The following is a 57,671-nucleotide window of genomic DNA, read 5'->3' as shown; positions in this document are numbered from 1 at the left end:
TGCAGCATACGTATGAGGATTCGTACTTTGAGAATGATGAAGATTGGAGCTACGTGAAGGCCGCTGTAGAAGGAAGCTCCTACTACAAGCTGCCGAAGGTCTTGCAGTGGATCACAGGCAATATTGGCTTTCATCACGTGCATCACTTAAGCCCACGCGTACCGAATTACAACCTGGAAAAAGCACATAACGATACACCGCCACTTCAGATGGCGACAACGATTACACTGGCGTCCAGCTTGCAGTGCCTGCGTTTTCATTTGTGGGATGAGAGCAACAAGCGTTTTGTGAGCTTCAGAGGCATCAAGCGGTTGGCTGCTGCTCAATCGGAAGCGCTCATGGATGCACTCCAAGGCTCCAAACCGAGTCTGGAAGGAAAATAAGCCTGCCATAAACCTTTGAATTCCGATACACTTGAGATAGTGGCGAAGAAAAGGTGGGCAAGCATGCAGAAGCAGAAGTGGTATCACATTCTTCAAAAAAATACGGGCTTGAGCCCTTATGTGTGGGTTGTCTTCTACATCCTGCCATTCTATTTCATCTTCCGATCCTCTTCGACGTACGAAGCCGTGATCGGAATTATCATGATCATTCTGTTTTTCATTTGTTATGTGTTCTCTTTTCTGTCAAAAGGCTGGCTGGTGTATTTCTGGACGAGTGTGCAGATCGTAATATCTGTCGCTATGACCTTGATGTTCGGCTACGTGTATTTCTCGCTCTTCCTGGCGTTTTTTATCGGAAATATCCAGAACAAGATTGGCTTCGTCACGTTATATACGGTTCATTTGATTAGTACCATCGTATCGGTGAACATCGGTTTTTTCACGAAAAACGCGCAATTGATTGGTCAGCTTCCGTTTGTGCTGGTCAGTATGATTGCAGTCATTCTGTTACCGGTGACGACGTACAACTGGAATAAGCGTGAAAAGCTGCAGGGAGAGCTGGAGCATGCGAACAAGCGAATTTCGGAGCTGGTCAAGCTCGAGGAACGCCAGCGCATTGCCCGTGACTTGCACGATACGCTGGGTCAGAAGCTGTCTCTGATTGGGTTGAAAAGCGATTTGGCCAACAAGCTGATCAGCAAAAACCCTGCTCTGGCGAGAACGGAGATAGAGGAAATCAGGCAAACCGCGCGAATCGCTTTAAAAGAAGTACGGGAAATGGTCACGCAGATGCGTGGGACGCGGCTAGAGGATGAGATGTTTCGGATCAAGCAAATTGTCAAGGCAGCCGAAATTGAATTCGTGCTGGAAGGCGACACGAATCTGACCAACACTTCGCTTATGACGGAAAACGTGTTGTGCATGTGCCTGAAGGAAGCGGTTAACAACATCGTGAAGCATAGCAATGCCACCGACTGTTCCATCGTTATCGAGCCTACTCGTACCGATCTCGTCGTACGCGTTACGGACAACGGCATCGGGATGGCGGAGGAATTGGTCTATCGAGGTAATGGTTTGCGCGGGATGAAGGAGCGGCTGGAATTTGTTAATGGAAGCATGGAAATCCAGTCCTCGGAGTCTGGAACACAGCTGGTGATTCGAGTACCCAACGTCTTCAAACAACCGGAACAGGAGGCGGGAGGATGATTCGCATTGTAATTGCAGAGGATCAGCGGATGCTCTTGGGCGCTCTTGCTTCGCTGCTCGATTTGGAAGAGGATATGAAGGTCGTCGGGCGAGCGAGCAATGGCGAGGATGCCGTCAAGCTGGTGCATCAGCATCAACCCGACATTTGCATCATGGATATCGAAATGCCGGTCAAAAGCGGATTAGACGCTGCCGAGGAATTGAAAGGCAGCGGCTGCAAGGTGATGATTCTCACAACCTTTGCCCGCCCAGGTTACTTCGAACGAGCACTGAAGGCAGGGGCAAACGGCTACTTGCTCAAGGACAGCCCGAGCGAAGAGCTGGCTAGCTCGATTCGCAGCATTATGGCAGGGCGGCGGATCTATGCACCTGAGCTGGTGGATGAGGCATACGGCCAGGAGAATCCGTTGACGGAGCGGGAAAAGGAAGTCCTGCTGTTGATCGCAGACGGGAAGAACACCAAACAGATTGCCAGCCAGCTGTACATTACGACAGGGACTGTACGCAACTACATCTCCGTCATTCTAGATAAGCTCGGTGTAAGCAATCGAATTGAAGCGATTATGCATTCCAAGGAAAAAGGCTGGTTTAAGTAGAGACCGGTTGGAGGAGGCCCTTTCTGTTTTGGCAGGAAGGGCTTCGCTTTGAAAATATAGGGACGAAAGTGGAGTGGCTTGAAAGAGTACCAAGCATGACGTTTCGTTTTTACAAGAAGATTATGACTCTCAAATAAGCAAGTTAAGCTCAACTATGATAATGTAGGTAGCTGTTTATCTATATTTTTCAAGAACAAGAAGATTTCTCGACGTAACTCCATATAGTGATCAAACAACATAATGTGCTTTGTACCAGGTATGATTACAGATTTGCTTAGTGGATGAGCATTCTTTAGTACTTCAGCGATAAATTAGTTTTTTTCATCAAAGTTCCGGTGAATGGCTGCAGGGAGAAAAAGTATGGGACATGAAAGCTTTTCGTATAAGCGTTCAAGTTTTAGATCGTACAATGATCCCATGATTTGAATGAATGTTTCATTGGTGGTGTAGGGGGATAGTTGACCATCTTTTTGTTCACGCATAGAGTTGGCCCAGCCATCAGTGACTGCCTTTTCAATTACGCGGTTCCAAGGGCTTCTGCGTGCTTTCTCGTAATGAATGTAGTCTTCAGCCGATGAGAAAACAATGTCAGGTTCGCGTAGTTTCTCAAGAAATATTTCCTTTTTGTCTGCAAATTTACCATTGGTGCCTGAGTGATTTTGCATTGCTCCATCGGAATGGACAATCGATAACACGCGGGTAGGATATTTGGCGGCAAAGTAAGTAGCAACGTAACAACCGAGGGAACTTCCTACAAGATGGACGACACCAAAATTAAGCTCATCTAGAACACCTAATAAATCATTTGCAAAAGTAGAAATCTCGTAGTCAGTTTCAGGTTGATCCGATTCTCCATGTCCACGCAAATCGATGGCAATTGCAGTGTAATGGTTTAAAAAGTAAGGTATTACCCCATTCCAAACCGCAGCATTACCGCGGATAAAGTGGAGAAAGATAACTGGAATCCCGGAATCACTATATTGGTGAACCATTATCTTAATGCCGTTGGTATGTACGCTAAATTTTTTCATGATAACTCCTCATGATAAATAATTGAATTGGTGATCAGCAAAATTTCGAAGTTCAAACTTCCTACCAAGCAGCACAGATCGCATGAGTATTTGGAGTTATATTACAACATTAACCAGTAAAATTACATCTCTGTCATTCGCGAAAAGCTCAGGTGGCGGAGCAATGCTAAATATCTTCATCAAAAAATGTTGATTTATCGATTGCATCTTTTTGGGAAACGTGCTTATAATCAATACATCAAAAAAAATTGATGAACGAGGGTATGATCCATGAACGATATGAAACAACAGTTGGAGCAATATGAGAAGAAATTTAAAGCTCTTGCCGATCAGAAACGACTAGAAATTATGTATGAGCTTTGTCAGAGAGGTAAGACATGTGTATGTGACCTGACTGAGGTTTTTGACATGCCACAATCCAAGCTATCGTATCATCTCAAGATTTTGTTGGACGCGAACCTGGTTATAAAAGAAACAAAAGGTACTTGGAGTTATTACGACTTGAACGACAGCGAAGTGAATCAACTGTTATCAGAAGAGCTTTGTTGTATTTTCAGGAAAACAGGTAAAGGTAGCTGCTGTTAATTTTTTTTAAACCTTACATCAATTTTTTTTGATTAATACTACTTAATTTAAGGGAGGAATATGAAATGAAATATGTTCACGTTGGGATTAACGTTACGAACCTGGAGAAATCGATTGAATTCTATCAAAAGGTATTTGGGGTAGAACCAGTAAAGGTAAAGACAAACTATGCAAAGTTCTTGCTAGAGAGTCCGGGGCTTAACTTCACGTTGAATGTTCGGGACGCTGTTAGTGGGAATCAAGTCAACCATTTTGGATTCCAGGTTGAAAGTGGAGAGGAAGTCGTTGCTCATAAGGAAAGGCTAGAAAAAGAAGGCTTTTTCGCACGAGATGAGATGGATACGACATGTTGTTATGCTGTGCAGGATAAATTTTGGGTGACAGATCCAGACGGGAATGAATGGGAATTTTTTTACACCAAGTCTGACAGTGACGTTCATAAAAAAGAATCCACATCTTGCTGCCAAGCCTCCAATACAGTAGCAAGCACGTCTTGCTGTTAAGACCTGGGGAGCATATCATGAAACAACTATCATTTCTAGATCGCTTCTTGACCCTTTGGATCTTCCTTGCCATGGTTATCGGAATTACGGTAGGAACTCTCTTTCCGGCCTTCACCAGTGGATTGAATAGCTTACAAATGGGTACAACATCCATCCCTCTTGCCATTGGATTAATTCTGATGATGTACCCCCCTCTGGCAAAAGTTCGTTATGAAGAGATGGGACGCGTATTTCAAGATCGTAAGGTTCTTTTGCTGTCCCTTATTCAAAACTGGGTGATTGGTCCGGTTTTGATGTTTGTGTTAGCCATCGTTTTCTTGCCAGATAAGCCGGAATATATGGTTGGGCTCATTTTGATTGGATTGGCACGCTGTATTGCGATGGTGATTGTGTGGAATGACCTTGCAAAAGGAGATACAGAGTATGCAGCAGGACTCGTAGCATTCAATTCTTTGTTTCAGATGCTTTTCTTTTCGGTTTATGCCTATGTGTTTGTCACGATTATTCCGGCATGGCTGGGCATTCTGGGAGCAGTTGTTGACATTACAATGGCCGAAGTAGCCAAATCAGTGTTCATCTATCTTGGTATTCCATTTCTTGCAGGGATGCTGACGCGTTTTACTTTGGTGAAAGCAAAAGGCAGGCAGTGGTATGAGAACGTGTTTATCCCCAAAATTAGCCCTGTGACATTGATAGCGTTACTTTTTACAATCGTCGTCATGTTCTCCACACAAGGAGAAAGCATTGTGAGTGTACCATTGGATGTAGTTCGCATCGCGATACCACTTCTCATCTATTTCCTTGTCATGTTCTTTATTTCTTTCTTCATGGGTAAGAAGATTGGGGCTAACTATCCAGTTACAACAACCCTTGCATTTACGGCAGGTAGTAATAACTTTGAGTTGGCAATCGCTGTGGCAGTCGGTGTTTTTGGGATTCATTCGGGTGCTGCCTTCGCAGCTGTTATCGGTCCTCTTGTTGAAGTCCCTGTTATGATCGCATTAGTTAACGTGGCATTATGGTTCAAACGGAAGTATTTTGCTAACTCAATATCGTAATGGAAAAGGTGAGTTTATCATGGAAAACAAAAAGACCATTTACTTCTTATGCACAGGGAATTCTTGCCGCAGCCAAATGGCGGAAGCGTGGGGAAAGAAATATTTAGGTGACGCGTGGAATGTGTTTTCTGCGGGGATAGAAGCGCATGGTGTCAATCCAAATGCCGTTCGAGCGATGCAAGAAGTGGGAATAGACATTTCCAAACAAACATCTGACGTCATAGATCCTGATATTCTAAACAAAGCAGATCTGGTCGTGACACTTTGCAGTCATGCAGATTCCGTTTGCCCAACCACACCGCCTCATGTAAGACGCGTTCATTGGGGATTTGACGATCCCGCAGGAAAGGAATGGTCTGAGTTTCAAAGGGTGCGAGATGAAATTGGCGCACGTATTAAAACGTATAAGGAAACTGGGGAGTAGTTCCTTGTTCATTAGAAAAAGGAGTGTCGCTGTACAGCATTGGAGGCTGTCGGCTGACACTCCTTTTCTTATTTCTCCAACGAATAAAAACAGTCGTTCACCATCTTACCTGCAATTTCAGTGCTTTCGGGAACGATTTTATCTAGCCTCATTCCAGCCTTCTCCAAAACACGGCGTGAAGCCACATGTTCTTCGGAACAAACAGCCGTAAATTTTTTGAATCCAAAAGTATCCACAGCGAAATCAAATACGCGTCCGATTGCTTCCGTAGCATAGCCCTTGCCTTTGTATCCTTCCAGTATGATGAAGCCTACTTCCGCAGTGAGCTGTTCTCGGTTACGAGTGCAGATGCTAATCAAGCCAACGTCGTTACCGGAGGCTGTTTCGCGTATGATCCAGGTTAGCCAATGGGAGGATTCGAGGCTCCACGGAGCGAGTTCCTTGTCAAAGTTACGGCGGGTATCCTCATCGCTCATGGTCGCTCCGATATGCTGCATAAGTGTCGGGTCGGAATAGATGGAGCGAATCAGCTCCCAATCGTGTAAGGCCACTTTGGTGAGAGTCAGGCGCGGACTGAGGATTTGATTGTTCATGACATTCTCCTTTGGAGATAGTTGTGGAAAGTATCATCATTGTACCAAAGAATGTACTTCCATATTAAGGAGAATTTCGGATGAAAAAAAGGCTGCCGACTTTCTCGACAGCTTAAAGAGTAATTTGAACCAGCTATAATTAAGCTATTGACTGTAGATTCTTCTAAGCTCATTCATGTCATTTTGCGTGGGAGCTGTGATCCGAGTTAACCAGGAATTGTTCATGATCGAATGATCCGACCGATGATTTAGTCGCAATACATGTCCAATTTCATGAGTAGCCAAGGCCTCTAAATAAGCAGCGTTTCTGTTACTTACTCTGTTCCATTGGATAACTGTGCCTCCGGTAACTCTTGAACCGTTAGATTGCCACCATCCAAATCCATCATAACCTCTAGCATAACCTTCCCCTAAGGTAATGGGAGCATTTTGTGTTGGTGTTAATAAAACAATGCCTGTATGGTTCCAGTTTTGTATCGCATTTTCATAGGCCTGTCTAAGAGCAGGGATGTTTGTGGTAATGGTTACTTGGTACGAAACCAAGGGCTTATTTTGATCGATTTCAGGTGGGTTTCCATTAATAAAGGCAGAGGCAACATAGTATTTCACGCCGTTTTTCTCGTAGAAGAACCATCTATTATCAGGGGAGCTTGTCCAATAGTCATTGAGTGAGGTACCTCGGGTCCAACCAGAAAATTGTACACGGGTATTTGGTTGAAGCTTGTCGAGGATAGCAGCAGAAGTAGACGGTCCGGAACGGATATTGACAGGGATGGGAGCGGATACACCGCTGAAATCTACTTTATATTCGGATTGTTCCTGTGCGTTTGTCGGAGTGACAAAGTATCCATTTACAAGAGTGACAAGAGCAATTGTAAAGAATAATAGTTTACGGAAAATTTTTTCTAACATCGTGGGGCTCCTTTCCAAACGGGATTTTTTGTTTTCCCAGTACAGTTCTCTGTGAACCTCCTTTTGAAATGATTTTCTCTTTTAAGTTGTTTGAAAATGTTTGTCTAATGGTAAAATGAATATCCAATATTTTCAAGTGAATTACAAAATTTTTACAATAATTTACACAAAATGACTACTCTTGCCAAAACATATAGTAGTTTTTTACCGAAAATTTATGGGGATGTTGATCGAAAAGGTCCAATAAAAAAGCCTGCCTCTTTTCAGAAAGGGTAGGGGCTGGGGGGCAAGAGACTGCGTAACATAGCAATCCATAAGAAATGCGATTGGACCGGATCAGATAGAATGAAATTGTGATTGTGCAAGACAACTACAAAGGAGGGGAAAAATGTTTTGAAAACAACTCAATCAAAAGACGGTACTACGTTAGCTTATGATGTCTATGGGAGCGGACCTGCACTCCTATTCATAACAGGAGCCACTTGCTTTCGCTCATTTGAACCGGTCTTGCATGATGCTCAAGTACTCGCGGAACAATTTACCGTTTATAATTATGACCGTCGAGGGCGTGGTGATAGCGGCAACACACTGCCTTATGCGATAGAGCGTGAAATCGAAGACATTGAAGCCTTGATCGATGCGGCTGGGGGCACGGCTTATTTATACGGACATTCTTCAGGGGCGATTCTAGCACTAAACGCAGCCATGCAGCTGGATGCCAAAGTGAGCAAACTGGTTATGTATGACCCGTCCTACGCCAATAACGAGGCGGACCTGAAAGAATTCAACGAGCTGAGCCAGGCCCTGTACAAATTGCTTGAAGGTGGTAAAAATGCCGATGCGATCAGTCTCTTTTTGGAAGGTATCGGCATTCCTAAAGAGGTGGTTCACTATATGCAGCAATCACCCCAATGGGAAAGCATGGCGGCACTCGCACCGACTCTTGCCTACGACATCACCCTGGCCAGTAGCCTCCCGCCTATTGAACATGCTCGCAAACTGCGTACGCCTACTCAGATTATTGTGGGCGAAGCAAGTCCTGCCTCCTTGCACGATGTTGCGAGCCAATTGAGCCAAGCCATTCCCGATGCGCAGTACAAACTACTTGAAGGGCAAGACCATATGCCTGACCCTACTGTACTACTGCCTGTAATCACCAGTTTTCTTCGAGATAAAAATGGATCTCGATAAAGCTTTCACAGCGACAATTACGAAGGATGCGGGGAAAAGCGGCTGGACTTGTGTTGTGTGGCCAGAGTCGGTCCGTTTCTTTGGGACTGGCAAACCGGTTAAAGTAATCGGCACGGTAGATGGCCACGATTTCCAAGCGACTTTCTTGCCTTTGGGTGACGGTACGCATATGCTGCCTCTTAGAGCGGCAGTCATGACGAAGATCAAAAAACAGGTAGGCGAGCAGGTAGAGGTTCACTTAAGAGAAAGACTATAGCTAACTCAATCACAATGCCCCCTTCATAAGGGGGATTATTCATTTCAGGAGAGAATGGCGTGAATTTTTCCGAATAATCTGGACGAAAAAGAGGGTGTGTGCTACAAATAAAGCTAAGTTGAATTTATAAAGCCATTGGAGAAATTAACGTGAAGTGGCAAAGGTGAACGAAGGAGAGACGAGAATGGCAAATGATGAATATGCAATTGGGCTGGATCTGGGTGGGACCAAAATCTTGACAGGTCTGGTTGATCGTGGCGGCAGGATAATCGCACAAAAGCAGCTGCCCACCTTCGCGGAAGAAGGAGAAAAGGCAGTGATCGAAAGGGTGCTGTCTGCTATTCATGATGTCCTGTCGGCAAGCGGCATCGATCCGCGAAAAGTACGCGGCGTAGGTATTGCCTCCGCTGGCGTGATTAACAGCGAGAGAAGTGAAGTGGTATTCGCGAGCAATTTGGGCTGGCGGAATGTACCGATTGGGACTCTGATTGAGCAAAGGTTCGGACTGCCCGTTCGGTTGTTCAATGACGCGAATGCAGCGGCAATCGCGGAATGGCTCTGGGGCGCTGGAGCCGGCACGCAAAATATGATCTATGTCACCGTCAGCACGGGCGTAGGAGCAGGAGTGATCAGCGGCGGTCGATTAATCTGCGGTCGGGATGGGAGTGCGGGTGAGTTCGGCCATATCTCGATCGATTGGAACGGACCGTCATGCAGCTGTGGCAATCGTGGGTGCCTGGAAAATTACGCTTCGGGAACTGCCATTGAAAACGCTGCTCGTCACAAGCTGACAACCACAAATGACCCAGTGACGGCCAAATCAATCAGTGAGGCTGCGCTTGCAGGAGATCCTTTTTCCGAGCAAATCATCAAGCAAGCAGGGTTTTACTTAGGTGTCGGAGCAGCCAATCTGATTTATTTATTTAATCCGGAGGTAATCGTCTTCGGAGGTGGAGTAATGAACGCGTCTACCATACTCATGCCGGAAATCAAGAAGAGCATGAGGGATAGATGCATCCCTGGATTGGCGCAGGACGTACGTGTCGTTCTTAGTCAGATTGGGGTGGAAGCTGGAGTGATGGGAGCAGCAGGGGGAATTCACCAAGCTTTTCACTAGAACGCGGTCGCTCCTTCATGACCAGGGCTCGGTAGAGATTTTCTTATCAAAATCTGTATTGCAAAAATTAACACAATTTTGTATCATCTTATTAATTACTCCACTGAAAAAACTAATTAACGAATGAGAAGCAAGGAGGAAGACAACATCATGGCAAAAGTGAGAATTGCGGTGATCGGTGCAGGCTCCATTTCAGACATGCACTTGCAATCGTACCAGCAGAACGAGCGCACAGAAATTCGTGCCGTCGTCGACTTCAACGAGGAGCGAGCTCGGGAAAAAGCAGAAAAGTACGGAGCTGAGGTGTACTACAGCAAGCTTGAGGATGTTTTCGCAGATGAACAGGTAGACGCTGTCAGCATTTGCACGTGGAACAACACACACGCAGATATTGCCATCGCTGCACTTCGAGCGGGTAAGCACGTCCTTTTGGAAAAGCCTTTGAGTACAACAGTTGAAAGCGCTCTCCTGATAGAAGAGGCCGTAAAAGAGAGCGGCAAGCTGCTCCAGGTGGGCTTTGTGCGAAGATACGATACGAATGCGCAATTGCTCAAGCAGTTTATCGATGCGGGTGAGCTGGGAGAAATCTATTACGCGAAGGCATCCTGTCTGCGCCGCTTGGGAAATCCCGGAGGCTGGTTCGCTGACAAGGACAGATCAGGCGGAGGACCACTGATTGATCTCGGCGTGCATGTCATTGATCTGTGCTGGTACTTGATGGGCTGCCCAAAAGTGACGACTGTCAGCGGCAATACATACAACAAGCTTGGCAATCGCGCCAACGTCCAAAATCTTTCCTTTTACAAAGCAGCTGACTATGACCCTTCCAAAAACACCGTTGAGGATATGGCCAATGCACTCATTCGCTTTGAAAACGGAGCGTCGCTTTTCGTAGATGTGAGCTATACGCTGCATGCGAAAAAAGACGAGCTGGCCGTCAAGCTCTACGGAGACAAGGGAGGCGCCGAGGTGGAGCCAGAGCTGTCCATCATTACGGAAAAGCATGACACCATCCTGAATGTCAGCCCGCAAATGGATAAATTATCGTTTGATTTCAAGCGAGGCTTCCAAAACGAGATCGACCACTTCATCGCCTGCATTTTAGGAGAAAAAGAGACGCTCAGCCCTGTGCAGGACGGCGTAGAGATGATGAAAATTTTGTGCGGTATTTACGAATCGGCTACGACCGGACGCGAAATCGTGTTCACCCGATAGTCGGTTCGCAAACCATGGACATCCAGATATCACCCATAGAGTAGATCAAGACAAGGGGGAAAAGAAAATGAAAAAAGCATCGTTTTTGCGAACAGCATCCGTCTTACTTTTTTCAGTGGCTTTACTTTTCGGATGTTCCAGTGGCGGTGGCAGTGGGACTCCGGCAGCTTCCAATGGGGGGGCAACCACAGGAGCACCGCAAAAGGATCAGATGGTGATCGCCGTAAATGAAAACTTCATCACGATGGACCCGCAAAATACAGGGGATGCACTGTCATCCGGGGTACAATCCGCGATGTTTGAAGGGCTTCTGATTTACGACAAGGATTTGAAGCTCATGCCAGGATTGGCGACTGAATATTCGGTGAATGAAGATGCGACGGAGTATACCTTCAAGCTCCGGCAAAACGTCAAGTTCCATGATGGTACACCATTCAATGCCGAAGCGGTCAAAATCAACTTCGACCGGATGAGCAACAAAGACAACAACCTGAGAGCTTATCGCAACTACAAATACATCAAGTCCACAGAGGTTGTCGACGAGCACACGGTGAAGGTGACGTTGAACCAGCCGTTCTCCGCGATGATCAACAAGTTCACGACCGGAATCATCAGCCCGGCGGCTCTGGAAAAGTACGGGAAAGACATTACGAAAAACCCGGTTGGTACAGGTCCATACAAATTCGTGGAATGGGTACAGGGTGACCATCTGACGGTAGAGCTGAATCCAGACCACTGGAACAAGGGCGCTGCCAAGGTAGGAAAAATCGTCTACAAGCCCGTTCCTGAAAACGGCTCCCGCGTAGCCATGCTGAAAACGGGAGAAGCCGATGTCATTTATCCGTTGCCTGAGCAGCAGGTAGAGACACTGAACGGAGCAGAGGGAGTAAAGGTAGAGCGCACACCTTCTACTATCACCCGCTATGTCTCGATCAACATGCTGAAAAAGCCGTTTGATGATCCGCGCGTTCGCCAAGCCATCAACCATGCAGTCGACAAGGACGCGTTCATTAAAGTCGTGAAATCCGGATATGGCGCACAGCTGGAATCCGTGATGTCTCCGACGATTGCCCACTACGCGAAGCAAGGCGCCTATGAGTACAACATCGAAAAGGCGAAGCAGCTTCTGAAGGAAGCAGGCTACGAGAACGGCTTCACGACCGACATCTGGGGCAATACGAACTCGGATACGATGAAGGGCATGCAATTCATTCAGCAGCAATTGAAGCAAGTCGGAATTACTGTCGAAGTGAAATCGATGGAAGAAGCGACGCTGTCAGATGAAATCTACGGCATCAAGTCGCCAGAAGAAGCGAAAATGAACATGTGGTACGTAAGCTGGTCTTCCGCAGATCCAGACAATGCGATGCGCTCGTTGTTCAGCAGCGAGAACTTCCCGCCAGCGGGAGCGAACACGGCTTTCTACAAAAACGACGTGGTAGACCAAAGCATCAAGGAAGCGACACAATCGTCAGACCAAGACAAGCAAAAGCAGCTGTATGGCGTCGTGCAAGAAAATGTATTTAAAGATGCACCTTGGATTTTCCTCGCAGTCGATGAAATCTTGTACGGAAAACGCGCTAACGTGAACGGCGTTTACATCACACCAAGTGGCGGCATCTATGTAAGAGAAGCGGCTTTCCAATAATACTTGAAGCAGCGTTCGGGCATCGTCTGCCGCTGGGCGCTGCTTTCCTTTTAGGAGGAACCGTAAAATGTTCCGTTATATCGTGAAGAGACTCATTGAGATCATCCCGATTATTTTTGTCGTGTCGTTGCTCATTTTCTTCTTTATTCATCTCGTACCAGGTGATCCTGTCCGTTTGGCGGCTGGAAAAGAAGCGACGTTGGAAGAAATCGAGCGGGTGCGTCAGGAGCTGGGCTTGGATAAACCATTGCTTACACAGTACGTCAACTACATGCAAAACCTGCTAACAGGTAATTTGGGACACTCCTTGAAGACGGGGCTTCCCATTAGTGATATGTTTGAGAACCGTTTTTCCGTAACGATGACGTTGACATTTATGAGCCTGGGCTGGGCCTTGGTGCTCGGACTTCTAATCGGTACGATCTCTGCTGTTTTCCGCAATAAATGGCCGGATTATGTAGGGATGCTGACGGCGATTTCCGGTATTTCCTTGCCTGGATTTTGGTTGGGGCTCATTCTCATACAAGTTTTTTCGGTCACGCTGGGCTGGTTTCCCACGGGTGGGGTCGAGAGCTGGAAAAGCTACGTGCTCCCCTCGTTAACCTTAGGGGCAGGAATCATGTCGATGCTGGCTCGTTTTACACGGTCATCACTGCTCGAAACATTAAAGGAAGATTTTATCCGTACAGGTCGTGCAAAAGGTTTGAAGGAATCGGTAGTCGTTCGCAAGCACGCTTTGAAAAACTCAATGATTCCGGTCGTGACCATCGCCGGTTTGCAATTTGGCTTTCTGTTGGGTGGATCGGTTGTTGTGGAGACGGTGTTTAGCATTCCGGGCATGGGACGTCTGTTGATCGATTCCATTGCTTTCCGCGATTATCCGGTCGTACAGGCTGTCATCCTGTTGTTTTCACTGGAGTTCATTCTCGTGAATCTGTTGGTAGACATCTTGTACAAGGCCTTGAATCCGAAAATCCGTTATGACAGCTAAGGGCAAGGAGGTGACGTAGATGGAGGTAGTAAAAGAAGTCGGCCATAACGCAGTAGTTGCCACGGAAAAGAAATCCCGAGTTCGAGAGTTCTGGAAGAAGTGGAGGAAGCAAAAGACAGCTTTCTGGGCCGGGTTTTTTATCTTGTTTTTGTTTGTTATCGCGCTGTTTGGACCGTGGATCGCGCCATATGATCCGTATGAACCGAATTATGATGTGACGTTGCAGACTCCTTCTATGGAGCATTGGGCAGGGACAGATGAATACGGACGAGATATTTTGAGCCGCATCATCGTAGGGACAGGAATCTCACTTAGCGTCAGCTTTTCTTCTGTGTTGGTGGGCGCTGTCGTAGGAACGATCTTAGGCTTGATCAGCGGATATTACGGAGGCTGGCTGGATCGGCTCATCATGCGGTGGAGTGACGTCATGTTCGCTTTTCCCGATTTGCTGCTCGCAATTGCGATCGTAGCCATTCTCGGCCCAGGCTTGACGAATGTTGTCGTGGCGGTAGCGGTGTTCAGTATTCCATCGTTTGCTCGTTTGATCCGTGGCAATACTTTGGCTGCCAAGGAAGCGGTGTTTGTAGAGGCGGCGCGTTCCATGGGGGCAAAAAGCAGCCGAATTATTTTTCGGCACATCTTTCCGGAGACCGTCTCCAGTATGATCGTCTTTTTTTCCATGCGCATCGGTACCTCGATTTTGGCAGCATCCAGTCTCAGCTTTCTCGGTCTGGGGGCTGCGCCAGAGAGTCCCGACTGGGGGGCGATGCTCAGTATGGGGCGTGATTATCTTGCCACTTCTCCTCATGTGGTCATCATTCCCGGTATAGCGATCTTTTTGACTGTGCTTGCGTTCAACCTGGTTGGGGACGGCTTGCGCGATATTTTGGACCCGAAAACGAAGAACTAAACGAGGGAGATGGGGCAGATGAGTGAGAACATCATTGAAGTAAAGCATCTGCAGACGCAATTTACGAGAGACAACCAGAAGACAGTCGTCCTCGACCATGTCAGCTTTCATATAAAAAAAGGCGAAGTGCTCGGACTGGTTGGCGAATCGGGCTGTGGCAAGAGCGTGACCTCCTTGTCGATCATGCGGCTGTTCAAGGACACGACGGGCGAGATCACGAATGGAGAGATCGTTTACAACGGGACGAATTTGCTCGCGATTTCGGAGAGTGATATGCGCCGTATTCGCGGAAAAGAAATCTCGATGATTTTTCAGGAGCCGATGACTTCGCTCAACCCGGTGATGAAAATCGGAGAGCAGTTGATGGAAGCGATTCGCTTGCATCTCGGCTACTCCGATCAAAAGGCGCGGGAGCAAGCGGTGAGCATGCTGACAAAAGTGGGCATTCCGCGACCGAGCGAAATTATGGGGGAGTATCCGCATCAGCTCTCAGGCGGTATGCGGCAGCGCATCATGATTGCGATGGCGATGTCCTGCCAGCCCAACCTGTTGATCGCCGATGAGCCTACCACTGCTCTCGATGTCACGATTCAAGCGCAAATCCTCGATGTAATGAAGCAGCTGCAGGCTGACGAGAACATGTCGATGCTGTTGATTACGCATGATCTGGGCGTCGTGGCAGAGATGTGCAACCGTGTCGTAGTCATGTACGCAGGACGTGTGGTGGAAGAAGCATCCGTGTACGACCTGTTCGACGAACCCAAGCATCCGTATACAAAAGGCTTGATCGGCTCTGTCCCCAAGATCGGGCAGAAGCGCCCGCGGCTTGATTCGGTTCCGGGCAACGTACCGACACCGAACAATATGCCAAAAGGCTGCAAATTCGCTCCGCGCTGCAAGGACGTCATGCCTGTCTGCTGGGAAAAGGAGCCCGCCATCACGACGGTGGGAGAGGAACGTTCTTGCCGCTGCTGGCTCTATCAAGAGGAAGGTAGGGATGTTCATGTCTAAATCACTGGTCGTGGTGGACGGTATCAAGAAGACGTTCCCGATTGATAGCGGCCTGTTCAGCAGCAAAAAAAGCGTAAAAGCGGTGAATCACGTTTCGTTTGCGATCAAGGAAGGCGAGACATTCAGTCTGGTCGGAGAGAGTGGCTGCGGCAAGTCGACGACAGGGCGCTTGGTCACGCGACTTTTGATGCCGGATGAGGGCAAGATTTGGATCAATGGCGAAGAAATCTCCCGAATGAACGAAACGAAGCTGCGGGAGGTGCGCAAGCAAGTACAGATGGTCTTCCAGGACCCGTACGCCTCATTGAATCCGCGGATGAAAATTCGCGATGTCGTAGCAGAGCCTCTCCTCATTCATACGAAGCTGTCTGCCCAAGAGCGGGATCGGATCGTCGCCGAAATGCTCGAGGTCGTCGGACTTAACAGCTACCATGCGGAAAAATTCGCCCATGAATTCAGCGGAGGGCAGCGGCAGCGCATCGGGATCGCCCGCGCCTTGATTTTGAAGCCGAAGCTGATTGTTGCAGATGAGCCTGTCTCTGCTCTCGATGTATCGATCCAATCCCAAATCTTGAATTTGCTTAAAGATTTGCAGGAAGAATTTCATTTGACCTATTTGTTTATTTCCCACGATTTGAGTGTTGTGGAGCATATCAGTGACAAGATCGGCGTGATGTATTTGGGGAGCCTCGTAGAATCCGGCCCGAAGGAAACGATTTTTGCCAATCCCCGACATCCGTATACGAAAGCGCTGCTGTCTTCGGTTCCGATTCCCGATCCACGGGCGAAGCGGGAGAGAATCATTTTGCACGGAGATGTGCCGAGCCCGGTGAATCCGCCGTCAGGCTGTCTGTTTCATACGCGCTGTCCATTTGCGATGGACATTTGCAAGACGACAGCGCCTTTGTTGCGGGAAACGGATGACCGTGAGCATTTTGCCGCGTGCCATTTGTGATTTGAATAAAAGGGATGGTTACATGCGTAGGACGGGTGATTTAAAGCTAATCCAGGAACTGAATCGCTCCATCATATTAGATACGATCCGTCATTACGGCCCCATTTCCCGAAGTGAAATAGCGAAGCGGAACAAACTGAGTCCAACAACCGTTACATCGGCTGTCAGTGAGCTGATTCGTGACTCGTTCGTATGCGAGGTGGGGACAGGGGAGTCAAATGGCGGAAGAAAACCGATTTTGGTCCAGTTCTCCCCGGACAGCCGCTTTTTGATTGGCGTTTCGATCTCGGGCGCGAAGATTACGATTGCCGAGATGAATCTGGAAGCCGCGGTCAAACGAAAGGAAGTCTATTCAATCAAGGCATACCAAGGGGAGAGCTTCCTCGCTTATTTGATGGACATCATGGAGCAATTTTTGCGTGGAGCCACCAGCTTGGATACATGCATGGGAATCTCGATTGTCACGCAAGGAATCGTGGATTCGGTCAATGGGGTGATTCGCTACAATCCGAAGCTTCGCTTGCAGGATGCCCCTGTAAAAGAAATGATCGAGCAGCGCTTCCAGTTGAAAGCCTGGCTGGATAACGACTCGAATGCGTACTTGCTCGCCGAGAAGACCATCGGGGATTTCAGTCATTACCAAAACATGCTGTACGTCACGATTGGGGATGGATTAGGCGCGAGTATTTTGATGAATGGTGCCATCTACAGGGGATTTAAAGGAGGGGCTGGTGAGTTTGGTCACACCACGATTGATCGGGCAGGAGTGCGGTGCGACTGCGGAAATGTAGGCTGTCTGGAAAATTACGTGAGCTGGCCAACGATTTACTCCAAGCTGATCTCCTCGCTTGCGAAAGGAAAGTCGAGCCGCATCTCGGAATTGGTGGAGCAGGATGTTGGCCGGATTACTCCTGTGGTGTTTCTTCAGGCTTTGGCAGAGCAGGACCCGCTTGCGGTCAGCATATTGGAGGAAACCGCTTCTTATTTGGCTTCGGGCCTGGTCAATCTGATTCATCTGTTCAATCCGGAGGTCATCATTCTGGGTGGCGAAATTGCCTTCGAAAACGAGCTGTTGATCGCCAAAGTCAAGGAATATGTCGCGGAATACGCCCATGACATACTGGCAGAGGAGTTGGAGATTCGGCCGAATTCATTGGGTGAAAATGTAGAGGTCGCAGGGGCTGCGGCTGTGTTATTGCAGGATACATTTCAGTTTTCGCTTTAAGAGGAAGTTCACCTGCACTATTAGTGGGGGAATCGAGCTTTGAGGAAAGGGAGGTAGGGATCATGGTACGTTTTTCGCCCGAATACGAGGTGGCACATGAGCAAGTAAAGAATGGAGCAATTGGCAGAGCCGGTGTCATACGGTTAAGAAGAAGTGCTGTGGCATCGGCAATGAATGATGCGGATACGTGCCTGTTTCAACAGATCGGTTTGCGAGAATTCGATTGGCTGCGTGGGACGTTCGGTGAGGTGGAGCGGGTAATGGCACGGGAGGTTAAGCGTGAAACCGTTCATTATGCGTTGATCATGCTCCGCATGGCAGGAGGAGCGATTGCACATGTTGAGCTGGAGCTATCAGGATCGGAGGTCACGGAACATACTGCCTATGAGCTAACAGGTGATCAAGGTATGCTTTCGCATGACAGCCGAGAAAGCACTCCGATACGCTGGAGTGGAGGACAGCTACCTCTTGTCACAGCTTTCCCGGAATGGGACTCGACTTGCTTGAATGCACATGATCTGCGCGCGGCACTCGAAATCGCGGCAGCGGCGAGAGAATCGGTCGTGACGGGACAGCCCGTGAAGCTATTGCATGGAGGTGATGAAGGATGAAGGTAGGAATCATCAGCTTCGCCCATATGCATGCACATAGCTACGCAACTTACTTGCAAAAGCACCCTGATGTCCATTTGACAGCCGTCTGGGATGATGACTCACGCCGTGGTGAGGAAATGGCGAAGGCTTACCAGATCGACTTTTACGATGATCTGCAAGCATTTTTGCAGTCAGGTATTGATGCGGTCATCGTTTGTTCGGAAAATGCCAAGCACAAGGAGCATGTGATTGCAGCAGCGCGAGCGAAAAAGCACATCCTGTGCGAGAAACCGATCGCCACTGAGATTGCGGATGCACGCGAAATGATTGCGGTCTGCAAAAAGGAAGGAGTCATGCTCCAGGTCGCCTATCCTGTCCGTTTTGCGCCCGTGATGGAAAACGTCAAACAAATCGTTCAGTCAGGTGCTCTCGGAGATATTCTCGCTATCGATGGCACGAATCACGGACAAATGCCAGGTGGCTGGTTCATTGAAAAAGAGCTGTCAGGTGGCGGGGCTGCGACGGATCATATCGTCCATCTGATGGACCTCGTGCGCTGGATGCTCCAGGATGAAGTGAAAAGCGTCTACGCCGAGCTGGACACACGCTTCTACGACATTGATGTAGAGGATTGTGGCATGGTATCCGTAGAGATGGAGTCAGGTGTGCTCGTCGGTATTGATCCGAGCTGGTCACGACCGAAGACGTTCCCGACATGGGGGGATGTAACGATGCGGATCATCGGCACGAAAGGTACGTTGGACGTCGATGTGTTCAAGCAACACGCCCTCTATTACAACGATCGCGACTCCAAGCTGCAAAATCTGCCTTGGGCTGTAGATATGGACGAGCGGCTCATCGCAGACTTTGTGCAAAATGTCAGGGAAGGCAAACCTCCTTCTATTACAGGGGAGGATGGACTGCGGACACTCGAAGTGGTGAAGGCAGCCTATGAATCCAATCGTCTGGGGCAAGTAGTGACCGTCAACAAGGTGCATCTCTCATCTTGATGAGCAGTAGCACATTCTATATACGATAAAACTAATGAGGTGGAACTGATGAAAATTGGATTGAGCACGTATAGTCTGCTGACAGCAATTCGGGCTGGGGAAATGGACGTACTGGATGTTGTGCAATGGATCGCGGATAACGGCGGCGAGCACATGGAGATCGTGCCGTATGGCTTCACGCTCGTGGACAACTACGAGCTCGCTGATGCGGTTCGGGATAAGGCAAAAGCGGTAGGGATCGAGCTGTCCAACTACTCGATGCCGACCAACTTTATTCAGCCGGACGAAGAAGCCTTCGAAGCGGAAGTCGCGCGTGTAAAGACACACGTAGATCTCCTGCATCGTATGGGCATCAAGCATATGCGCCATGATGTGTCCGCCTTTACTGTTCCCGTAGAGGAAACGACTATCGAATACTTTGAAAAACATTTAACAGAGATGGTAGAAGGAAGCCGCCAAATCGCCGATTATGCTGCACAATTCGGAATTACCACGACGATCGAAAACCATGGCTGGCTGGTCCAGGCGAGCGACCGCGTACAGCGTGTTCTGCACGAGGTCAACCGCCCGAATTTTAAAACGACACTGGATATCGGAAACTTCATGTGCGTAGATGAGGCGTCGCTTGTCGGGGTGCAAAAAAACCTGCCATATGCTTCCCTCGTGCATTTCAAAGATTTCTACTTCCGTCCGTCTTACCATGATCCAGGCGCAGGAAAATGGTTCAAGACCGTCAATGGCAACTTCCTGCGCGGAGCGATTGTCGGACAAGGCGATATCAACATCCGTGAAGTAGTGAAGCTGGTGAAGCAGTCAGGCTATGATGGCTACATTACGGTTGAGTTCGAAGGGATGGAAGAGTGCCGCGAAGGTTCCAAGATTGGGATGGATAATTTGCGACGTTTTTGGGATGAGGTATAGAGGAATAGAGAATATAGAAGTGCCGCTGGAGTTAGGAACCAGCGGCTTTTTATCGAGCGGTTTGAATGCCCTGCATGTCGGCAATTTTTTCAAAAATTTCGGGTGGCGAATGAAGTAAGTAATCGGAGAGCTGTTCGTGTGTCGAAATAAAAAGCCTCTCCCTTGTATAAGGGAGAGGTGAAGGAGACATTATGCGAATGATTGAGAAGACTTCGGATTCGCACCGTATTGGTTGTCTCCGTGGCTCTCTTGGCACATTAATACGAGCAACCAGATGGATCCAATCAAAGGAATAAACGAAATGAGGAACCACCAACCGCTCTTTCCAATATCGTGCAATCGGCGAACGATTACACTCAAAGTTGGCAATAAAATAGCCAAGGAGTAAATACCGGTTAAAAGTAGTGGAATTCCAATCATGGATTCAATGAAGGAAAGTACCAGAGAAATAATGACACTAAACAAAGTAAACATCCAATACTCCGTACGTCTAGCTCTTCCCGAAAAGGCCACGTAATTCTTTAGGACTTTTAGATACCATTGCATGAGTAAAACCTCCCTTCTCTTCCGAATTTTGACACACTTCGATATTTTATCACCATTTCCAGCAGATTAGAACCATATTTGTCAACTTTTGCCTACTACTATGGAATCATTTTCTAGTGGGACAAAAGTAATGGGTATTTATGAGCGAGGTGGAGGAAAAAGTAAGAGGAACGAGTTTTGGATGCCACAACAGGGGGAAATGTCGCTTGGAACAAAAACCGGAGCAAAACGTTACGCTGCATGGCTTCAACAATCTGACCAAGTCTCTCAGCTTCAACATGTACGACATCTGCTACACGAAAACGAAAGCGGAACGGGAAGCGTATATCGAATACATAGATGAACAATACAATGCCGAACGTTTGACGAATATCCTGAAAAACGTGTCGGATATTATCGGTGCACACGTACTGAATGTCGCCCAGCAAGATTACGTACCACAAGGCGCGAGCGTCACTGTTCTTGTATCTGAGGGGCCAGTCGTTGAGGTCCCTACTGAATCCTATGAGGAATCCCCCGGGCCTTTGCCTGAAAATGTCGTGCTGCAATTGGACAAAAGTCATATTACGGTGCACACGTACCCAGAGTACCATCCAACAGAAGGAATCAGTACGTTCCGGGCAGATATTGATGTCTCGACCTGTGGCGAGATTTCACCGCTCAAAGCACTCAATTATTTAATCCGTTCCTTTGATACAGACTTGATGACGATAGACTATCGGGTGCGCGGCTTTACCCGGGATATACACGGATACAAGCTGTTTATCGATCACGACATCAGCTCGATCCAAAATTATATTCCCGAGGAAATTAAAGAGATGTTCCACATGATTGATGTAAACGTGTACCAAGATAATATTTTTCACACCAAATGCAAGCGCAGGCAATTTGATCTGAACAATTATTTGTTCGGTTACACGAAGGATAAGCTGACATCTGAGGAGCAGGCGGATATTACACAGCAGTTGCAAATCGAGATGGACGAGATTTATTATGGGAAAAACATTGTGAATTAGCGAGGAAAGCCTTCTCTTTTGGGGAGGCTTTTTTCCGTAACTGTAATGAGGGAAAGAAGCGCATTTCCAGTCTACGCTTCGGCCTACGCCCCGCAAGGGGGATTGACTGGCCGCTCCGAAATGAATGGCGGGAGCGCTTCAAACGTAGAAGTTTCGAGGAAGTATTTCATAAGTGAAGCTGAAATTCCCCGGCATTCATTCCTACGCTGGGTTGGGCTCCAGAGGCGCTTGGACTGGAAATGCGCTTCTTTCTACGCTGCTTTGCGATAGCTTCCTGAATGTTCATTCAAGATGTCTTAAGATTTATTCCCTCAAAAGGACTTCCAGATATAACTGACAAAAAAGAACTAATCCCTGGTAAATTTTAAGCTGTTCGAAAGTCATGTGGCATGGCTTCTTCCGACCTCAACAGTTGGACGAAAACTATTTTTAATAAGCTCCGTATCTTTTCATCCCGATTTTTCGTTTGATTAATATAACGAGTTGGGAGGTCGATTCAAATGGAAAAGATGCATACGGACATGCAAGATTTGAGTGCACCACTTCGGGAAATCAAAAAAACATTTGACGAGCTCATCATTCCTCATCGCACCTCCTTGTGGAGATATTGCTTACATATGACAGGCTCACCGTGGGATGCCGAGGATTTGGTGCAGGAAACCTTATTAAAATCGTTCACTTCCCTTACACAGCTGTGGCAGCCTGTGCATCCAAAAGGCTTTTTGTTTCGCATTGCAACGAATACGTGGATTGACCATTGCCGAAAAAGGAAGGGGAAGATCGAATCGCTCGATACAACAGAGGAGCCGTCTTATATAGAAAAAGAATACGAATTGGAAATCAACGAAGCAATGCAGCATCTGGTGTTGCATCTCGCGCCCAGGCAAAGAGTCGTGTTTCTTCTCGCAGAAGTATTCCAATTTAAGCTCCAGGAAATCAGTGAGATGATCGGTGTCACGGAAGGAGCGGTGAAGTCATTGTTGAAGCGAGCGAGAGTAAAGCTTCAGCAAGTCCAGCTCGAAATGGCAACAGAGGATCGAAAGCCGGAGATATCGAAGGAGCATCAGATCATAATTGATGCGTTTATTGATTGTTTTAATAGAAGAGACCCTTCCGGTATTGCCGATTTATTGGATGATCATGCGTGTACCGATATCGTTCATGTGGCGCAGGAATATGGAAAACAAGTGGTTCGCGATCATTCGTTGGCGGATTGGGCGCGCGATCCTGTAGAGATGAGAGCGGAATTACACTTCCTATGGGGACACCCCGCGATTATTCAAATTGCAGCACAGGATGATGGCGAATATGTATACAATCTGAGCTTACTGAAATTCGATGAAAACAAAATCACGGGAATGAAAGATTATTATTTTTGCCCAGAACTACTGGCTGAGGCAGCAAACGAGCTAAAGCTGGGAGCTCCCGTTAGAAAATATACGCTATAGTCAGGGGTATGAAATGAGAGAAGCGGCAACAGGCGTTACATCACGCACGTTACCGCTTTTCTTATTTGGGGGAAGGATTCAGATAATAGGCCCGTATTTCCTCCAACGTTTTTCTGGAGGGCTGTACGAATTCGCGGTCCCAATCTTCGGGAGGAGAGTCGAGAGAGATGCCTTTTTCCTGCAACGTTCGAAACAGCTCTTTATCGGCTTGCGTAGGGATCCACCACGTGTAGACGGGATTCGTTTTGCCATTGAGCAATGATTGGAACATGAACTTCACGTAAGTGGCTGTAGAGAGTTCACCGTAGTTGACGTCGAAATCAGGCTCGGGAGCCGGGTAATCCTCTGGATAACGGAACGGCCCGTAGTGAATGGAGATGCCGAGGAAGCCGACAGGTGGGATATTGTTTCCATACCTGGGAAGGGCGAACGGCAGATCCGCTGCGAAGTGCAGGCGAATAATCACGGAGTTGATGAATTGCTGCTCGAAAAAGCTCTCTTTATGCCAAATGCCGAGCTCCCGTGAAAGGGTATCCCAGTGAATGATGGAGGTGTTGTGCGCGAGCCAGAAGGTGGTCGACATCTGTTCAAACGTTTTGTAAAATTCCTCGTCGTGATCATGAAAGGGATCGAGTATGTCGAACAGGCTGAAACAACCGTGTTTTTTCCGCCATTTTTGCGCGATGGACAAAAAGTCAATCAATCGTTGGATACGTAGCTCCGGGCTTCTCTCGTTATTGGCAAACAAATAAGTAGCCTCTATAAGGTCGGCAGTAAAGTTGCCGTTTACAAAATCCCAGTAATTGATTTCGCCAGCTTTTACCCGTTCCTCATTAATCCGTTTCGTATCTGTTTCCCAGCGAGCAAATGTGAAGACATCAATGCCGAAATATAGCTCAGGCAAGAGGTCGCCCAAAATACTGAAGCGATAAGGACTGGACTGCTGGAACCAGGTTTTGATGAAGGCCAGGCGAGAAGAGGGAGAAACGACTGCGGCACGCTCTACATAATTCGTTTTGGCGACGACTGCCTCGAATTCTTCGACAGATGTAGCGATCGCAACGAAAGGAGAGGCCGAAACAAGGAAGTCCACTCCGTCTTCGTCATTGTCGTATTGAACGATGAGGTGCCGGAAGCTTGCCTGTGCCAAGGGAGATAGCACGAGCTGATTCCAACGGTGCTCACTTGCATCATCAATCGCACCGATGACGACGACGGGCTTTTCTGGTTCCCCGCGAAAAGAAATGGAGGCACCATCCTGGACAACGATCTTGTTCTGGCAGCGAACATTGATGGATGTCCCCTCTTCAAAGCAGATAGACGTCCCAGCCGTTATGATGACGTCTTCGGGTCCAATCATGTACGGACCGTTTTCAGCGGTAAACTCCTCAGATTGGTTGATGATCCCCGACAGTCGCTTGTACTTGTCAACGTGCAGCTGATAGGCGTGCTGCGGGTCTGGATCAGGCCCAATCGTCAGTTGCACGTAGTAAAGACCGTCTTCTTTCGGAAAAAACGGAAGGATGATAGGGGAGTTAGGGCTATAGGTAGCTTCTGCGAGCTTGGTTCTATGGATGTCATAGATGGTGATAGTAGACGCAGGATGAGTCAGGTTGCTCATATGGATTTCGATAGCTTCTGTGGATGCCAGAAAGAGCTTGTACATCTCGACTTTGGCTGCGAGGTTAGGGGAAGCTCCTCTGATTCGCTTGTCCGTTTCCAGAATAGATGGATGCGAGGTGATGTGCATGTGAAACAGGCTCCTATCAAAATGGTATAGACATAATGGAATAGTTTACTAGTAATTGACGCCTGAATATAGGAAAAGTTTTGATTTTGATAGGGACTTTTCGTCTAGAAAATACGAAAAAGGATAGGCGTCAGATGATTTCCGACGATCCTATCCTTCCTTGTTACATTCGGTTATCTTTTTATTTTCCGCCAGCCTGTGTGAGCATCTCAATCATTTCCTTATAACCATGCTTCCTCGCATGCTGTAGAGGTGTTACACCATCATGATCAGCGAGATTGACATTGGCTTTGTGCTCAATCAAGAGCTTGACGATTTCTTGATGCTTCTTGCCACCGTCGCCCAAAATCACTGCTTCCAAGAGAGCGGTCCAGCCCAATCTGTTGACATGATCGATATGGACATCAGAGGTGGTGAGCAATTCCTTGACGATCTCCACATGACCACGATCAGCGGCAGGAATCAAGGCAGTTCCGCCAAATCGATTCGTGATGGTTGTGTCGGCTCCTGCTGCTATCGCGGCTTTCACGAAATCGAGGTGGCCTGCTGCGCTTGCGAAAAGCAGAGGATTGTCTAAGTTGTTGTCTCGAATGTTGATGTTGGCCCCGTGTTCAATCAGCAAGTTGAAAATGTCGAGTTGATAAGAGTGGACCGCGATCATCGCAGAAGTGCGGCCCCTCTCATCTGTGGCGTTGATATCCGCGCCATCGGCAATCAGCTTCTGAATCGCTGCTTTGTCTCCTTGACTGGTTGCTGTCAATAAGGCTTGATTCAGCTTATCCATTTCAACTTTCACCGCCTGGGTTGCTTGCTGCTCGCCACTCGTTAAGAGGGTATTCCAACTCATCTCACACCCTGCAAGAGTAATGGCGGACGTCAAAAGACATACAAGCAGCACAGTGAACCCACACCTTTCTTTTGATTTGGATACCTGCATCACACAAAGACTACTCGACTGTCAGCTCGGCGGAAGATTTGCCAGCCCAATCGCCGACAGGTTTTACCGTGTATGTGGTACCTGCTTTCAGTTTACCATCTTGCTGGATGTCAAACACGCCTGTGGTGCCTTTGCGGCTGGAATATTTGTACGTCGCCAGCAGTTTTTCTCCGTCTGCACTAGTGAGCTCTACGCTGCGTCCAGAGAACAGCTCGTCTCCCGGATCCTCAGTCAAGGTAACGGTGATAGAAGTTTCACTCGCTGCTTTGGCTTCGCTGATTTCGAGTGGAGCGATTTCTTTTGCGACGAAGGTCGGATTCGCGATATTCGCCCAATCGGATGTAATGGTGTACGTAACGCCCGGAGTCAGGACTTGGCCTTCTGGGAGACGGAATTTAATCTCCTGCTTGCCGTCTGTAGATTGTGTGAAAGGCACGTATTTCGCTACGGTTGGCTGTCCGCCTGCCGGTGTGATTGTTACTTGTCTTGCTTGCATGGAAGGAATGATTTGATACGTGTTGCCGTCTGCACTGTTGTTTTGATCCAGAACCAATGCATTTGCACCGCGTCCTCCGCTGTAAGCAGAGATGATATATCCGTAATCGATGACGCCATTTGCTCGCAGGGACTCTACTTCAAACGTGTCGTTTGTTACTTGTCTCACTTCTGTCATGTCGATCTTGGTTGCGTTGCCTGCGAATGTGCCTGCCTTTTTCCCTTTGTAAGTCAGCTCGTAGGTGGTTCCAGGTTTTTGAACAGAGGTTGGCACGATGTAGGTATTGGTAGAACCAGTTTTCATGCGCGGCATGTTGGTCAGTGTCAGCCCATCGCTAAAGACAAAGTCTTCTTTTGCTTTTGCAAATGCTTCATTTTCTGCTGTCAATGGTGCGTCGAAGGTTACAATCAGTGTAATTTCGTTCAATGATTGTACGTTTGTGATGGTCGCTTTATCAGAAGGAATTGCCTGGCGAGCGATATTCAAAAGATAAGCGGCTTCACCGCGAGTGACCGTGCTGTCTGCGGAGAAGAAGCGATCCGCCCAGTAATTAACCGACTTCACGTCACGCTTGAGCGCTTTTGCGACCATTTGCGTGAACTCAGCATCTGTTACGGTTCCGCTAGGATTAAAGCTGCCATCTTTTGCTTGCATAATATCTAGCGTGACCAGATCAACCGCGTATTTGTAGAACCAATCATTCGATTTCACATCCGTAAACGTGACGGATTTATCTGTTTTGCCGCCTTGCAAGCCAAAGGTGTGCGCGACCATTTTTGCCAGCTCGGCACGCGTAACTTGATTGTGAATGTTATTGCCTTTCATGACGTTCAGCTTGGAGAGTTCAGTAACGGCTTGTTGAATTTCTTGAGCACTCAGGGGAGTGGAAGCTGCTTGCACGTTCATTGCAGCGTAAGGAAGGGATGCTGTACCCAAAACGGTTGCGAGCATCATGATCGCTATTTTATTGGAAAACTTTCTCATCGGTTGGTCCTCCTTTAGAGTCAGTTGTTGCCTGATTACCTGTAGGATAGACGAGAGACCTAAACTGCCAAGAAACGGGAGATTAATAGAATCTAAAAAAGTTCTTAAAAATATATAAAAAAACACCTCCAGCTTGACGTGGCGCAACAAGTGCGTCTTTCGTTTTAGCTGAAGGTAATTGATTGTGTGGAGGTTCATGCCTAGACCGTAAACCGGTAGCCTGCACCCCAGACCGTCTCGATATACTGCGGATTGGAAGGATCGACCTCGATCTTTTCCCGTAGCTTGCGAATGTGCACGGTAACAGTCGCGATATCTCCGCTGGAATCCATGCCCCAGATTCGTTCGAACAGCTCATTTTTGTTAAAAACCCGATTCGGGTGAGTCGCTAGAAATTCAAGCAGATTAAATTCTCTTGTCGTAAAAATGACTTCCTGATTGCGCACGTACACTCTCCGCGATACTTTGTCGATGACCAGCCCGCGAATATGAATTTCTGCGTTCGATGGTGGAGTTTGTCGGGCGGTCAAACGCTCGTATCTTGTCAGGTGGGCCTTGGCTCTGGCTACTAATTCGCTTGGACTAAACGGCTTTGTAATATAGTCATCGGCACCGAGATTAAAGGCACGGATTTTATCGATCTCTTCTTTTTTGGCAGAGACGATCAGGATCGGCACTTCCTTGACTTGTCTGATCTGGCTGCACAATTCGAAGCCATCCATACCGGGAAGCTGCAAATCGACGATGATCAGACTGTAATCGCCATTGAGGGCAAGCGGCAAGCCTTCACTGCCAGAGTGGCATAAATCAACCTGAAAGCCATTCAGTTCAAAATAATCTCGTTCCAGCTGCGCGATGGTTGTCTCGTCTTCAATGATGAGGATGCGTGAAGACATGGGAATGTGCACCTCCTATGGTTTGTGGGTACGTTTTAACGTGAAGAACAGGCTCGTACCTACGCCTTGCTTGCTCTCCACCCAGATGGTTCCGCCATGTCCCACGATGATCTGACGTGCGATGGAAAGACCGAGACCGCTGCCGCCCGTGGAGGAATTGCGGGATTGCTCTACCCGATAGAAACGTTCGAACAGGTGCGGAATGGCTTCTTGCGGGATACCGACGCCGTTGTCTTTTATTTCAATGGTGGCCCAATGAGCGTCGGCGTGAACCGATACGCAGATGATTTTCTCTGGTTTATCCATGTATTTTTGCGAATTGCCGATGATGTTCAGAACGGTGCGCTTGATTTTTTCCAGATCGGCAATGACCCAGGTGCCTTCTGCTGTGCGCTGATTCCACTGAATCGTGATGCCCTTCTTTTCCAGATCGTAATGCAGCTCGTCGATGCAGTCATCCAAAAACTGAACGATATCCACATGCTCAAACGTAAAGGGTACTTGCTTGAGGTCGAGCTTGGAGTAGAGGAACAGTTCATCGACGAGCATGTCGAGGTCTACCGCCTTGGAGTAAATGATATTGACGTATTTGTCCATTTTCTCCGGTGTGTCCGCCACGCCATCGCGGATTCCCTCGATATAGCCTTTGATATTGGTAATCGGCGTGCGCAAATCATGCGAGATGTTGGAGATCAGTTCTTTGCGACTTTCCTCGTCGGCAAGGCGCAGCTGCACCGATTCCTGCAAGCGTCTCCGCATGTTTTCGAACGCTTCGTTCAGTTGTCCGATCTCGTCCTTCGTGTGCAATTCCAGTGCAAAGTCCAGATTGCCTTCCTTGATGTTTTCAGCGGAATTACGCAATAAATCGAGCGGCTTTACGACACTGCGGGTGATCCAGCGGTACAACAAGATGTTGGCAACGACAATGACCCCGAGGAGCAAGATTACGAGAATGGGGAGCAGCTTGCGGATCACTTCGCCAAATGGACTGCGTTCGCGAATAACAAATACACTGCCTTTTGCACCATCCGTGAACTTGAAGTCATACTTGGCATAGGCATAAAACCTTTCCCCGATGTTGAACGTGTTGCGGATATGATTGTTGCTTAGGTCATAGGGAGGGAGGTTTTTTTCCAGTTCTGGCTGGTTAAAGGTATGCGATGCAAATACTTGATTGCTTTCCCGACGGACGAAGAGTCCGGCTCGCACGATCTTGAGCTTGAAATCATAGTCTAGCAACAGTTCTTTGTTTAGCAGTTCATCCGGCTCGTTTTTGGCGAGATATTTCAACTCCTGAAAAATATTCTCCTCTTCTTCTGTCAGTGGATTGAGCTGGTAATGCACCTTATAAAAGTCCTTAAAGCTTTTGATATCGCCTGTCGCCGCAATGGTAAACAGGCTGGCTGCGACGACGAACATCAGCAGACTGATCACAAGCATCCCTGTGTAAGAGAGCAGCAGTTTGATACGGATCGACATAGACTCACCTCTCTTCAGTTCGGGTGATAATTCATACGAAAGATGACAAGTCCATTATATACAAGACGTTCAGTTGGTAAAGCATATTTACTTGGAACTCACTCAAAATCAGTTATACTAGCAAGTAAGAAAACGAGAGCTATGGATGAATGGGAAGGACGGGGGATATGCATGAAGGTAGCGATTGCACAGCTTACAGCGAGCATGGATAAAACGCAAAATTTGCAAAAAGCAGCCGATTACATCGCAAAAGCAAAGGCAGCGGGTGCAGACTTTGTGATTTTGCCTGAAATGTACAGCGCACCAGCTACTCCAAAATCGGGAGTAACACCAGCGGAGGTAGCGGAGAAGCTGGATGGTCCATTTGTTTCCGGTTTGGCAGAGCTTGCGCGGGAGCATGGGGTTCATGTGGTTTGCGGCGTATTTGAATCGATCGAAGGTGACGAAAAACGCGCCTACAATACGACTGTTTTTCTAGGTCGTGAAGGACAGCTGCTTCATGCGTACCGCAAAACACATTTGTACGACGCCTTTTCCTACACAGAATCGGATTTCATCGCGCCTGGGGATAATCCGTATCAGGTGGTGGAAACGGAGTTCGGCAAAATCGGGCTGATGGTTTGCTACGAGGTGCGTTTCCCGGAAATCGCGAGACAGTTTGCGCTTCAGGGTGCCGATATTTTGTTCGTGCCAGCCGGCTGGGTAGCGGGAGCGATGAAAGAGGATCATTGGGAGACGCTCGTTCGTGCGCGTGCCATTGAAAACACGATGTTTGTATGTGCGGCTGATCAGGTCGGAAATATTTTTGCCGGACGAAGCATGTTCGTCGATCCGATGGGTGTCGTGATCGCGAGTGCAGGGGAAGAAGAAACGTTATTGATCACAGAACTGGATGTAAGTCGGATTGAACGAGTACGGGGCAAATTGCCAAGCGTAGCCAACCGCCGAGCAGAACTGTATATCAATTAAATGCCTATGCACACTTTCTCTTTTGTTCAATATGATGGTAACAGATAATTAGTCATTATTTTGGTCCTAATGTAAGCGTCACCATCATAAGAGAGGGAGTGTGTACGAATGTTCTGGTTCGTATGGGCTGTCGTCGGTGTGATCGTTTGGTGGGCAATGAGCTGGCTGTGTAAAGGAAAATCTACCGGAGCAAGCTGGTGGGCTTCGCTTATCGTCGCTCTTTTGGGTAGCTGGCTGGGCGATTTGGTATTGGGTGATTGGCTATGGATGTGGGCCGGCTTCAACGTCATTGCCGGAGCCATTGGTGCGGTCGTCCTTACCTGGCTGTGGTGTTTGGTAAGCAAACAACTGAAATAAGCAAAACGATTTGGCACTACTAAAGAACCAGGAATCGTCCAAATGGGCGGTTTCTGGTTTTTTATATGTGGCTGCGGTGGGGAGAAGAATATTTCCAGACTAGGCTCCGTGCTCCGTCCTTCTGAGGGAGTGGACTGTCCGCTCCGAAGGGATTAGCGGGGAACCGCAAAAGTGGTAGCCGCTACGTAGCGTGGGCACGGTTGCGTTTCTGTTGCCCGCTAATCCCTTCTCCGCTCGGTAGGACTCCACAAGTCGCTACGTCTGGAAATATTCTTCTCTGGCGTAACTGAATACGTTCTTCAATCTTTCAATGCTTTTAAAACCCGATTAACTTGGAAAGCTCGTAGAGGAAACAGGAGAAATAAGCGAAGATCTTTGGTACATCGACCGAGACGGAATGCAAAAAGCGAAACACGCCCTTAAGCGTCCACCTCTGAGATACATCCTGATTGGACCACTTTGGACGCGGTTTCGCTTTTTGCATGGAGTCGGGCAGTAAATCCCTCAGCGGGTGGGACAAGAAGCTGAGCGTTTTCTCCTGTTTCCTCCTCAGCACTACAGCAACAACTTAGGCCGGACAAAGTTTTCTCCCTCTGTATGACAGTTTGGAATAATAAAAAAACAATTCATACTTGACCAGTAGGGATTGTTGGTAATATAACTATATCTATACCGAATACAATAAAGAGAAGTACATAAATCGAAAGGGAGGGGAATATATGTCGACGCTCTTGATCATCGTAAACATTATTTTGTTGCTCTTATTCATTGCTGGATTGTACGCCATGCAAAAGAAGCATATTTCTTTTTCCAAAAGAGTATTTGTTGGTCTCGGACTCGGGATTTTATTTGGACTCATTTTGCAATTCGTATACGGAGCCAAATCTGACGTACTCAAAGCCACCATTGAGTGGTACAACATCGTAGGAAAAGGCTATGTGAAGCTGCTTCAAATGATCGTAATGCCACTGGTATTCATCTCTATTTTGTCGGCTTTCACCAAAATGAAATTATCCAATAACATTGGGAAAATCAGTACGCTGATTATCGGACTTTTGGTAGGGACAACAGCTGTAGCAGCAGCGATCGGGATTTCTACTACCCTGGCTTTTAATCTGGACGGGGCACAATTCCAGCAAGGGGATGCGGAATCGGCTCGCATCGAACAGGTGGAGCAGCGCTTGGGCGATATCCAGAACTTGAGCATGCCAGCTAAAATTTTGGAGCTTCTTCCAGCGAATCCTTTCCTCGATCTGACCGGAGATCGCGCGACTTCTACGATTGCCGTCGTGATTTTCTCCGCGATTATCGGTGTCGCTTATTTAGGAGTCAAACGAAAAAATCCAGAGCAAGCTGAATTGTTTGCGAAAATCGTTGACGCATTCCATACAATTATCATGCGTGTCGTGACATTGATCTTGCGCCTGACGCCATACGGTGTACTGGCTATCATGACCAGAGTCGCTGCGACCAGTGATTACAATGCAATCTGGCAGCTGGGCAAGTTCGTAGTCGCTTCGTATGTAGCGATGATCATCATGTTTATCGTCCATCTGTTGCTGTTGACGTTTGCAGGGTTGAATCCAATCACCTATGTGAAAAAAGCATTCCCTGTCCTGACGTTCGCCTTCACTTCGCGCACGAGTGCAGGAGCATTGCCGCTGAATGTCAAAACACAGCAAAGCATGGGTGTGCCAGAGGGAATTGCCAACTTCGCAGGTTCCTTTGGACTCTCTATCGGGCAAAACGGCTGCGCAGGTACGTATCCAGCCATGCTGGCCATCATGGTGGCGCCAATCGCTGGTATTGACCCGCTGACACCATCGTTCATCCTGACGCTCATCGCAGTTGTAGCACTCAGCTCCTTCGGGGTTGCAGGCGTAGGTGGCGGGGCGACTTTTGCAGCACTCCTCGTCTTGTCCACCATGAATTTGCCAATTGCCATTGTCGGTCTGCTCATTTCTGTTGAGCCATTGATTGACATGGGACGCACAGCGCTCAACGTAAGCGGAAGCATGACGTCCGGACTGCTTACCAGCAGAGTGACAAAAGAGCTGGATACCAATGCCTACCACGGAAACGAACAAAAAACGCTGACCGTGTAAATGTAATGTAATAAAACAGGCTGTACCGTCTATCCAGACAGGTACAGCCTGTTTTATTTAGTCTAAGTGTTTTCAAGAAGCTCGTGTATCCAAAACGCTACGGCAAGGAAGAGAAAAACGGAGCGACCGGAGGCCTTGGCGCGCCTGCCCAGTCGGAACGGAAAAAAGCGGTACACGCTTGTCGACCAACCTCTTCATCGAGAAGCTACCGCCCATCGGGTGGCTTTTGGTCGACGTACCGCTTTTTGGAGTGGAGACGGACTTCCCCACTTCCTCGTGGGCGTGCCACCAACGGAGGGAGCCCGTTTTTCTCTTCCCCACCACTATGTTCGCACAAACATAAGATTTTTCCTTATTGATTAACCGAGGTGTACTTAAAGTACGCGCCCCCAAGCGGGAAGATGATAAAATCCTTCACCTTGTCATTTTTCACGTAAGGGCTACCCCGGAAGTTGATCGGAGCCAGCGGCATTTCCTCCATGAGAATCGTTTCCGCCTCTAGCAGAATTTTTTTGCGCGCATCGAGATCAGGCTCGTTGTAGCTCTTGTCGATCAGCTCTTTGAACTTGGCATTTTCCCAATCCGGGTGGTTGTTTCCGCCTGTTTTGTCGCGGAACATCTCCAGGAAGTTGATCGGATCATTGAAGTCTGCGCCCCATTGGAAGCGAATCATGTCAAAGTTCGCTTGCGATCTCATGTCGCGGTACACCTTCAGCTCTGCCGTGTACAGCTTCACGTCAACGCCGAGTGCTTTTTTCCACTGGTCTTGCAGGGCTTCTGCCAGCTTTTTGTTCGTATCATTCGAGTCGAAGGTGTAGGTCACAGTCGGGAAGGTCGTGAGTCCGAGCTCCTTCATGCCTTCTTCCAGCAGTGTCTTTGCTTTCGCTTGGTCTTCTTTAAAATAGCCGTCCGGTTTTAATCCCATGGAAGTCGGTACCCAACCATATGCAGTTGGAACACCGGTCTGCAAAATGTTGTCAATGATTTCCTGACGGTTGATCGCATAAGCGAAGGCCTGACGGATTTTTTTGTTATTGAACGGCGGTTTGTTCGTATTAAAAACGACCGATTGTGTACCCGGATTATCCGCGACCATCAGCTTGCCCGCATCTTTAAGAGTAGGGATTGCGTCGGTCGGGAGTGTCGAGGCAGGATAACCTCCCCAGTCGATGTCTCCATTTTCGAACATCGAGAACGCTGTATTGTTGTCCTCGATCATCGCAATTTCAATGCGGTCGAGCTTGACGTTGTCGCGATCCCAGTAGTTCGGGTTTTTCGTAAAGACGATTTTGCTTTTGTGCTCCCACGTGTCCATGATGAATGGACCATTCCCCACGATTGTTTTCGCCTCATCGGCCCATTTCGGGTTTCCTTCCAGCGTTTTTTGGTGCAGCGGGAAGAGAGTCGGGAAGAAGGTTAGCTCACGGAAAAACGGAGTCGGTGATTTCAGGTTGAATTCGACAGTGTAGTCGTCTACAGCCTTGACCCCTACGTCTTCTGCTTTGCCTTTGCCCGTATTGTACTCCTCTCCTCCTTTAATGTAGTAAAGCTGATAGGCGTACTCGGACGCTGTTTTCGGATCGAGGTTGCGTTTGATCGCATAGACGAAATCGTGGGCCGTGACAGGATCACCATTGCTCCACTTGGCGTCCTTGCGAATTTTGAAGGTGTAATTCATGTAGTCCGGCGAGTTGGTGAAGCTCTCGGCCGTTGCATTGACGAGTTGTCCGTTCAAGTCATAGCTGGTCAAACCTTCAAAGGCAGCGTAAATCATGTCAAAGGAATCCGCGTCGACGGCGATCCCAGGGTCCATCGAAGGCGGTTCGCTGTTGATGCTCCATTTTAACACCATCGGCTCTGTTTTTGTCGCTTCTGCAGGTGTAGTGGAGCCAGTGGGCTCAGCAGGTGCTGATGAGTTCGAGCACCCTGCTAGTACCCCGAATAGCAAGGTAAGACAGGTTGCGATTGCTAGACCCTTTTTCATAAATACCCCCCATAAAAATGATAGAAAACGTATATTCAGAATATTTCCTTGCGTTTTCGATAGCAAAGGAATTTTTTTAGTTTCTCGATAAAAAATATTTACCTAGATTATTAATAGATGGGAGGGTAGTGGTATCTAGCGTCCATCAGTCGATAGCGTAACTTTTTAAAATAATTGATTTTTCACAAAAATTTACTCGTTTTGAAAGATATGGTATATTTTGGTAGAAGTTAATGATAGGAGAGGTGGGAATCACTATGTTCAAGAAAATGGTTTTTTCAGCATTAAGTGTAGCCGTATTTTCTGCAGTGTTAACGTCTCCGATTCAAGCCACTAGTGTTGGTGGGCAGAAAGAACATTCATTAGCTGCTGCCAAATGGAGTTCAGATGAGGAATGGATTCGAAAATCTGCTGCTGTCCCACCGGGTTGGGTCGTCATTCGTGAAGACCTAGGTTCAAAGCTCATTAAAAATACAGCAGGTGCTCCCTATGGTACGGAATTAAGAGTTAGCAAATATTCTCCCGTTCCACAAGGATGGGTAGTTTTACGAGATGAATTAGCTGGTAGGGTGATAAAGTATACAACAGGGGCATCTTATCGGACGGAGTTCAATGTGACCAAGTTCTCCCCTATTCCAACTGGATGGGTTGTCACACGTGAGAATTATGATAGTAAAACGATCATGAATGTCAATGGAGCTCCTTATGGAACCAGATTATTAGTGAGCAAATATTCACCTGTTCCACCAGGATGGATTTACGAGGGACAAGTGGCTAATGGTAAGTACATTAAAAACTTGAATCGTTAGAGAATAGATTAGTCGTATTCAAATAGTTCGAACTGATGGTTAAGGTGTTAATAACCATCAGTTCTTTTTTATGTTTGCCAATTGTCAGCAACACATTTGGGATTCGATGGACAAAGAGAAGCGTACATGATATGAATGAGGAAAAGGTGTCTATCATGAACAGGTAGGAGAAAACGCCATTATGTATAGAATCGGTGTTGTAGGACCGCTTCCTTCGGTGGAACGGATACTGGCGGTCGCCAATGAATTTGAGCATGAAATCGAATTTGTTCCCTTTCGTTATGAAGACGTGCGTGAAGTGAGCAAGATCGTGCTGGAGCATCATGCAGATTTAAATGGATGGTTTTTCTCTGGCCCGATTCCGTTTACAATCGCCAAAAACGTACTCAGCCCAGATGCCAATATCGTGTATTGCCCACCGAACGGTTCGAATCTGTACCGCTGCTTCATTCAGATGTCAATTGATCAAAAGACGGCCGTGAACCGTGTCTCCATTGATATGATTGATTCGGAAGGAACGCATTTGCGCGAGGCGATGTCGGAGCTGGACATACCCGAAGAGGGGATTTACGTCAGTACGTACGACGAGAAATTTGACCTCGATGCGATCACGCAGTTTCATGTTTCGCTGTGGCGTGAAGGCATGACACAAGGAGCGTTCACCACATTTTCAGTGGTTGAACATGCGCTGCGCGAGGAAGGCATTCCTGTCTATCGTGTCCTGATGACGAAAATGGAGATTCGTCAGGCGATGAAAATCGTCATTGAAAAGGTGAAAAGCTCCTATTTCAAGGACACACAAATTGGGGTAGAGATCATTGAGCTGGAGCAGTTTGACAAGATTCCCGAGCGGGCCAGCACGCGCTTTTACTTGCAGCATCTGGAGCTGAAGATCAGACAAATTTTGCTTGCGCTCTGCGATAGGCTGGACGGCTCTCTGCTGGCAAATGGCAACGGACGCTATCAGATTTTCAGCTCGCGTGGTGCGATTCAACGAGAGATTGAAATGCTACGACATACGGTGGAACAGCTGTCTTTGGAGGCAGAGGTTCCGGTTGCAGTAGGTGTAGGTTTTGGGGATACAGCTTTTTCTGCGGAAAACAATGCGCGAAAAGCAATCCAGCACGCAAAAGAACGACCGGGATCTGGCATTGTCGTCGTACAGGATAATGGCGTCATGATGGAATCAGTGGGAGAAACAGAGGAGCTCGCCTATTCGTTCCGCTCCAGTGATCGGGAGCTTTTGGAGAAGCTGAACCGTGCGAATGTCAGCGTCAAGTCGTATCATAAGTTGCGTGCGTTGGTTCAGCGTATGGGCTGGAATTCGTTTTCGACGACCGATATCGCTTCGCATTTGTCGATGACGGTACGGAATGCACAGCGCATCATGGGCAGCTTGTGCGAAGTGGATTTGGCCGAGTTTAGCGGGGAAGAGCAGCAGGCGGTACGTGGACGACCGAAGAAGCTTTATCAGTTAAAGAAATGAGGGCACCCGACGATAGGTTTCGGGTGTTTTTTTATATTTTATATATGTGGCTGCGGTGGGGAGAAGAATATTTCCAGACTAGGCTCCAGGCTCCGTCCTGCTGGGGGTTAAGACTGCCCGCTCCGAAGGGATTCGCGGGGAAACGCAAAAGCGGTAGCCGCTTCGTCGTAGGGGCACGTTGCGTTTCTATTTCCCGCTAATCCCTTCTCCGCTCGGTAGGACTCCACAAGTCGCTACGTCTGGAAATATTCTTCTCTGACGTAACTGATTACATTTCTTCAATGCTTTTAGGGCATTTAAAAATCGGATCACACGGAAAGCTCGTAGAGGAAACAGGAGGAAACAGCGAAGATCTTTGGTACACCGACCGAGGCGCAATGAAAAAAAGAGAAACAAGCTTTTAGCGTCCACTTCTGAGACGCCACCTGAATGGACCACTTTGGACGCGGGTTTCGCTTTTTTTCATGAAGCCGGGCAGTGAATCCCTCAGCGGGTGGGACAAGAAGCTGAGCGTTTTCTCCTGTTTCCTCCCCACCACAACACCCGGACAAAGTTCGTTATTTTTCAAGAAGTCTAACAACTTCTATTGAAAAAACGGAGAGGCAACGATATAATTCAATTAAGCGAAAATGTCTTTTAATATTCGTATATTGTAAGGGTTTACATTGCTGGTTTTCTCATATTTCTTGGGCTTGCCTATCGGACCTGGGCATGGAAAAAAGCATGCTCCAGAGTTAACAGGAGGAATTGAGTTATGTTGGATCTGGTTTCGTTGCGAAGAGATTTTCATAGACATCCAGAGGTTGGCTTCACGGAGTTCCGTACTGCTTCCAAGGTAGTGGAAATTTTGACGACCCTCGGCTATGAAGTCATATACGGACAAGAAGCAATAGATGGAGATTCCCGTCGGGGACTACCTTCCGAGGCGGTGCTTGAGGCAACGTATGAAAGAGCTTTGCGTGACGGTGCAAACCCGGCGATCGTTGAAAAAATGCGCGGTGGCTACACGGCAGTCATTGGTGTGAAAAAAGGGAAGGCACCTGGCCCGACTGTTGCTTTCCGTTTTGATATGGACGCATTGCCAGTGTTAGAAAGCACGGAGCAAGATCATTTTCCACAGGCGAATGGCTTCCGTTCCAACTACGAGGGCAACATGCATGCCTGCGCACATGACGGTCATACCACCATCGGCTTGGGATTGGCGGAGGCGCTTGCAGCAGGAGATTTTGCCGGTACGCTCAAGCTGATTTTCCAACCAGCCGAAGAAGGTGTTCGCGGTGCGTACGCTATCGTGGAAAAGGGTCATTTGGACGATGTTGACTATATTTTCTGCAACCATTTGGGTGTCAATGTTCCACTGGGTGAGGTACACGGCGGTTCCTACGGATTTTTGGCTACCACGAAGATGATGGCGCATTTCTACGGTGTTTCTTCTCATGCAGGTGCGTCTCCAGAGCAAGGAAAAAATGCGCTGCTCGGAGCGGCTACAGCTCTGTTGAACATTCACGCGATTCCTCGCTTCAGTACTGGTGATACGAGAATCAATGTGGGTGTGCTAGAAGGCGGAACAGCAGCGAACATCATTCCGGCCTATGCCAAGATGGTCGTGGAGACTCGTTCTATTACCGAGGAAGTAAATGCAGACCTGGAAAATCGCGTACGCAACATCATCGCGCACAGTGCAGCTATGCATGAGCTCGACTACAAGATCGAGGTAGTCGGCGGAGCGATTCCGATTAACTACGATGTGGAAATGGCAGAGCTGGCATTGGAAGAAGCCGAGCAGGTAGAAGGCTTCCATTCCTTTAAGCACGGCGAATACAACTCGATGGGCAGTGAAGATGCCAGCTTTATGATAAAACGCGTTCAGGATCGTGGTGGAAAAGGAACGTACATGGCAATCGGTACGGATATCCCGGCACCGCACCACCATCCGAAATTCGATATACAAGAAGAAATTTTGCCGCGCAGTGTTGCGCTTTTGAACCGGATTGCAAGACGATTGCTGAAATAAAGAACGTTCCTACCTGAGCGAATAGCACATGGACAACGAGGACAGAGAGGATGTTTTCCGAATGCATACCAAGCGAATTGCAGAAATGATTGAGAGTAAACGAGATTCCTTCATCAAAGTGGCCGACCAGATATGGGATTTCGCGGAGACACGTTTTGAAGAGTACCAATCAGCTGAGCTGCTGGCTCAAACGCTCGAAGATGAGGGCTTCAAGGTTGAGCGCGGTGTTGGCGGGATCAAAACCGCGTTCATCGGAAGCTTTGGCAGTGGTAATCCTGTCGTGGCGATCCTGGGTGAGTTCGACGCACTATCTGGCATGAGTCAGAAAAAAGGACACACCACAGAAGAGCCTCTCGTAGCGGGAGCAAATGGTCACGGCTGCGGACACAACCTGCTCGGTACCGCTTCTCTTGCGGCGGCAGTTGCTGTGAAAGCGTACATGGAAGAGAACAACATGACGGGGACTGTTCGTTATTACGGCTGCCCAGGGGAAGAAGGCGGCTCCGGGAAAGCGTTTATGGCGAGGGCAGGCTTGTTTGACGACGTGGACTTCGCTCTCTGCTGGCACCCAATGGGCTACAACAGCATCATGTCCATCGATTCGCTCGCGAACTATCAAATCTACTTCAAGTTCAAAGGAAAGAGTGCCCATGCGGCAGCAAGTCCACACCTCGGTCGCAGTGCCCTGGATGCGGTCGAGCTGATGAACGTTGGCGTGAACTACTTGCGTGAGCACATCATCCCGGAAGCGCGTGTGCACTATGCCATCACGAACTCCGGCGGATTGTCGCCAAATGTGGTACAGCCAAAAGCAGAGGTGCTCTATCTCGTACGTGCGCCGAAGGTTGATCAAGTACAGGAGATTTACGAGCGTGTATGCAAAATCGCGCAAGGCGCTGCGCTCATGACCGAAACGGAAGTAGAGATCGTATTCGACAAAGCGTGCTCCAACCTCGTGCAAAACAAGCTGCTGGAAGAGGTTATGTACAAAAACTTCCAGGAGCTGGGCGTACCTGTGCATGATGAAGCAGAGCTGCAATTGGCAAAAGAGATGCGTGCGACGCTGTCCAAGCAGGAACTCGCTACTTCCGAAAAACAGTCGGCGAACACACCTGCACCAGACATGGTTACATGGCTCAACCCATTCGACGGATCAAAAATTCCACTGAACGGCTCCACAGACGTAGGAGATGTGAGCTGGATTACGCCGACCGCGCAATGCACGACGGCTTGCTATATTAACGGCTCCACGCTGCACTCCTGGCAATGGGTGTCCCTCGGGGCAACGTCCATGGCACATAAAGGGATGCTGCATGCGGGGAAAGTCATGGCTTCCACAGCCATTGACATGCTGAAAAACCCGGAGCTGATCGAGCAGGCCAAAGCAGAGCTCAAAGAGCGACTGGGTGGTCAAACGTACGTGTGTCCGATTCCTGAGGGTGTTATGCCTTCGGTGAAAAAATAAGGGCGTTTTCGAATTGAAAATTATGCACACCAGATGAAAGAAAAGAAGGCTGTCACTTTTGACAGCCTTCTTGCGTGTTGTTCTTCACTCCTACCAATGCTTCATTCCCTGATTTCAACGTCCCACAGCTTAGCGTTTCCGGAAACGATAATGGTAATTTGGCTTACCTTGTCAAAATGCCACTCTACAGCCTCTGCTTCTTGGCTATATTGTTCGTTTGCGTGAAATTTTTCTTGCCCATCTACGATTATTTTGACTTCACCCTTATAGTCTCCAGTGTCGGGAATGCCGAAATTGAAATGAAGCGAGACATCTTCTTTGTTCCCCAGAATATAGTCGAATTTTTTGTTTGATGCTCCTTCACTGCTGTACACGTTCATTTTAGGCTCTATTCTCTTACCTGCTACGGTGAAACTTGGAAGGTTCTCAGTCATTGGCGTATTTCCTGTAATTTCTATTACATCCGTTAATGCATGAATAGAGCCTTCTCTTTTTTCTGTAACATATTTGATGGTTTCAGAGATCACCATTATTCCACTTAGAAGTATAACGATAGATAGAACCGAAGCAAGGAGCTTTTTATAAGAAATGATTGAAGAAAATCCAACTCGATAGGCAACATAGCCAATCATTGCGCCTAATGTATTGGATATAATATCACTTACATCAAAGCTACCCAGATAAGTTAATGCCTGAATCGTTTCTAGAACGAGAATCGTTAAGACAAACAAAGAGATGAACTTCCCAAATCTTACACGATACAACAGGGGAAATAGTACTCCAAAAGGGATAAAAGCAGCAATGTTTCCAAAATCAACAATCCACGAAAAATTTAGTTCTGGAAATTGAAGGGGTACTCCTTCTGGAACAAGCATAAATGTGTATCCATATTCACTGGTTGCACGTTCTACTCTCTTAAAAGCAAAGAACATAAAATATAGAATGAGAATTGTGTATAAAACGGTTCCTGTAAAGAGGCGTTTCCGTAATTTCGCTTCCATAAATATCTCCTATGAATATAGTTATCCTTAGAACTCTTAGCCATCTGTGATACTCTAATATTCTTGTCGACAGAAGTCAACCATTCGGGAAATGGGACGGCCCGAAAAGACGATCATTATCCTAGATTACATCTCTAGTGAATCGGTCGACGTGAAAAAACTCCTTGACGAAGACTCAAGGAGCTGGCGCATACTTTTTGTCTTGTTTAAAAATGTTTCTGGAGATTTTCAAATCGAAGGACAAGCAGAAAACACCGTCATTCTTGTGCTTAGCGGAGAACCGATCAACGAGCCCATTGTCATGCATGGCCCATTCGTCATGAACAGTCCGGAGGAAATCAGTGTATCGTAAGGCCAGCCGGAAAAATCCGATTGGCCTTTTTGCATTCATACAGTTAGCCACCATACCCCAGCGCATTCCGGCAAAGTCGCCAGCTTTTCCGCGACAACTCTGTCGGCCAGCTCAGCCCCAAAGAAAAACCTGGCTAGCTGTTCTGCTTCCTCTACGTCTTTGAACTGATAGTCCAATCGAATCCATTTATGCGAGAAGCCATATTTGTTTTCCAGCAAGGAATAGTACTTTGTAAGAAATTCAGGTGGGTGAGGTGTTTCATATCCGGTTCCCATCGTCTCCATAATAACGACCGTACCACCAGGACGAAGCACACGTTTCATTTCTTGGATGATCGTATCAAGATTGCGCTCGTTGTTCGGTACTTCAGAACTGGTTAAATAACAAACGGTCCAGCCCGCTACGATGACATCTGCACTATTGTCGTCTGCGGGAAGTTCACGATGATCGGCTACCTTGGTTGTCCAATTGGAAAGACCGGCTTCCTTCAACTGTTGTGCATTCACTTCGAGCATGGCAGCGGAAGCATCAAGAGCAAGTATGGACTTGGCATGCGGGGCGATCACCGATGTTAATCTCCCCGAGCCAGCGCCCAAATCGATCACGTCCCGTCCCTTGATCGAAGTAATTTCTTCGATGACATCGAGCAGGCGTGGTTGTCTGGAAATCATCAGATCGTACTGTTCCGCTTGATTTTTATAAATTTGTTCATGGTTTGGCATGATTCATCCTCCCGTGAATGTATCGTATTGGAAGTAATCGTAAAGGTTCACGCCACGTGAAGGTCAAGGATAAAAAAAGGATTCCGCCTGGTAGTCTTGAGCTACTGCAAGGGGAATCCTTCTTTTTATGAATTAACTGGTAGTGATCATTTCCTTTGCCAGCGCTACCATCTGATCATGAAGTGCAGGGTCCAGCTGATTACTTCCTGTGTGGTACGCGAGATGATACCAGATCCCTTGATCATAAAATTCCATCTCATGGGCGGTCGTGACGACCAAATTGACAGATTCATTTTTGTCATCGTACTTATAAAAGTTATACACGTAAGAGCTGTTCGTCGTAATGATATGATGATAGAGGGTGACATCGTCGGAGAGAGGCTCTACTCGCATGACGTTCCCAAATGAGTCCAGTCCAGAAGGGGATGGCTTCACACCCTCCAACGGGTTTTCCTCCGTCTCAGTCATACGTACGATGAAGAAATTTTCAGGGCTATGGGCTCCGCTATCTTGTGCGTATGTCAGTTGTAGCTGGTGTCGGGCCTCTTTTTCAGAACCTGGGGTGAATGACACGAGATAGGCCAGCTCTTGATCGACAGGAAAAGGCAGCTTGTTTTTATCGATTGGCTTGACCCTGCTTTGAAGAGCAGCAGGCAGCAGAGGCGTCAGCTCCTGAAGATTCGTCGGCCGATAATGGGTTACGTTTTCAGGTTCTTGGGACAGCCTGTGAATTTCGCTCTGGGCAAAAACATCTCCCCCAGTTTTTTCGAGACCAGTGGATGAGGAACAACCGACAAGCAGTACAAACAGGCTCGCTACAAGGGAACACACAACTTTTGGTCGAAAATTTCTCAAGGGTTTCCTCCTACTATGCTTGCGCCTCCTTCGCTTGATTGACGAGACGAAGCATCTTATTCCCGACATTGATTGCTGCTTGAATAATGTAGCCAGTCGTAAAGGACAACACGACGGTTCCGTAATAAATAGGGCCATCTAACAGAAAGCTAGCGCTAAGAAATAGGCAAGCCAGCAAAATCTCTGTTCGTCTAAATGTCCACTTTAATCTTTTCGACATAACGAGTACAAAAGCCTCTTGGGGAGCCGTGCACACTTGCGTACACACATATAGCCCAATGCCGCTGCCGATACAAATGTTTCCGAGTGCCATGGTCAATAGTGGTGGCAGTGAACGGATAGCCGCCATGAGCGCATCGATGGACCCGATCAAATCGACGAAGACAGAGATCAGCACCATGACCACAATGGCACCTACCGTAATATAACTCCGATCCATGAAGAAGACGATGCAGACAAAGGTAAGGTTAATAGCAAACATCCAAAAGCCGATCGATATCCCAAAGTTTTGATAAAGGGCAATAAACAGAGAATCATACGGGCTCAGACCAAAGGATGTAATGGTCGTCATCATGTTGATCCCGAGCGCCAAAATCAGTAAGCCTACGATAAATAAAAGATATTCAAATTTTAAGCGAATCACAAAACACGACTCCTTTCATTCTACATAAGGAGAGCATAATATGTGGAACGCTTTTCAGAGCAAGCGGAATGTGCTTTCATGTAGGTAACAAAACCGATCCGACTTAGAGGGGTAATCTGAGTGGCTAACATACGAGAAATTGCGAAAATGGCAGGTGTATCCGTCTCAACCGTTTCACGCGTACTTAATAATCATCCATACGTAAACGAGCAAAAACGAGCGGAGATTCTCAAAATTATTGAAGAGCAAAATTATGTTCAAAACAGTAATGCAGTCCACCTCTCGACAGGAAAAACAATGGTATTCGGAGTGACGCTGCCTCTCGTCAACAACCAATACTACAGCTCCATTATCGAAGGGATTGCAGCAGAAGCAGCCCGGCACCAATACAAGCTGATGGTGTGCCAAACGAATAACAACCCCGAACAAGAACGCAGCGTCCTACACTTGCTCAAAAATAAAAAAATCGACGGGCTAATCATGTGCTCCAGGTCCAGCTCTTGCGAAACGCTCAACGAATACGCAGATTACGGACCTATTATCACCTGTGAAGCAAATGATACCACCTCTGTATCAAGTGTTCATATCGACCACTATCAAACGTATCTGATCGGGATGGAGTATCTGATCAAGAAAGGGCATCGTCGAATCGGGTATTGCATCGGTAGAAAAAATAGCTTTAACAGCCAGCATCGCAAAAGAGCCTATTATGAAAAGCTGCGTTCGATTGACGTGACACCCTCGCCTGAATGGGCATTTGAAGAGTGCTTAACGATTCAAGACGGCAAGGACGTCGTGGGGAAATTGCTGCAAGCAGAAGAACGGCCCACTGCGATGATCGTGTCATGCAATCACATAGCAGCAGGGATCGTGAAAGAAGCGAGCAGATTGGGGCTTAGCATACCGGAAGATTTAGCTGTAATCGGTTGTGATGATCAGCCGATCGGAGAGCTGCTGGAGATCACTACGGTATCAAGCTCGAGTACGTTGATGGGTAAATACGCATTTGAGATGCTGTATGAGCGGATTTGGACACAGCAGACAGGTGGGGAAAAGGAAGAGAAGGAATTGCCGCCCGTTTTGGTAGAACGGCTGACGACGTAAAGCTATTGCAATAGAGCACAGTTGATCAAAAAAAAGAGCGTGATCTCCCGCATACTTAAAGAAAAAATAGGTGAAGGAAGTCAAAGATGGATACATACAGGCGCATTCAGGACGCGATTGACTATGTCGAGGAGCATCTTCAGGAAGAATTGAACATCACCGATATTGCTTCCCGGGCACATTTCTCTGCTTTTCATTTTCAGCGGCTATTCCAGGCGATCTCTGGCTTCAGTGTGCAGGAGTACATCCGCAAACGAAGACTGTCCGAAGCGGCACTTGCCCTGAAGAATTCGAAGGACAACGTACTCGACATTGCGGTTGCCTATCAATACCAGTCGCAGGAAGCACTGACACGCGCCTTTGAGAAGCAGTTCGGCATTACACCGGGAAAATATCGGAAAGAAAATCAGTCGCTGCCCTACCAAGCCAAAATGGACTTCTTGACCTTTCGCCAAACGATCAAAGGAGAGATCACGATGAACAAGCCGACGATCACGATCCTGGACGAAATTTGGATTATTGGGCGTAGTCACCGGACGAGCTTGCAGGATGAAAAGTATTTCGCGGACATCCCGGGCTTCTATCAAGCGTTTGGCAGCAATCAAGATTTTTTGCGGATTCCGAATAAAGCGGCGGCAGACATGTCATATGGAATCGCCTGCGAATTTGCAGATGACGGAAGCTTTTCTTTTGTGGTGGGAGAAGCGGTGCACAGTTTTCCGGATGAACTGCCTGAAGGCTTCACCTCGCTCGTCTTGCCTGCGGGTAAATATGCAGAGTTCAAGGTGAACGGGCCTGTCGATCAGGTGCAAAACACACGTCGGTACATTTACGGAACGTGGTTGCCTAACTCGAATTACGAGAGAGGCGAGGGGCCGGATTTTGAAGTGACGGATGTGTGGGGCTCGCGTTATCCAGATGCGATGAAGATGAGTATCTATATTCCGATCAAATGAAGTATACTACATTTTCAATACTCCCGTTTTACACAAAAGAGGTATTAACAAACAAAATCCTTGTTCGGTTAATTGAATAGCATTTACTAACCTTGATAGGCTTCGTGCCTTTTGAGGTTTTTTCATTTGTGGGGCTATCCAGTTGAGGGTTAAATTTATGGTAGAGTCATGGATGATAGTTGCTATCGATAACGAAGCTTATGCATGATACGATAGTACTAAAGTGTATGACTAATTCACTAATATTTGGAATTTCATGATGGTATGGGGGTAAAGCAACAAGATGAGCCAGTTATCCTTACAGGAATTAGAATCGCATTTATGGAAATCAGCCGATATTTTGCGCGGTTCGGTAGATTCCAGCGATTATAAGAACTACATATTCGGACTATTGTTTTTGAAGCGATTGAGTGATGTATTTGAAGAACGACGTCAGGAGCTCGTGGCGGAGCTTGGCGAAGAGCTCGGGCACATGCTCGAAGATGATCATTCCCAATATCAATTTTACGTGCCTGTGTCTGCTCGTTGGGGAGAAATTCGCAAGCATGCGGCTGACATTGGTTCTGCGATCAACGTAGCGTTTGAAGCGCTGGAAAATGAAAACCGTACACTTGAAAGCGTTTTGACACCGATAGATTTTAATCGCAAAGAAGTGTTGACAGACAGCGTGCTGCAACGATTGTTACAACATTTCTCTGAATTGGATCTGAGCAATGCGAACTTGTCAGAACCAGATATGCTAGGTCGTGCATACGAGTATTTGATCAAAATGTTCGCCGACGATGCCGGGAAAAAGGGCGGAGAATTCTATACGCCATCCAAAGTTGTGGAACTAATCGTAAAGCTCATCAAGCCAGAGGAAGGCATGCGCGTCTATGACCCGACTTGTGGGTCTGGCGGGATGCTGATTCAGTCTGTTGATTATGTGAAGGAACAGAACGGCAATCCGAAATCGTTAACGTTGTACGGCCAGGAGAAGAACCTGGGAACATGGTCGATTGCGAAGATGAATCTGCTGCTGCACAACCTGCCTGATCATACCATTGTAAAAGGTGATACGATTCGCGAGCCAAAGCTGGTAGAAGACGGAGAAATCATGATGTTCGACCGTGTGATTGCGAATCCGCCGTTTTCTTTGAAGGAGTGGGGGCGTGACGAGGCAGTGAATGATCCGTACGGTCGCTTCCAATACGGTATCCCTCCGAAAAATGCGGGTGACTATGCGTTTATTCAGCATATGATTGCATCCCTCAAAGCAGAGGGCAAGGCTGGTGTAGTAATGCCGCATGGTGTGCTATTCCGTGGGGGAGCAGAAGGAAGCATTCGTCAAGGATTGTTAGAAGCTGATTTCTTGGAAGCGGTAGTGGGCTTGCCTTCTAATTTGTTCTATGGGACGGGTATTCCGGCTTGTGTGTTGATCTTCAATCGGAATAAGGCAGCAGAACGAGTGGGTAAGGTGTTGTTCATCGCAGCAGAGGATGAGTACCAAGAGGGGAAAAACCAGAATACGCTTCGGGATGAAGATATTGCGAAGATCGTGGCGACGTTCGATGCGTATGAAGATGTGGAGAAGTATGCGAGAGTAGTGACTCTGGATGAAATTAAGGGTAATGACTACAACCTGAATATTACTCGTTATATTGATAAGTCTGAGGAAGAAGAGAAGGTGGATATAGAGTCGGTGATTGTGGAGCTATCGGAGTTGGAAGGGAAGCAAGCGGAAATTAAGGCGAAGCTGAACGGTTATCTTCGTGAGCTGGGATTGGGTGAAGTGTAATGAAGCAGGTTCGTGAAGGGTATAAGATGACGGAGCTTGGGGAGATTCCGGTTGAGTGGGAATTAAAAGAGTTAAATTCATTAGCAAGAAAAGAAGAGAAGTATGCTTTTTCTGGAGGACCATTTGGATCAGATTTAACCAGTAATGACTATACAGAAGCTGGAGTTCAGATTATTCAACTACAAAATATTGGTGAAGGATGTTTTTATAATAACCATCAAATCTTCACTAGTGATTCCAAAGCAGATGAACTTAAAAAGTGTAATATATATCCTGGAGATTTGGTAATTGCCAAGATGGCTGAACCTGTTGCAAGAGCTTGTATTGTTCCAAAAGGTGCGGATAGATACTTGATGGCTTCAGATGCTATAAGGCTTTCAACTGACCCCGAAATCATTGACAAGCATTTTTTGATGTATGCAATAAATTCCCGCTATTTTAGAAAGCTTGCTGAAGCGAATAGCACGGGATCTACGAGACTTAGAATTGGATTAACTACACTTTCAAAACTTAACATTCTATACCCACCAATTAAAGAACAAGAAAAAATCGCCGAAATCCTCTCAACAGTGGACGAACAAATCGAGAATACCGAACAACGGATCGAAAAAGCAAAAGACCTGAAACGCGGGTTAATGCAGCAATTACTGACAAAAGGCATTGGGCATACCGAATTTAAGCAGACGGAGCTTGGGGAGATTCCCGTTGAGTGGGAAGTGAGGCTACTTGAAGAGTTGGTAGATTTTAGTAATGGCAAAGCACATGAACAATTAATTGTTGAGGAAGAGAAATACATTCTGATAAACTCCAAATTTATATCTTCTGAAGGGAAAGTAAAAAAGTATTCCTCAGAAGAATTACAGCCTTTAAAAATCAATGATATTACTATGGTAATGAGTGATGTACCAAATGGGAGAGCTCTTGCAAAATGTTTCATAGTAGATAAAGAAGGTACTTACACATTGAATCAAAGGATTTGTTTATTGAGAAGTAAAAAAATCAATACAACATATCTATTTTACTTTCTAAATAGAAATAAATACTTTCTTAAATTTGATGATGGAGTTGGACAAACAAATCTTCGTAAAAATGAGGTTCTGGAATGTCCAGTTATCATTCCAACTTTACCAGAACAACAAAAAATCGCCGAAATCCTCTCATCCATAGACGAACAAATCGAAAACTACGAACAAGAAAAACAAAAATACCTCGAACTAAAAAAAGGATTAATGCAGCAGCTACTGACAGGACAATTGCGAGTGACGGTATAACCAACCGTCACTCCATACTTGGAGGAAACGAAGATGAATCCTTTGGAATATTCGGAAGTGGAACTCCCCTTTATTGAACAGCTACAGAAATATGGTTATACATACAGAAAAGGTTCACAACTAGACGACGATCGTACATCGAAAGCAAGCCTCATTCTTGAAAAACGCTTCGCGAGCGCGATATGCAAACTCAACCCGTGGATGGACGACACCAATGTTGATCGGGTCGTGAAACAATTCACCACCTTGCAAGCCGAAGACCTGTGGCGTGCGAATAAAACAATATTCGATTGGCTATTCGGTCAAGGCATATCCGTCATGCAGGACCTGGGAGCTGGTAAGAAAAATCAAACTGTCCACTTGTTTGATTACGAGCAAGTGGAAAATAACGATTTCTTGGTAGTTAACCAGATCACTTACGAAAATGCGTCAGGAAAAGTAATTCCTGATCTAGTCCTGTACATCAATGGTCTACCGCTCATCCTGATTGAGTGCAAGAGCCCAAAGCTCCAAGTAGACAAGCAACTCACGGAAGGTGTCCGCCAATTCGAGCGCTACATGAAAACAAACGAAAAGCTGTTCTGGTATAACCAGATGCTCATCGTGACGAGTCGGGATCGGTCGCGTGTCGGAACGATTTTTGCCAAGCCACAGCATTACGGTCTATGGAAAGACCCGTATCCGTACACCTATGAAGAGATTGGCAGCGATCGTGCCCAAGACGTGCTGGTATCCGGACTATTACGCAAAGAAGCCGTATTGGATCTCATGCGCAATTTCATCGTATTCGATGGCAAAGTGAAAAAGCTGGCACGCTATCAGCAGTATCGAGCAGTCAACAAGACAATGGAGCGTATCGCGAAGGAGAAGAAGCCCTCCTTGCGAGGTGGTGTCGTCTGGCACACACAAGGCTCCGGGAAATCATTGACCATGGTCTATTTGGCAATGAAGCTTCGCCGACAAGCATCTTTGGAGAATCCGATGCTCGTCATCGTCACAGATCGTCAAGACCTTGATGATCAAATTACGAAGACCTTTATGCAATCAGGCTTCCCCAATCCGACTCAAGCCACATCTGTAGCAGATTTGAAGCTGCAATTAAGTAAAGGACCGGGCACGACAGTCATGACGCTCATCCAGAAGTTCCAAGGCGACGAGGAGAAGGTTTTCCCGATCATTTCTCAGTCTGAAAATATTATCGTCATGACCGATGAATCCCACCGTTCGCAGTACAAGGGGCTTGCACTCAATATGCGCAAAGCATTGCCGAATGCGACCTTTATTGGATTTACTGGAACACCAATCGACAAGAAGACGCGCTCGACGACGGGCAAGTTCGGTGGTTACATTGATAAATATACAATTGAACAAGCGGTTGAAGACGGTGCTACTGTCGAGATTCATTACGAATCTCGCTTGCCTAGCTTGCATATGAAGGGCGATACACTTGATGAGCTGTTTGCCCGTACCTTTTTTGAATATGACGAAGATGCCAGAGAGCAGATACAACAAAAGTATGTAAATGACCAACTGCTGTTAACCGCGCCAGAGCGGATGAAGGAAGTGGCGTTAGATCTCGTTCGTCACTTTGAATCTCGTATTCTCGTAAATGGCTATAAGGGTCAAGTTGTAGCCATATCCCGTACCGCAGCGGTAGACTACAAGAAGCTCATTGATCAATATGCGATGGGACAATTCGAGACGGCGGTCATCTTCTCAGCAGGACAGAATGACACAGACGAACTTCGCAAGTACCATATCTCGAAGGAAGAGGAGAAGAAGCTTATAGAGCGGTTTAAGAAGCCATTTGCCGAGGATAAGCTAGCTTTATTAATTGTCTGTGACAAGCTATTAACAGGGTTCGATGCGCCGATTGAGCAAGTCATGTACTTGGACAAGCCGCTTCGCGAACATAATTTGTTGCAAGCGATAGCGAGAACGAATCGCAAATACGATGCGAACAAGAAATACGGCCTGATCGTTGATTATTTTGGCGTCTCACGATTCCTGGATCAAGCGCTTGAAATTTTTAGTGCCAATGATGTGCAGGGAGCATTGCAATCGATCGATGATGAATTACCGAGACTGGAGCAGCGTCATCGTGCTGCGATGCGTTTCTTCGATGGACTGAGGATTGAACAATGGGAAGAAAGTGTTTTGCGATTGGTAGAGGAAGATGTTCGAGCGGACTTCGATATTGCCTACAAACGATTTGCAGCGAGCATGGACAAGGTAATGCCGAGTCCGAAGGCAGAGCGGTTCCTGCTTGATCTCAAACGTGTCGGTACTATTCGTCAACTAGCGAAGTCTCGCTTCTCGATCGATGATGGCATGGATATTTCAGACTGTGGAGAAAAGGTCAAGCGGCTCGTACATGATTATTTGCATGCTTCAGGAATTGATGCCAGAGAGGCAGTGTCGATCCTGGATGTTTCCTTTAAGGAAGAATTACAGAAGAATACATTGCCAGAGACAAAAGCAGCACAGATGGAGCACGCGATTAAGAAAGAAATTTCCGTTCGTCTTGGAGAAGATGAGGTGTATTATACGTCTCTTAGGCAGAGAGTCGAGGAATTGTTGGCACGCTACAAGGAGCGTCAACTTACGATTGCTGAGCTGTTAGAGAGACTGGATGCTGTTCGAGATGAAATGCTGGACAAGGTAAGCGGTAAGACAGACAGTGGCCTATCTTATATGCAAGAGCCGTATTACAACAAATTGCACGAAGTTTGTGAATCGCGGGCAGATTATGAGTTGAAGGAGATCGCGATTGAGGTTCAACAGTTCATCGAGGATCGTGTTACGCCAATCAGTGATTGGACGTCCAAAACGGATTTCAAGCGACAATTAACAGGCGATCTAAAGGTGGTATTGCTGAAGAAAAAGATGAATATGAATGATGCTTCGATGCTGACAGGCTACTTCACGGCTCTGGCAGAAACCCAATACGGAAAGAAATAAAGGGAATGACCAGCAACGTGTTTGCTGGTCATTCATCATATGTATAACGTATTGCCATATAGACGGAGCCATTCTTTCTTCTCTTCGTAGTCGGATAATAGCATTCGAACCGTATCCCAATAGTCCTTGGAATGATTCATATGTTGGAGGTGTACCAGCTCGTGGACGAGAACATAATCGACAATAGAGGCAGGAGCCAGAAATATACGCCAGTTCAGTAAAATGTTGCCGACTGGTGTACAGCTTCCCCAGCGTTGATCCTGATCCTTAATGACAATCTCTTTTGGTTGATGCGAGAACTTGATCGTGAACCGATTGATTCGGTCTTTTGCGAATACACAGCCTCTATGTTTCACCCAGTCAATATATACAGGCATGATCACATCACGATGCTGATATTCACAAATATCATGAGGCAATTGAACACGAAATTGTCCGTGGTAGAAGCTTAATTTTGGCTCCTGTATGTCAGTAGTCTTCTCTACTTTTAGCCGATATTGTCGCCCGAGGTAGGGCAGCTTTTCACCAGATACGAATTTTCTCTGCAAGCTGTGGTGTTGCATTTCCTCGAAGTGCAACAGTTGAGTGCGTATCCAGACTCCTTTACGGTGTAATAGCTGCTGAATCGCTTGTTCTTCGGCATGGGAAGGAGCAATCACCTCTACGCCGTGTTGGTTAACGGATATGGAAACGGTCTTACGTCGATCGCTTCTCGTTATTTCGTAATGAATCGTTTTAGAACCGAACTGAAAAGATGGCATGATGACTCCTCCTGTCAATGAATTATAGCAGTAGTGAATCGGCCAATTCTAGCGAAATATCGTGTATAATAATCCCAAATGAGGGAACTGGAAAATAGATCCACATGCGTCATGCAAAACGAGCAAAACCATAGAACTGAGGATATAGAAAGGGGAAAGAAAACTCCATATGTCATCTGTATTTACGTTCTTACAAGAGGTGAACGAGGGATTGTATGCTTTGGCGCTCCAAGCAGAAGCGGATGTGTGGAGCAATCCCCGCGCTACTCTGATTCAAGGCAGGCTATTTTGTGAAGAAATGGCGACAACAGTATCCAAGACGGAAAAGGTCGAGCCTGTGTATAGTATTAAGCCCAATGAACGGATACAACTGCTTGCTCGTAGAGACATCATCTCGGATGAGTTGAAGGACAGCTTCGAGTGGCTGCGTAGGAACGGCAACATGGCTGTTCATGACATGAAGCCTTTCCCATCTGATTTGGCGTTAACCGCGCATCGGCAAATCTTTACACTTTCACTGTGGTTTGTCGAGTCATATGGATCACTAGAGATACAACTTCCGACGTACGAAATGCCGTCGATGCCTGCAAGTCGTGGCCACGAACAGAACGAGAAGATGCTGGATGTGAGTGATCAGCTTGAGAAGCTGGTGAGTGCCCAATTAGAAGCGAGGATTTTGCCTACGTTAAAGGAAGAATTCAGGCATTTACATGATAAAATCTCGCAAGTAGCGGCGAAGGGAGTAGCTGTTTCTCAATCGGTAACAACGGAAGCGATTGATGTTAGTGATTATTTAATGGGGCAAGGATTGACAGTAATTGACAAGCGTCCAAATGGCGGAGCGTTGTGGGTTATTGGTGGTTGGGAAATCAAAGATGTATTGTTTGAACTAAAAACTTACGGTATTCACTTCAAGTTCGCGAAGAACGGCAGTCAATCGACGATGCGCAAGGCAGCGTGGTTTATGTTGGGAAAGGCAACCACCATACCAATCTCCACGCAAGGGCAAGCGGAAGTCACAAATCCTCCTGAAACATCAAGTTTCGGGGAAGAGGACGGAGCACAGCTATGTAAGTCTTTTCGTAACAAAGAGCTTATGTTTCCTGCGTCTATGATCGATGTAGGATTGAATGATATCGCGATTAGTGGTTGTACATCGTTAGTCCAGTATTTGATAGAAGAATGTAAAGTAGCTACGATCCGAGATCTTCCTGAAGACTTAACGGTGATGACAGAGAAAATAAATGGGGTTGGCCCGAAGACGATTGATCGATTTGTAAAGCAGTTAGAAGAAGCGATTGCAGAAGAGAAACGTCTGATTGGTTCGGGAAAACGAAAAGAACAGGCTGTCATCGCGTACCGGGAACTCAAGAAAAAACTTGGTCGTCGTCCGACTTATATGGAGCTTCATCAGAATGCGAAGGTGGATAGCCAGGAATATCGTCAATTATTTGACTCTTACTATATCTTCTTATTGCAAGCAGGACAGTTGGACAAAGAAGAAGCTATTATCGCGAAGCGTTATTCATGTTGGCTGAAGGAAGTAGAGAATACGATTATTCGTAAAAGCTACAAAATGGTACTCTTGCATGTGATGTTGACGCGTGGTGTATATAACTGGACGAAGCCTATTACAGCAGAAGAGGTAGCACCCAGATTCTACCAATATTATATGAATGATGAGGAACGCAAGAGTATAGATTTCTCAGATAACGAGACGCAAAAGCTATGGGATGCTCCGGTAGAACGTACTGCGCAGCTTATCGCTCGTATGCCTATGACACATTGGGCGAAAGCAGCTGACAAGCTTCTTCAATATGCTGATAGTTCTTTCAAGATAAAGTTCCCCATCCGAGAGACGGATGAGCAATTGTTGTACGAGTGGACAAGAGAAATATGTGAATATCGGCTGTTCTCGTACTTTGAACGGAAAGCAATAGCGGTCAGTACGAACACACAATAGTGAGAAAGGTGCAATAAACAATGGGGGACATAAAACTATTTCGATTAATGGACAGTGGGTTAGAGGAACTAAGTGGTTATACCGTCACAGTAGAAAAGTCGTTACAGACGTTAATGGAGACAAATTTAGAGGTGCTACTGGGTATTCGATTTCTCGCTTCTGAATATTCGACGGGAAAGAAGCACCGGGGAAGAATCGATACGCTCGGTATTGATGAGAATAATTCGCCAGTAATCATCGAATATAAAAGGTCAACGAATGAAAATGTGATCAACCAAGGCTTGTATTATCTGGATTGGTTAATGGATCATCAAGCAGATTTCATGGTACTAGTCATGAATCGACTTGGTAAAGATATAGCCCATGCGATTGATTGGAGTGCACCGAGACTTCTATGTATAGCTGGAGGATTCACCAAGTACGATGAGCACGCCGTACAGCAAATAAACCGTAATATCGAATTGTACACGTATAAACGATATGGAGACGAGTTATTATTGCTGGATCTCGTAAATGCAACAACAGCAAACGTAGAGCTAGATTATGATAAACCATCGAATATCAAATCTTCAACCACGTATAAAACAGTATCAGAATACCTGGATCAAGCGAGTGAGGAACTAGTTGATCGCTTCGAAGCGCTACGTTCCTTTATGTTAGCACTAGGTGACGATGTACAGATGAATACGCTGAAATACTATATAGCGTTCAAGCGGATTAAAAACTTTGCTTGCGTAGAAATTCATCCGCAAACGAAATGTATTACGATCTATGTCAAAGTCAATCCAGATACGATAGAATTGGAGCCAACCTTTACGAGAGATGTGCGTCAGATCGGTCATTATGGTACAGGTGATCTAGAGATTACGATCTCAAATGACGAGCATCTAGCGCGGGCAAAGGAGCTTATTCAGAAAAGTTACGAGATGAGCTAGTAGGTTGTGAAGAAGACCACTTGTGTCCTCATAAAATAACGAATTTTACATTACTTTCACACGCCATCCATTCCAGCTTTATACCCGTTTGCTACAGTATAAGAGCAAGAGCGAATGTACAGGAGGCGGGTAGGGTGGAAGTGCGGATTGAACGCGTCGTAAAAGATGATTTTGCGGAAATGATCACGTTGGCGGATTTGACATTACCCGATCGAATGAACTTGCATGAGCTGAAAAAGTATATAGAGCTGTTTCCTGAGTTGATTTTCAAGGCGACCTATAACGGTCAGCTCATTGGCTTTAGCTGCGCCGGAATCGATATGTACCAGACGACAGGCTGGCTTTTGTTCAGCAATGTGCGCAAAGAGTTTCAGGGTCAAGGCATCGGCAAGCGAATGATTGAAGCAAGATTGCAAGCTCTGCGCCAATTCCCGACACTTCGTACGGTGCAGGTCACTGTCAGTGAAACAAACGCATCCTCCATTCGCGCATTATCTGCCTTTGGATTCCGTCTGTCTCACGCAGAACAGGATTACTACGGGCCGGGCAAGCATCGGAATTTGATGGAGCTGCCGATTTTGCCAGTTGTGCAACCGACTGTGGCAAGTTCGAGCTGGGAAGAGAAGGTCCATACACAAATCTAGGTGTCACTTTATATGGATAAGGATTTTGAAAGCGGATAAGGCCATGGCCATCCGCTTTTTTTGACGTATCAAGAGCCCCCTTTTTTTGTTTTTTTGATACGATGAAGATATGGAGACAAACATTCTTAGACGGATCTTTTTCTTGGGATCACTTTGTAAAGAAGCACGGTAAGAAAATTCGTCCTGTTGTATTTAGAGAAGTTATGAAATTCCGAGATTGTGGCAATCCAAGAAATGGATTTAAGTTGTTTGTATGCGAAGGGTGTCATGATGTAAAACGAGTTCCTTACCGGTGTAAAAGGCGGTTTGTACCATGCGGCTGTAGTGGGGAGAAGAATATTTCCAGTCTAGGCTCCAGGCTCCGTCCGGCTGGGAAGTGTGCACTGCCCGCGCCGAAGGACTCCACAAGTCGCTACGTCTGGAAATATTCTTCTCTGGAGTAACTGACTCCATTTTTCCATTCTTTTAAAAACCGAATAACTAGGAATGCTCGTACGTGTTTGGCTACTTTGGACACGGATTTCAGTGCAACGAAGGTTACGCCCAAGGCTTGGGACATTGTGAAGATCATCCCTCAGTCTATACTGTTAAGGATGGTCTTCTTAGGTTTAGAAGGTATCGATGAACGAACAAAGCTGGTGAGAAGAAAAA

53 protein-coding genes and 1 pseudogene (1 of these 54 running past the window's edge) are annotated in these 57,671 nt (G+C 47.0%); 39 read left to right on the top strand and 15 right to left on the bottom strand.

The window, feature by feature from the left end; genetic code table 11:
• The 3 genes from desA to AB1L17_RS27360 form a co-directional block, all read left to right on the top strand.
• Positions 1-383, top strand: partial view of a Delta(5) desaturase DesA gene (gene desA, locus AB1L17_RS27370; RefSeq protein WP_412848116.1) — the final stretch only. Its footprint begins 676 nt before the window's first position; the window shows 383 of its 1,059 coding nt (coding positions 677-1,059); its start codon lies beyond the left edge, outside the window; it ends in the stop codon at positions 381-383.
• Positions 384-446: 63 nt separating this feature from the next.
• Entirely contained in the window at positions 447-1,589 is a 1,143-nt protein-coding gene (locus tag AB1L17_RS27365) for a sensor histidine kinase (RefSeq protein ID WP_412848115.1), read from the top strand.
• The gene (locus tag AB1L17_RS27360; RefSeq protein ID WP_412848114.1) at positions 1,586-2,185 is read left to right on the top strand and encodes a response regulator; all 600 of its coding nucleotides are present in this window, start codon (positions 1,586-1,588) and stop codon (positions 2,183-2,185) included. Before AB1L17_RS27365 ends, AB1L17_RS27360 begins: the two co-directional genes overlap by 4 nt.
• Positions 2,186-2,496: 311 nt before the next feature.
• On the opposite strand, the gene AB1L17_RS27355 is transcribed toward AB1L17_RS27360, so the two are convergent.
• Positions 2,497-3,216: an alpha/beta fold hydrolase gene (locus AB1L17_RS27355; RefSeq protein ID WP_412848113.1), complete on the bottom strand. Its 720-nt coding sequence runs from the start codon at positions 3,214-3,216 to the stop codon at positions 2,497-2,499.
• Between the two features lie 279 nt (positions 3,217-3,495).
• Between AB1L17_RS27355 and arsR the strand changes: the two genes are divergently transcribed.
• From arsR to arsC, 4 genes are all read left to right on the top strand, one after another.
• Positions 3,496-3,801 (top strand): arsenical resistance operon transcriptional regulator ArsR, encoded by a 306-nt coding sequence (gene arsR / locus AB1L17_RS27350; RefSeq protein WP_412848117.1) that lies wholly within the window; start codon positions 3,496-3,498, stop codon positions 3,799-3,801.
• 65 nt (positions 3,802-3,866) lie between these two features.
• Positions 3,867-4,304 (top strand): ArsI/CadI family heavy metal resistance metalloenzyme, encoded by a 438-nt coding sequence (locus AB1L17_RS27345; RefSeq protein ID WP_412848112.1) that lies wholly within the window; start codon positions 3,867-3,869, stop codon positions 4,302-4,304.
• Positions 4,305-4,321: 17 nt separating this feature from the next.
• A complete protein-coding gene (arsB, locus tag AB1L17_RS27340; protein WP_412848111.1) occupies positions 4,322-5,362 on the top strand; it encodes an ACR3 family arsenite efflux transporter in 1,041 nt (346 codons plus the stop codon).
• A gap of 19 nt (positions 5,363-5,381) precedes the next feature.
• A complete protein-coding gene (gene arsC / locus AB1L17_RS27335; RefSeq protein WP_412848110.1) occupies positions 5,382-5,786 on the top strand; it encodes an arsenate reductase (thioredoxin) in 405 nt (134 codons plus the stop codon).
• Between the two features lie 68 nt (positions 5,787-5,854).
• Here arsC and AB1L17_RS27330 read toward each other — a convergent pair whose 3' ends face one another.
• Together AB1L17_RS27330 and AB1L17_RS27325 are read right to left on the bottom strand one after the other, a co-directional pair.
• The gene (locus tag AB1L17_RS27330; protein WP_412848109.1) at positions 5,855-6,379 is read right to left on the bottom strand and encodes a GNAT family N-acetyltransferase; all 525 of its coding nucleotides are present in this window, start codon (positions 6,377-6,379) and stop codon (positions 5,855-5,857) included.
• Between the two features lie 144 nt (positions 6,380-6,523).
• Positions 6,524-7,291, bottom strand: a complete 768-nt coding sequence (locus AB1L17_RS27325; RefSeq protein WP_412848108.1) for a matrixin family metalloprotease — start codon at positions 7,289-7,291, stop codon at positions 6,524-6,526.
• Positions 7,292-7,648: 357 nt separating this feature from the next.
• Here AB1L17_RS27325 and AB1L17_RS27320 point away from each other — a divergent pair, with 357 nt between their 5' ends.
• The 13 genes from AB1L17_RS27320 (at position 7,649) to AB1L17_RS27260 (ending at position 20,334) form a co-directional block, all read left to right on the top strand.
• The gene (locus AB1L17_RS27320) at positions 7,649-8,482 is read left to right on the top strand and encodes an alpha/beta fold hydrolase (RefSeq protein WP_412848107.1); all 834 of its coding nucleotides are present in this window, start codon (positions 7,649-7,651) and stop codon (positions 8,480-8,482) included.
• Positions 8,469-8,738 carry a DUF1905 domain-containing protein gene (locus AB1L17_RS27315; protein WP_412848106.1) on the top strand — a complete coding sequence of 90 codons (270 nt, stop codon included), beginning with the start codon at positions 8,469-8,471 and terminating at the stop codon, positions 8,736-8,738. Before AB1L17_RS27320 ends, AB1L17_RS27315 begins: the two co-directional genes overlap by 14 nt.
• Positions 8,739-8,922: 184 nt before the next feature.
• The gene (locus AB1L17_RS27310) at positions 8,923-9,855 is read left to right on the top strand and encodes an ROK family protein (RefSeq protein ID WP_412848105.1); all 933 of its coding nucleotides are present in this window, start codon (positions 8,923-8,925) and stop codon (positions 9,853-9,855) included.
• Between the two features lie 150 nt (positions 9,856-10,005).
• Positions 10,006-11,070: a Gfo/Idh/MocA family protein gene (locus tag AB1L17_RS27305; RefSeq protein WP_412848104.1), complete on the top strand. Its 1,065-nt coding sequence runs from the start codon at positions 10,006-10,008 to the stop codon at positions 11,068-11,070.
• 67 nt (positions 11,071-11,137) lie between these two features.
• Positions 11,138-12,718 carry a glutathione ABC transporter substrate-binding protein gene (locus AB1L17_RS27300; RefSeq protein ID WP_412848103.1) on the top strand — a complete coding sequence of 527 codons (1,581 nt, stop codon included), beginning with the start codon at positions 11,138-11,140 and terminating at the stop codon, positions 12,716-12,718.
• A gap of 67 nt (positions 12,719-12,785) precedes the next feature.
• A complete protein-coding gene (nikB, locus tag AB1L17_RS27295; protein ID WP_173610526.1) occupies positions 12,786-13,709 on the top strand; it encodes a nickel ABC transporter permease in 924 nt (307 codons plus the stop codon).
• A gap of 19 nt (positions 13,710-13,728) precedes the next feature.
• The gene (locus AB1L17_RS27290) at positions 13,729-14,619 is read left to right on the top strand and encodes an ABC transporter permease subunit (RefSeq protein ID WP_412848102.1); all 891 of its coding nucleotides are present in this window, start codon (positions 13,729-13,731) and stop codon (positions 14,617-14,619) included.
• A gap of 18 nt (positions 14,620-14,637) precedes the next feature.
• Positions 14,638-15,630: an ABC transporter ATP-binding protein gene (locus AB1L17_RS27285; RefSeq protein WP_412848101.1), complete on the top strand. Its 993-nt coding sequence runs from the start codon at positions 14,638-14,640 to the stop codon at positions 15,628-15,630.
• On the top strand, positions 15,623-16,585 hold the full coding sequence (locus tag AB1L17_RS27280; protein WP_412848100.1) for an ABC transporter ATP-binding protein: 963 nt from the start codon (positions 15,623-15,625) through the stop codon (positions 16,583-16,585). The genes AB1L17_RS27285 and AB1L17_RS27280 overlap by 8 nt, the downstream gene beginning before the upstream one ends.
• Positions 16,586-16,607: 22 nt before the next feature.
• On the top strand, positions 16,608-17,810 hold the full coding sequence (locus AB1L17_RS27275; RefSeq protein WP_412848099.1) for an ROK family transcriptional regulator: 1,203 nt from the start codon (positions 16,608-16,610) through the stop codon (positions 17,808-17,810).
• Between the two features lie 62 nt (positions 17,811-17,872).
• Positions 17,873-18,421: a Gfo/Idh/MocA family protein gene (locus AB1L17_RS27270; protein WP_412848098.1), complete on the top strand. Its 549-nt coding sequence runs from the start codon at positions 17,873-17,875 to the stop codon at positions 18,419-18,421.
• Positions 18,418-19,413, top strand: coding sequence for a Gfo/Idh/MocA family protein (locus AB1L17_RS27265; RefSeq protein ID WP_412848097.1), 996 nt, complete (start codon positions 18,418-18,420; stop codon positions 19,411-19,413). Before AB1L17_RS27270 ends, AB1L17_RS27265 begins: the two co-directional genes overlap by 4 nt.
• A 48-nt stretch (positions 19,414-19,461) precedes the next feature.
• The gene (locus AB1L17_RS27260; protein WP_412848096.1) at positions 19,462-20,334 is read left to right on the top strand and encodes a sugar phosphate isomerase/epimerase family protein; all 873 of its coding nucleotides are present in this window, start codon (positions 19,462-19,464) and stop codon (positions 20,332-20,334) included.
• Between the two features lie 189 nt (positions 20,335-20,523).
• Here the strand turns inward: AB1L17_RS27260 and AB1L17_RS27255 are convergent, their stop codons facing one another.
• Entirely contained in the window at positions 20,524-20,880 is a 357-nt protein-coding gene (locus AB1L17_RS27255; RefSeq protein WP_412848095.1) for a DUF805 domain-containing protein, read from the bottom strand.
• 206 nt (positions 20,881-21,086) lie between these two features.
• Here AB1L17_RS27255 and speD point away from each other — a divergent pair, with 206 nt between their 5' ends.
• Complete coding sequence (gene speD, locus AB1L17_RS27250) at positions 21,087-21,896, top strand: adenosylmethionine decarboxylase (protein ID WP_412848094.1); 810 nt, start codon at positions 21,087-21,089, stop codon at positions 21,894-21,896.
• A 500-nt stretch (positions 21,897-22,396) separates the two neighbouring features.
• Complete coding sequence (locus AB1L17_RS27245) at positions 22,397-23,344, top strand: sigma-70 family RNA polymerase sigma factor (RefSeq protein ID WP_412848093.1); 948 nt, start codon at positions 22,397-22,399, stop codon at positions 23,342-23,344.
• Between the two features lie 61 nt (positions 23,345-23,405).
• Here AB1L17_RS27245 and AB1L17_RS27240 read toward each other — a convergent pair whose 3' ends face one another.
• The 5 genes from AB1L17_RS27240 to AB1L17_RS27220 form a co-directional block, all read right to left on the bottom strand.
• Entirely contained in the window at positions 23,406-25,094 is a 1,689-nt protein-coding gene (locus tag AB1L17_RS27240) for a hypothetical protein (RefSeq protein WP_412848092.1), read from the bottom strand.
• 181 nt (positions 25,095-25,275) lie between these two features.
• Positions 25,276-25,941, bottom strand: a complete 666-nt coding sequence (locus AB1L17_RS27235) for an ankyrin repeat domain-containing protein (protein ID WP_412848091.1) — start codon at positions 25,939-25,941, stop codon at positions 25,276-25,278.
• 100 nt (positions 25,942-26,041) lie between these two features.
• Positions 26,042-27,511, bottom strand: a complete 1,470-nt coding sequence (locus AB1L17_RS27230) for an S-layer homology domain-containing protein (protein WP_412848090.1) — start codon at positions 27,509-27,511, stop codon at positions 26,042-26,044.
• 200 nt (positions 27,512-27,711) lie between these two features.
• Complete coding sequence (locus AB1L17_RS27225; protein ID WP_412848089.1) at positions 27,712-28,407, bottom strand: response regulator transcription factor; 696 nt, start codon at positions 28,405-28,407, stop codon at positions 27,712-27,714.
• Positions 28,408-28,422: 15 nt separating this feature from the next.
• Complete coding sequence (locus AB1L17_RS27220; RefSeq protein ID WP_412848088.1) at positions 28,423-29,886, bottom strand: sensor histidine kinase; 1,464 nt, start codon at positions 29,884-29,886, stop codon at positions 28,423-28,425.
• A 171-nt stretch (positions 29,887-30,057) separates the two neighbouring features.
• On the opposite strand from AB1L17_RS27220, the gene AB1L17_RS27215 reads away from it, so the two are divergent.
• From AB1L17_RS27215 to AB1L17_RS27205, 3 genes are all read left to right on the top strand, one after another.
• The gene (locus AB1L17_RS27215) at positions 30,058-30,855 is read left to right on the top strand and encodes a carbon-nitrogen hydrolase family protein (protein WP_412848087.1); all 798 of its coding nucleotides are present in this window, start codon (positions 30,058-30,060) and stop codon (positions 30,853-30,855) included.
• Between the two features lie 108 nt (positions 30,856-30,963).
• The gene (locus AB1L17_RS27210) at positions 30,964-31,212 is read left to right on the top strand and encodes a hypothetical protein (protein WP_412848086.1); all 249 of its coding nucleotides are present in this window, start codon (positions 30,964-30,966) and stop codon (positions 31,210-31,212) included.
• Between the two features lie 719 nt (positions 31,213-31,931).
• Complete coding sequence (locus AB1L17_RS27205; RefSeq protein ID WP_412848085.1) at positions 31,932-33,317, top strand: L-cystine transporter; 1,386 nt, start codon at positions 31,932-31,934, stop codon at positions 33,315-33,317.
• Between the two features lie 352 nt (positions 33,318-33,669).
• On the opposite strand, the gene AB1L17_RS27200 is transcribed toward AB1L17_RS27205, so the two are convergent.
• Positions 33,670-35,301, bottom strand: a complete 1,632-nt coding sequence (locus AB1L17_RS27200; protein ID WP_412848084.1) for a peptide ABC transporter substrate-binding protein — start codon at positions 35,299-35,301, stop codon at positions 33,670-33,672.
• A gap of 257 nt (positions 35,302-35,558) precedes the next feature.
• On the opposite strand from AB1L17_RS27200, the gene AB1L17_RS27195 reads away from it, so the two are divergent.
• The 4 genes from AB1L17_RS27195 to AB1L17_RS27180 all read left to right on the top strand — a co-directional run bounded on the left by AB1L17_RS27195 (position 35,559) and on the right by AB1L17_RS27180 (position 41,075).
• On the top strand, positions 35,559-36,110 hold the full coding sequence (locus AB1L17_RS27195; protein ID WP_412848083.1) for a hypothetical protein: 552 nt from the start codon (positions 35,559-35,561) through the stop codon (positions 36,108-36,110).
• Between the two features lie 181 nt (positions 36,111-36,291).
• Positions 36,292-37,596, top strand: a complete 1,305-nt coding sequence (locus tag AB1L17_RS27190) for a hypothetical protein (RefSeq protein ID WP_412848082.1) — start codon at positions 36,292-36,294, stop codon at positions 37,594-37,596.
• A gap of 754 nt (positions 37,597-38,350) precedes the next feature.
• Positions 38,351-39,610, top strand: coding sequence for an amidohydrolase (locus AB1L17_RS27185; protein WP_412848081.1), 1,260 nt, complete (start codon positions 38,351-38,353; stop codon positions 39,608-39,610).
• A gap of 61 nt (positions 39,611-39,671) precedes the next feature.
• Positions 39,672-41,075 carry a M20 family metallopeptidase gene (locus AB1L17_RS27180; protein WP_412848080.1) on the top strand — a complete coding sequence of 468 codons (1,404 nt, stop codon included), beginning with the start codon at positions 39,672-39,674 and terminating at the stop codon, positions 41,073-41,075.
• 101 nt (positions 41,076-41,176) lie between these two features.
• Here the strand turns inward: AB1L17_RS27180 and AB1L17_RS27175 are convergent, their stop codons facing one another.
• Complete coding sequence (locus AB1L17_RS27175; protein WP_412848079.1) at positions 41,177-42,076, bottom strand: VanZ family protein; 900 nt, start codon at positions 42,074-42,076, stop codon at positions 41,177-41,179.
• Positions 42,077-42,167: 91 nt separating this feature from the next.
• On the opposite strand from AB1L17_RS27175, the gene AB1L17_RS27170 reads away from it, so the two are divergent.
• Positions 42,168-42,428 (top strand): pirin-like C-terminal cupin domain-containing protein, encoded by a 261-nt coding sequence (locus AB1L17_RS27170; RefSeq protein ID WP_412848078.1) that lies wholly within the window; start codon positions 42,168-42,170, stop codon positions 42,426-42,428.
• 35 nt (positions 42,429-42,463) lie between these two features.
• Here AB1L17_RS27170 and AB1L17_RS27165 read toward each other — a convergent pair whose 3' ends face one another.
• The 3 genes from AB1L17_RS27165 to AB1L17_RS27155 all read right to left on the bottom strand — a co-directional run bounded on the left by AB1L17_RS27165 (position 42,464) and on the right by AB1L17_RS27155 (position 44,648).
• Complete coding sequence (locus AB1L17_RS27165) at positions 42,464-43,150, bottom strand: class I SAM-dependent methyltransferase (RefSeq protein WP_412848077.1); 687 nt, start codon at positions 43,148-43,150, stop codon at positions 42,464-42,466.
• Between the two features lie 132 nt (positions 43,151-43,282).
• The gene (locus AB1L17_RS27160; protein WP_412848076.1) at positions 43,283-44,005 is read right to left on the bottom strand and encodes a hypothetical protein; all 723 of its coding nucleotides are present in this window, start codon (positions 44,003-44,005) and stop codon (positions 43,283-43,285) included.
• A gap of 13 nt (positions 44,006-44,018) precedes the next feature.
• Positions 44,019-44,648, bottom strand: coding sequence for a YczE/YyaS/YitT family protein (locus AB1L17_RS27155; RefSeq protein ID WP_412848075.1), 630 nt, complete (start codon positions 44,646-44,648; stop codon positions 44,019-44,021).
• Between the two features lie 120 nt (positions 44,649-44,768).
• On the opposite strand from AB1L17_RS27155, the gene AB1L17_RS27150 reads away from it, so the two are divergent.
• From AB1L17_RS27150 to AB1L17_RS27130, 5 genes are all read left to right on the top strand, one after another.
• Positions 44,769-45,752 carry a LacI family DNA-binding transcriptional regulator gene (locus tag AB1L17_RS27150; protein WP_412848074.1) on the top strand — a complete coding sequence of 328 codons (984 nt, stop codon included), beginning with the start codon at positions 44,769-44,771 and terminating at the stop codon, positions 45,750-45,752.
• Between the two features lie 86 nt (positions 45,753-45,838).
• Positions 45,839-46,708, top strand: coding sequence for an AraC family transcriptional regulator (locus AB1L17_RS27145; RefSeq protein WP_412848073.1), 870 nt, complete (start codon positions 45,839-45,841; stop codon positions 46,706-46,708).
• Between the two features lie 283 nt (positions 46,709-46,991).
• Entirely contained in the window at positions 46,992-48,485 is a 1,494-nt protein-coding gene (locus tag AB1L17_RS27140) for a type I restriction-modification system subunit M (RefSeq protein ID WP_412848072.1), read from the top strand.
• The gene (locus tag AB1L17_RS27135; RefSeq protein ID WP_412848071.1) at positions 48,485-49,756 is read left to right on the top strand and encodes a restriction endonuclease subunit S; all 1,272 of its coding nucleotides are present in this window, start codon (positions 48,485-48,487) and stop codon (positions 49,754-49,756) included. The genes AB1L17_RS27140 and AB1L17_RS27135 overlap by 1 nt, the downstream gene beginning before the upstream one ends.
• A 33-nt stretch (positions 49,757-49,789) precedes the next feature.
• Positions 49,790-52,717, top strand: a complete 2,928-nt coding sequence (locus AB1L17_RS27130) for a type I restriction endonuclease subunit R (RefSeq protein WP_412848070.1) — start codon at positions 49,790-49,792, stop codon at positions 52,715-52,717.
• 35 nt (positions 52,718-52,752) lie between these two features.
• Here AB1L17_RS27130 and AB1L17_RS27125 read toward each other — a convergent pair whose 3' ends face one another.
• The gene (locus AB1L17_RS27125) at positions 52,753-53,478 is read right to left on the bottom strand and encodes a M48 family metallopeptidase (protein ID WP_412848069.1); all 726 of its coding nucleotides are present in this window, start codon (positions 53,476-53,478) and stop codon (positions 52,753-52,755) included.
• A 169-nt stretch (positions 53,479-53,647) separates the two neighbouring features.
• On the opposite strand from AB1L17_RS27125, the gene AB1L17_RS27120 reads away from it, so the two are divergent.
• From AB1L17_RS27120 to AB1L17_RS27105, 4 genes and pseudogenes are all read left to right on the top strand, one after another.
• Positions 53,648-55,441, top strand: a complete 1,794-nt coding sequence (locus tag AB1L17_RS27120) for a hypothetical protein (RefSeq protein WP_412848068.1) — start codon at positions 53,648-53,650, stop codon at positions 55,439-55,441.
• A gap of 20 nt (positions 55,442-55,461) precedes the next feature.
• Positions 55,462-56,376, top strand: a complete 915-nt coding sequence (locus AB1L17_RS27115) for a DUF5655 domain-containing protein (protein ID WP_412848067.1) — start codon at positions 55,462-55,464, stop codon at positions 56,374-56,376.
• Positions 56,377-56,510: 134 nt separating this feature from the next.
• On the top strand, positions 56,511-57,020 hold the full coding sequence (locus tag AB1L17_RS27110; protein ID WP_412848066.1) for a GNAT family N-acetyltransferase: 510 nt from the start codon (positions 56,511-56,513) through the stop codon (positions 57,018-57,020).
• 109 nt (positions 57,021-57,129) lie between these two features.
• Positions 57,130-57,352, top strand: a pseudogene (locus tag AB1L17_RS27105) (transposase zinc-binding domain-containing protein); the annotation flags it as partial.
• Between the last annotated feature and the right edge of the window lie 319 nt (positions 57,353-57,671).

It is taken from the genome of Brevibacillus jepli (genome assembly GCF_047229145.1).
Classification (GTDB): Bacteria; Bacillota; Bacilli; order Brevibacillales; family Brevibacillaceae; genus Brevibacillus.
The sequence above is the reverse complement of the archived record's forward strand: the minus strand, read 5'-3'. Positions and strand labels throughout refer to the sequence as shown.

Coding starts and splice junctions, on each gene's coding strand:
- AB1L17_RS27130 (WP_412848070.1), top strand. CDS start 49,790: ATGAATCCTTTGGAATATTCGGAAGTGGAACTCCCCTTTATTGAACAG.
- AB1L17_RS27225 (WP_412848089.1), bottom strand. CDS start 28,407: ATGTCTTCACGCATCCTCATCATTGAAGACGAGACAACCATCGCGCAG.
- AB1L17_RS27125 (WP_412848069.1), bottom strand. CDS start 53,478: ATGCCATCTTTTCAGTTCGGTTCTAAAACGATTCATTACGAAATAACG.
- AB1L17_RS27115 (WP_412848067.1), top strand. CDS start 55,462: ATGGGGGACATAAAACTATTTCGATTAATGGACAGTGGGTTAGAGGAA.
- AB1L17_RS27220 (WP_412848088.1), bottom strand. CDS start 29,886: ATGTCGATCCGTATCAAACTGCTGCTCTCTTACACAGGGATGCTTGTG.
- AB1L17_RS27315 (WP_412848106.1), top strand. CDS start 8,469: ATGGATCTCGATAAAGCTTTCACAGCGACAATTACGAAGGATGCGGGG.
- AB1L17_RS27230 (WP_412848090.1), bottom strand. CDS start 27,511: ATGAGAAAGTTTTCCAATAAAATAGCGATCATGATGCTCGCAACCGTT.
- AB1L17_RS27365 (WP_412848115.1), top strand. CDS start 447: ATGCAGAAGCAGAAGTGGTATCACATTCTTCAAAAAAATACGGGCTTG.
- AB1L17_RS27300 (WP_412848103.1), top strand. CDS start 11,138: ATGAAAAAAGCATCGTTTTTGCGAACAGCATCCGTCTTACTTTTTTCA.
- AB1L17_RS27255 (WP_412848095.1), bottom strand. CDS start 20,880: ATGCAATGGTATCTAAAAGTCCTAAAGAATTACGTGGCCTTTTCGGGA.
- AB1L17_RS27240 (WP_412848092.1), bottom strand. CDS start 25,094: ATGCACATCACCTCGCATCCATCTATTCTGGAAACGGACAAGCGAATC.
- AB1L17_RS27260 (WP_412848096.1), top strand. CDS start 19,462: ATGAAAATTGGATTGAGCACGTATAGTCTGCTGACAGCAATTCGGGCT.
- AB1L17_RS27330 (WP_412848109.1), bottom strand. CDS start 6,379: ATGAACAATCAAATCCTCAGTCCGCGCCTGACTCTCACCAAAGTGGCC.
- AB1L17_RS27265 (WP_412848097.1), top strand. CDS start 18,418: ATGAAGGTAGGAATCATCAGCTTCGCCCATATGCATGCACATAGCTAC.
- AB1L17_RS27285 (WP_412848101.1), top strand. CDS start 14,638: ATGAGTGAGAACATCATTGAAGTAAAGCATCTGCAGACGCAATTTACG.
- AB1L17_RS27290 (WP_412848102.1), top strand. CDS start 13,729: ATGGAGGTAGTAAAAGAAGTCGGCCATAACGCAGTAGTTGCCACGGAA.
- arsB (WP_412848111.1), top strand. CDS start 4,322: ATGAAACAACTATCATTTCTAGATCGCTTCTTGACCCTTTGGATCTTC.
- AB1L17_RS27170 (WP_412848078.1), top strand. CDS start 42,168: ATGGGACGGCCCGAAAAGACGATCATTATCCTAGATTACATCTCTAGT.
- AB1L17_RS27175 (WP_412848079.1), bottom strand. CDS start 42,076: ATGGAAGCGAAATTACGGAAACGCCTCTTTACAGGAACCGTTTTATAC.
- AB1L17_RS27310 (WP_412848105.1), top strand. CDS start 8,923: ATGGCAAATGATGAATATGCAATTGGGCTGGATCTGGGTGGGACCAAA.
- AB1L17_RS27120 (WP_412848068.1), top strand. CDS start 53,648: ATGTCATCTGTATTTACGTTCTTACAAGAGGTGAACGAGGGATTGTAT.
- AB1L17_RS27210 (WP_412848086.1), top strand. CDS start 30,964: ATGTTCTGGTTCGTATGGGCTGTCGTCGGTGTGATCGTTTGGTGGGCA.
- AB1L17_RS27245 (WP_412848093.1), top strand. CDS start 22,397: ATGGAAAAGATGCATACGGACATGCAAGATTTGAGTGCACCACTTCGG.
- arsC (WP_412848110.1), top strand. CDS start 5,382: ATGGAAAACAAAAAGACCATTTACTTCTTATGCACAGGGAATTCTTGC.
- AB1L17_RS27215 (WP_412848087.1), top strand. CDS start 30,058: ATGAAGGTAGCGATTGCACAGCTTACAGCGAGCATGGATAAAACGCAA.
- AB1L17_RS27345 (WP_412848112.1), top strand. CDS start 3,867: ATGAAATATGTTCACGTTGGGATTAACGTTACGAACCTGGAGAAATCG.
- AB1L17_RS27135 (WP_412848071.1), top strand. CDS start 48,485: ATGAAGCAGGTTCGTGAAGGGTATAAGATGACGGAGCTTGGGGAGATT.
- AB1L17_RS27360 (WP_412848114.1), top strand. CDS start 1,586: ATGATTCGCATTGTAATTGCAGAGGATCAGCGGATGCTCTTGGGCGCT.
- AB1L17_RS27165 (WP_412848077.1), bottom strand. CDS start 43,150: ATGCCAAACCATGAACAAATTTATAAAAATCAAGCGGAACAGTACGAT.
- AB1L17_RS27235 (WP_412848091.1), bottom strand. CDS start 25,941: ATGAGTTGGAATACCCTCTTAACGAGTGGCGAGCAGCAAGCAACCCAG.
- AB1L17_RS27190 (WP_412848082.1), top strand. CDS start 36,292: ATGTATAGAATCGGTGTTGTAGGACCGCTTCCTTCGGTGGAACGGATA.
- arsR (WP_412848117.1), top strand. CDS start 3,496: ATGAAACAACAGTTGGAGCAATATGAGAAGAAATTTAAAGCTCTTGCC.
- AB1L17_RS27140 (WP_412848072.1), top strand. CDS start 46,992: ATGAGCCAGTTATCCTTACAGGAATTAGAATCGCATTTATGGAAATCA.
- AB1L17_RS27200 (WP_412848084.1), bottom strand. CDS start 35,301: ATGAAAAAGGGTCTAGCAATCGCAACCTGTCTTACCTTGCTATTCGGG.
- AB1L17_RS27280 (WP_412848100.1), top strand. CDS start 15,623: ATGTCTAAATCACTGGTCGTGGTGGACGGTATCAAGAAGACGTTCCCG.
- nikB (WP_173610526.1), top strand. CDS start 12,786: ATGTTCCGTTATATCGTGAAGAGACTCATTGAGATCATCCCGATTATT.
- AB1L17_RS27355 (WP_412848113.1), bottom strand. CDS start 3,216: ATGAAAAAATTTAGCGTACATACCAACGGCATTAAGATAATGGTTCAC.
- AB1L17_RS27275 (WP_412848099.1), top strand. CDS start 16,608: ATGCGTAGGACGGGTGATTTAAAGCTAATCCAGGAACTGAATCGCTCC.
- AB1L17_RS27270 (WP_412848098.1), top strand. CDS start 17,873: ATGGTACGTTTTTCGCCCGAATACGAGGTGGCACATGAGCAAGTAAAG.
- AB1L17_RS27195 (WP_412848083.1), top strand. CDS start 35,559: ATGTTCAAGAAAATGGTTTTTTCAGCATTAAGTGTAGCCGTATTTTCT.
- AB1L17_RS27305 (WP_412848104.1), top strand. CDS start 10,006: ATGGCAAAAGTGAGAATTGCGGTGATCGGTGCAGGCTCCATTTCAGAC.
- AB1L17_RS27145 (WP_412848073.1), top strand. CDS start 45,839: ATGGATACATACAGGCGCATTCAGGACGCGATTGACTATGTCGAGGAG.
- AB1L17_RS27180 (WP_412848080.1), top strand. CDS start 39,672: ATGCATACCAAGCGAATTGCAGAAATGATTGAGAGTAAACGAGATTCC.
- AB1L17_RS27185 (WP_412848081.1), top strand. CDS start 38,351: ATGTTGGATCTGGTTTCGTTGCGAAGAGATTTTCATAGACATCCAGAG.
- AB1L17_RS27205 (WP_412848085.1), top strand. CDS start 31,932: ATGTCGACGCTCTTGATCATCGTAAACATTATTTTGTTGCTCTTATTC.
- AB1L17_RS27325 (WP_412848108.1), bottom strand. CDS start 7,291: ATGTTAGAAAAAATTTTCCGTAAACTATTATTCTTTACAATTGCTCTT.